Origin of the sequence: Pseudomonas sp. MWU347, from assembly GCF_017947305.1 — a bacterium.
Taxonomy (GTDB): domain Bacteria; phylum Pseudomonadota; class Gammaproteobacteria; order Pseudomonadales; family Pseudomonadaceae; genus Aquipseudomonas; species Aquipseudomonas putida_A.
On record NZ_JAFGZB010000005.1, the window covers coordinates 398,115 to 455,785 of the forward strand.

Here is a 57,671-nt window from a genome sequence, read left to right on the forward strand (position 1 = left end):
CCCGAAACCCGGGTGCTGGGCATGTGCTGGGTGCATTCGGGCAGCGGCATGAAACTGCCCATCGGTGAGATCGGCGCCATCGTCGACCGGCACAACCGTGGTCGCAGCGACGCCGACCGCATCGTTTACGTGGTCGACGGGGTGCATGGCTTCGGCGTGGACAACCTGAACTTCGCGCAAATGAACTGCGACTTCTTCATCGCCGGCACCCACAAGTGGATGTTCGGCCCACGTGGTACCGGCATCGTCTGCAGTCGCTTCGCCGAGGTCAGGTACATCACCCCGATCATTCCGACGTTCTCCGAAGCCACGACGTTTTCCACCACCATGACACCCGGCGGCTATCACTCGTTCGAGCACCGTTGGGCGCTGGACGAAGCGTTCAAATTGCATCTTGAGCTGGGCAAGGCCGAGGTCGAGGCGCGCATTCACGCGCTCAACAGCTACCTGAAACAACGCCTGCAGCAACGGCCGCAGATCGAACTGGTGACGCCACTGAGCCCTGAGCTGTCCGCCGGTTTCACCTTCTTCCGGGTCAAGGGCAAGGACAGCGACAAGATCGCGGCGCACCTGATGGCCAACCGCGTGGTGGCCGATGCCGTGCACCGTGACGTCGGCCCGGTGATCCGCACCGCACCGGGGCTGCTCAACGACGAAGAGCAAATCGACCGCTTGCTGGCCGTGCTCGACCAGGCCCTGTGAATCCGGGCGATCCCTTTTTCCTTTTAGCGAGACTCGCAATGAACAGTGAACTGCGTCGATTTTCCTTGAAGGCGCTGCCGGCGCTGATGCTCACCGCCCTCGCCGCCGGCCTGCTGCCGGGCGCCGCGCAGGCCGCCACCCCGCCTGCGCCGGGCAAGGTGTTCAAGGACTGCAAGGACTGCCCGGAAATGGTCGTGCTGCCCACCGGCACGTTCACCATGGGCACCCCGGAGGATGAGGTCGGCCGCGAGCCGGATGAAGGGCCGCTGCACCCGGTTACGTTTGCCAAACCGCTGGCGATCAGCCGTTTCCAGATTCTGCGCGGCGAGTGGGACGCCTACCTCAAGGACAGCGGCTACAAAATGCCCGACGGCGACACTCGCCCCGGTCGCGCCTGCAAGGCCGGGATCCCGGATTATCAGGGCAGCGACCCGCGCAAGCAGTACACCGACAAGCACCCGGCGGTGTGCATGGATTTCCCGGAGGTCGAAGCTTACGTGGCCTGGCTGTCGAAGAAGACCGGCCAGCAATACCGGCTGGTCAGCGAGTCGCTGCGTGAATACGCCGCCCGCGCCGGCAGCTCCGGGCCCTTCCCCTTCCCGTTCGACGAGGGCAAGGAATACAGCATCGCCAAACACGCCAACACCTACGGCGCCGCCGATGGCTACAACTTCACCGCGCCGGCCGGCAGCTTCCCGGCCAATGCCTTCGGCGTCTACGACATGCACGGCAATATTTATGAGTGGACCGCCGATTGCTACAACGAGAACTACGTCGGCGCGCCAAGCGATGGCAGTGCCTGGTTAAGCGGCAAGTGCGACGTGCGGCGTATCCGTGGCAACGACTGGGGCGAGGCCCCGGTGTTCTCGCGCTCCGGCAACCGCAACGCCACTTACACCGACACCCGTGGCGACTGGATCGGCTTCCGGGTCGCCCGTGATCTGTAACGCCATCGCCCGGCTAAATTAGCCGTCCTGCCAGTCGTTCTAAAAGTGGGCGCGATCCTCCATGGCGCGCCCACCGCCCTCTACGTCATCCAGGCGAACCCACGCGCAGTGCCGGTGTTCGCCGCTCCTTCAAGCAGGGAACCTCCATGAGCAAACCAACACGCGGGGTGATCAATGAATTGTTCGCCCTGCTCAAACCCTTTCGACTGATCGTCAGCGTGTCGATCCTGCTCGGCATGGTCGGTGGCCTGAGCGTCACCGCGCTGCTGGCGACCATCAACAACGTGCTGCACGCCGAGGGCGCACTGACCAGCACGATGGTCGCGGTGTTTGCCGGCCTGTGCCTGCTGGCGCTGACCAGCTCGATCTTTTCCGACATCGGCACCAATTTCGTCGGCCAGCACATCATCGCCAAATTGCGCAAAGAGCTGGGCGAGAAAGTCCTTTCGGCGCCGATCGAGCAGATCGAGCGCTATCGCAGCCATCGGCTGATTCCGGTGCTGACCCACGATGTCGACACCATCAGCGACTTCGCTTTCGCCTTTGCGCCGCTGGCGATTTCCCTGACCGTGACCCTCGGTTGCATGGGCTACCTGGCGATGTTGTCGTGGCCGATGTTCCTGATGATGGCCGTGGCGATCCTGATCGGCACGGTCATTCAGTACATTGCGCGCGGGCGTGGCATGCAGGGTTTCCTCAAGGCCCGCGACTACGAAGACGAGTTGCAGAAGCACTATCACGCAGTCGCCGAGGGCGCCAAGGAACTGCGCATCCACCGCCCGCGCCGGCATCGCATGTTCGTCTCGGGCATCGAAGGCACGGCCGACAAGATCTGCGACACGCAGGTGCGTTCGGTGAACATTTTCGTGGTCGCCAAGACCCTGGGTTCGATGCTGTTCTTCGTGGTGATCGGCCTGGCGCTGGGCCTGCAATCGCTGTGGCCGAGCGCCGACAAAGCGGTGATGAGCGGCTTCGTGCTGGTGCTGCTGTACATGAAAGGGCCGCTGGAACACATCATTGGCACCTTGCCGATCGTCAGTCGTGCGCAAATCGCGTTCCGCCGGATCGCCGATCTGTCCGAGCAATTCTCCTCGCCCGAGCCGCACCTGCTGCTCAGCGACCAGGGCCATCAAAAGACCCCGGTGCACAGCCTGGAGCTGAACGATGTCTCGTACAGTTTCCCGACGGTAGAAGGCGCCAAGCCGTTCCGGTTGGGGCCGGTGAACCTGAAAATCGAACAAGGCGACATCATTTTCATCGTCGGCGAAAACGGCTGCGGCAAGACCACGCTGATCAAGTTGCTGTTGGGCCTGTACGCGCCGCAGCAAGGCGAAATCCGCCTCAACCAGCAGCTCGTCGATGCCGCCAACCGCGACGATTACCGCCAGTTGTTCACCACGATCTTCGCCGACTATTACCTGTTCGACGACGTGGTTCAGGGCGATACGCATATCCCGGAAGACGCCAACCAATACCTGGAGCGCCTGGAAATTGCGCACAAGGTCAGTGTGCGTAACGGCTCGTTCACCACCACCGACCTGTCCACCGGCCAGCGCAAGCGTCTGGCCCTGATCAACGCCTGGCTGGAAGAGCGTCCGGTGCTGGTGTTCGACGAGTGGGCCGCCGATCAGGACCCGACTTTCCGGCGGATTTTCTACACCGAGCTGCTGCCGGACCTGAAGCGTCTGGGCAAGACCATCATCGTCATTTCCCACGACGATCGCTACTTCGATGTCGCCGACCAACTGGTGCGCATGAGCGCCGGCAAAGTGGTCACTGAGCTGCAACCCGCCTGACTGTGAAAATTTTGTAAAAAAATTGCGTTGAGCTTTCCGGTTTTCGGAAGGCTCAACGTCTTACTAACAGTTAATAGAAATAGTTCTCAGTCAACACTTTGAAGAGTAGAAGAACAATGCCCGCACCGCACGGACTCCACCCGCTCGCCAAGGCCCTGCTGATCCGCCGCTCCTTCCGTTGCACCTTGCCCGCGTTCTGCGCCATGGCCCTGACTGTGCCGATGATCGGCCAGGCCCAGGCCGCCGCCGTGGCGATCAATATTCCTGCACAGTCGCTGGGGAGCGCCTTGCAGGAATTCGGTCGCCAGACCAACCTCCAAGTGCTTTACAGCCCGGATGAAGTCAGCGGCCTGCGCAGCAGCGCCGTCAGTGGCAACCTGGAACCGACCGCCGCCATCGCGCAACTGCTGCAAGGCACCAACATCGCCTACAGCGTCGAAGGCAACAACGTCGCCTTGCGTTCACGCAGCAGCGGCGGCGCCAGCCTCGATCTGGCCCCGACCAGCATTTCCGCCACCGCCGAATCGGCCTGGGGCCCGGTAGACGGGATCGTCGCCAAGCGCAGCGCCACCGGTTCGAAGACCGATTCGTCGCTCAAGGAAATCCCGCAGACCATCAACGTCGTCACTCAAGACGAAATCAAGATGCGCGGCTCGAAGACCGTCACCGAAGCCCTGCAATACACGCCGGGCATGACCGGCGGCGGTTTCTCGGACCGGGTGAAGATCTTCGACGAACCGACGTCCCGTGGTTTCTCCCCTACTCCGCTGTACCTCGACGGCCTGCACATGCCTTACGGCGGCGGCAGCACCGGCGGTTCGCTGCAGATCGACCCGTACACCCTGGAGCGCGTCGAAGTGCTCAAGGGTCCGGCCTCGGTGCTGTACGGCCAGAACCAGCCGGGCGGTATCGTCAACATGGTCAGCAAGCGTCCGACCGCGACCCCGCTGCACGAAGTGAAGCTCGGTGGCGGCAGCTATGACCGCAAGTACGGTGCCTTCGACCTCGGCGGCCCGATCGACGATCAAGGCGAATTCCTCTATCGCCTGACCGGCGTGGTCAACGACAGCGGCTCGGCCATCGACTACGCCAGCCAGAACCGCATGCTGCTGGCGCCAAGCCTGACCTGGCTGCCCAACGATCAGACCACCATCACCGTGTTCGGTCAGTACCAGAAAGACCACGATGTACCGGAAGCTCAGGGCCTGCCCGCCAACGGCACCGTACATCGCAGCCAGGCCGGGCGCATCAGCCGCAGCCTGTTCCTCGGCGAGCCGGACGTGAACAAGTACCACCGCGAGCAGTTCGTCGTCGGTTACGAGATCGCCCACGAACTCAATGACGTCTGGACCCTGAAGCAGAACGCGCGTTACGCCGACATCAACGACCAGTACGTGGCGCCGCTGCACGGTTATGCGTTCCCGACCAACCCGGTTACCGGCCTCAACGACGGCAGCTACCAGAGCCGTTATGCGGTGGACTGGTCGCAGCACAACAAGGTCTACGGCATCGATAACATTGCCCAGGCCAAGTTCCACACCGCCGACGTCGAGCACACCGTGCTGCTGGGTGTGGACTACTACCACTACAATTCGAAATTCCTCGGCCTGTACGACCGCACCGCTCCAGGTCTGGATCTGTACAACCCGGTGTATGGCAGCCAGATCAATTTCCGTCAGCCGTACAAATGGGACAACACCATCACCCAGACCGGCCTGTACGCTCAGGATCAACTGCGCTGGAACCAGTGGTTCCTGACCCTCGGCGGTCGTTATGACTTCGCCGAAACCGACAACAAGCAACCGCTGAGCGGCGGCCACAGCAATCAGAAGGACGAGAAGTTCACCGGGCGTGCCGGCCTGGGCTACGAGTTCGACAACGGCATCACGCCGTACGTCAGCTACGCCGAATCGTTCCTGCCGCAAACCGGTACCGACATGAGCGGCGGCGCCTTCGAACCGACCACCGGCAAGCAGTACGAAGTCGGCGTCAAGTACGAGCCGAAGGCCATCGACGGCTTCATCCAGCTGTCGGCGTACCAGATCGACCAGGACAATATGCTCACCACCGACCTCAACAACCCGGGCTTCAGCACCCAGAGCGGCTCCGTGCGTTCGCGCGGTATCGAGCTGGAAGGCAAGGTCAACGTCACCCGCAACCTGCGCGTGCTGGCGGCGGTGTCGCGTAACCAGACCAAGTGGGAGAAAGACAACGACGGTCGCGAAGGTCGCACTCTGGCCATGCGTCCACCGCTGACCGCCTCCGCGTGGGTCAACTATGACTTCGACATTTCCACCGCCCTCGCCGGTTTCGGCATGGGTCTGGGCGCCCGTTACGTGCGCAGCAGCTACGGTTCGGATTACGAGTCGGACTCGTTCCAGATTCCGTCCTATACCGTGTATGACGCCATGGTCTCTTACGACCTGGAGAAATCGCCGCTGCATGTCAAAGGCGTGAAGCTGCAAGCCAATCTGCAGAACCTCACCGACGAGAAATACGTTGCCGCGTGCAACGGTACCCTCGATTGCTACTACGGCGAAGGCCGGACCATGACTGCTGACGTGACCTACAACTGGTAATACGTTTAGCGCGCTCTGAAACGCCGGCATTTGCTGGCGTTTTTTTTGGGGGGCTGATTGGGGCTTGGCGGCCTTTGGGCCGACCAGGCTCTTGGGGTTTTGGGTGAATATCCGTTGCTGCGGTAACGGCCTCCTATGGTTCCGCCCTTACGGCGGGTCACTTTTTCCAAACGCCGAAAAAGTAACCAAAAAGGCTTCCCCCGGCGTACGGCACTTCGCTGAGGCTCAGTGTTCCCTCGCTACGGTGTCCATCCGGGGGCATCGCCTCCGGTTTGCTTCGCTGCACCTCCTCTCGATGTATGCGGCTACGCCGCATGGCGCTGCGCGCCTAACCCCCGGATGGACACCTACGCTCGGCCTGCCGAAGGGGCAAAAGATCAAAAGCCACATCAAGAGCCAAAGCCAAAGCCAAAGCCAAAGCAGATCAAAAGATCGCAGCCTTCAGCAGCTCCTGCGTGGGATTGGGTGTTTTCAGTTGGAGTTTGGTCGGCTGGCAGGCCGCCTGCGCGAGCAAGCCCGCTCCCACAGTCGGATTGAGTGCATTCAGTTGGAGTTTGGTCGACTGGCAGGCCGCCTTCGCGAGCAAGCTCGCTCCCACAGGGGGATGGGGTGTGGTCAGTTAGAGACTGGTCGGCTCGCAGGCCGCCATCGCCAGCAGGCTGGCTCCTACAGAAAAGCAAAAGCCGAGCGCTCGCTTTTCCACCAATCAACACAATGAGCGTTAGCTCGAGTACCGCTTTTGATCTGAGGGCCCGTCGGCAGGCTGAGTGCAGGGATTTATCCGGGGGTGGGAGCGCAGCGACCGTTTGGCGCAGCCAAACACAGCGAGAGGAGGTGCAGCGAAGCAAACCGTAGGCGCTGCCCCCGGATGAATACCGGAGCGAAGGAACCCGAGCCTAAGCGAGGGCCGAACGTCAGGGCATAGACCTTTTGGTTACTTTTGGGGCGTTTGCCAAAAGTGACCCGCCGTAAGGGCGGAACCCTAGGTGGCCGTTACCGCAGCAACGGATATTCACCCGCCCACCCTCCCACCCCGTCAAGCCAAATCAAACACCTCTACCAAGCGCCCAGCAATCAACCCCAGCGCCTCTTCAGCCTCATCAACAATCGCCCCCATCCGCATAAAGTCATGGGTCATGCCCGAGTACACCTGCAAATCCACAACAACCCCCGCCGCCTGCAAATGCCAGGCATACGCCACCCCCTCATCATGCAACGGATCACACTCGGCCAACACCATCAGCACCGGCGCGACATCGGCCGGAACTTCGCCGAGCAACGGCGAGAAACGCGGATCGAGACGATCGCTGGCATCACGCTGATAGTGCGCGTAGAACCACTGCAGCGAAGCCTTCTCCAGCAGATAACCTTCGGCGAAACGCTCGATCGAAGGCGTGCTGCGACTGGCATCGGTGACCGGATAAATCAGCACCTGCAAACGCGGCTGCACAGCGGCATCCGTCAGTTGCGCAGCCAGCACCGTGGCCAGGCTGCCACCAACGCTGTCACCGGCAATCGCCAGCCGCGCCGTGTCGATGCCCAAGTCAGCAGCACTCGCCACCAGCCAGTCCCAGGCATCGCGGGCGTCGTCGGCCGCTGTCGGGAAACGATGTTCCGGTGCCAGTCGATACGCCACCGACAGCACCACACAATCCGCCAGCAAGGCCAGCGCGCGGCACAGCGAATCATGCGAGTCGAGGCTGCCGACCACATAGCCGCCGCCATGGAAATACAACAGTGCCGGACGTCCGGCGCCCGCCTGCAACGGATGATTGCTGTAGATCCGTGCGTTCAACAGTGCACCGTCACGCACCGGCAATTGCAGCTCATCCACCACGGCCAGTTCTTCACCGCCGGCGTCCATCAGCAACGATGACTGATCGAATTGTTCACGGGCCTCGCTCGGGGTCAGCTCATGCATGCCGACGCGTTTGCCACTGGCCCGGCCGTTGCCGACCAATTGCAGAAATGCGGCGATATCAGGATTCAATGACATTCAAATCTCCAAAGCGATCGGGCGCCATCAGCGCCCGATCGGTTTTGCTTGGGTTTCACAGCAGGTTTCAGGACATGACTACTGATTCAACGATCTGGCCGAGCATTTCTTCAGCCTCGGACAGGAAAGTTTCATCGCGCGGGATCTGGAAGTGCTCGCAATCCAGCCATTCACCGCCCATGCCCGGCTGGTCGAGTTGCGCCGCCAGCTCCAGTGCCTCGGCTTCGCGACCCAAGGTCCACCAGCACGTCGGGTCGACGGTCAGCGGCGCACAGCGCTCAAGCTTGAGCGACAACTGCTTGAGCCGGCGCGCCACGCTGAACACCTGCGCCAGTTCTTCGGCACCCAGCGCCACATAAGTCGACGCCCCGCGCTCGGCGCTCATGGCACGCTGGAACAGCGCGCGCAGGTTGTGCGGCGTTTCCTCACCGTCGATAGACAAGTCCGAAGCGGCGTCCGGCAGCGTCACCTGCAGGAAATCGCGCAGGTCGGCTTGCCAGTCATCGACCGCCCCGACGTCAACAGCCGCCGACGGCACGAAGCTGTCGACCAGCCCGACAAACTTGACCTGTTGCCCGGCCTGCTCCAGTTGCGCGGCGATCAACATCGCCAGCGTTCCGCCCAGCGACCAGCCCAGCAGGTGATACGGCCCCTGCGGCTGTTTCTGGCGAATCTGCGCCAGGTAATCACTGGCCATTTCCTGCAGCGAGGTGTCGTTGAACGCCGGATCCAGCAGCATCCGCGACTGAATCGCCAACAGTTGGCGTTGACCGCTCAGGCGCCGCGCCAGCGGCTCGTAGTCGAACACCGTGCCGAAGCCGGCATGCAGGCAGAACAACGGCGCCACGCCCTTGACCTCGGCGTTCATCGCCAGCAACCCGGAGGCTTTTTCCGCCGTGCCCTGAACACTCGCTACCAGTTCGCCGATGCTCGGTTTCTGCATCAGATCGCGCAGTTTCAGGCTCAGGCCCTGAGCCTTGAGCACGCGGCTGCGGGCCACCACTTGCAGGCTGAGGATCGAGTCGCCACCCAGTTCGAAGAAGTTGTCGGTGAGCCCGACCCGTTCGATTTTCAGCACCTCCTGCCAGATCTTCGCCAGGGCTTTTTCCAGCTCGGTGCGTGGCTCGACGTAGGCCAGGCGCTGTTCGGCGTCCGGATTCGGCAGGGCCTTGCGGTCAAGTTTGCCGTTCGGCGTCAGCGGCATGCGCTCAAGCACCATCAGGTGTGCCGGCACCATGTAATCCGGCAGGCTGACCTTGAGTTGCTCGCGCAGACGTTCGCCCAATCCGTCGGCCGGCGTCTCGGCAGCGGCCAGTACATAGCCGAGCAGTTGCTTGCCGCTGACACCCTCGCGGGCCACTACGGCAGCGTCACGCACGCCCGGCTGCTGCTTGAGGCGCGCTTCGATTTCACCCAGCTCGATGCGGAAACCACGGATTTTCACCTGATGGTCGATCCGCCCGAGGTAATCAACGGTGCCGTCGGCACGCTGGCGCACCAGGTCGCCAGTGCGGTACAGGCGACTGCCGTCGGCACTGAACGGGTTGGCAACGAAACGTTCGGCGGTGCCACCGGCACGCCCCAGATAACCGCGAGCCAACGCGCCACCCAAGTACAACTCACCGGCAATGCCGGCCGGCAGCGGGTTGAGATCGCTGTCGAGCACATAACCGCTGCGCTCGCCGACCACGCTGCCGATCGGCGCATAGGCCGCGCCGCATTGATCGTCGACCGCGGCCTTCCAGATCAGCGGCGTGACCACCGTTTCAGTCGGGCCATAGCCGTTGATGATGTACTGCGGTTGCAGCGCTCGTTTGGCCAGTTCGAAACTCGCCACCGGCACCGCATCCCCGCCGAAGCAGTAGATCCGTACCGGCGGCGGATTGCCGTGCTGTTCGGCATGCTCGGCCAGTTGCTGCAGGTACACCGGCGGGAACGCGGCCACGGTCACCCCATACTGATGCAGGGCGTCGTAGGTTTGTTCGGCCGTCCACAGGCTGTCGTCGCGAATCAGCAAACGCGCGCCGTGCGTCAGGGTGGTCAGCCAGCGCTCATGCGCGCCGTCGAAGGCGAACGACATGAAGTGCAACTCGCAATCGGCCGCGCTCATTTCATAACGCTGACCGATCGCCTGGCAGTGCATCGCCAGCGGCCCGTGCGCCACGCCGACACCTTTCGGCTGACCGGTGGAGCCGGAGGTGTAGATCACGTAGGCCAGGTTGCCCGGCTGCACCGCCACCTGCGGTGCCGACGGCGGCTGAGCGCGCAGGTCCAGCTGATCGAGTTCCAGCACATGCAGGTTGGCCTGGGTCGGCAGCACCTGACGCAGACTCGAATCGCTGAGCAGCAAGGCGATGCCCGAATCGTGCATCAGATAACTCAAGCGCTCGCGCGGATAAGTCGCGTCCAGCGGCACGTAGGCACCCCCGGCCTTGAGCACCGCCAACAACGCGACGATCATGTTTTCGCTGCGTGGCAGGGCCACACCGACCCGCACTTCCGGGCCTACACCTTCGGCGATCAGCGCATGCGCCAGACGATTGGCCCGCGCTTCGATCTGTCCGTAGCTGAAGGCTTGCTCATTGAAGATCACTGCGGTTTGTTCGGCACGTTGCGCGGCCCACCCGGCAATGCGCTGGTGCACCAGCGTGGTCTGCGCTTGCGTGACAAGATCCGGCGCGGGCGCGACTTGCCCGGTCGGCAGACCGATGCGTCCCAGCGCCTGCCCGGCGTCCTGAACCAGGGCCGTGAGCAGGCCTTCCATGTTGCTGCGGATGCCTTCCACGGTCGCCAGATCAAAATGTTCGCGCAGGAACATGTACTCGATCACCAGCCCGTCTTCGAGAGTGACCATCAGGTCCATCGGGAAGTTGGTCAGGCCTGAGTTATTGATTTCGCCAAACTTCAGCGAATCATCGCGCCACTCGCGCAGCGCCTGATCGATCGGGTGGTTCTCGAACACGATGATGCTGTCGAACAGCGACTGCCCGGCACGCCCGCCCCAACGCTGGACGTCGGTCAGCGGGGTATATTCGCGCTCGCGCATCTCCAGGTTGAAATCCTGCAACTCGCGCAACCAGGCACCCACGGCCTGCTCGGCCGGCACGTCCTTGATCACCGGCAAGGTGTTGATGAACAGACCGAGGATCGATTCCGAGGCCGGCAGACTCGCCGGACGCCCCGCCACCGTCGCGCCGAACGCTACGCAACGCTGGCCGCTGTACCGGCTGAGCAGCACCAGCCATGCGCCCTGCACCAAGGTGTTGAGGGTGATCTGCTGCGACTGGGCAAAGGCTTTCAACTGCTCGGTGCGGGCCTCGCCCAGACGGCTGTACAGCGCCTGGTGACCGCGACCGCTGCCGGTGCGCGTCACCGCGTCCGCCAGATAGGTCGGCTCGTCGAGCCGGCTCAGGTGCTGACGCCAAAAACCTTCGCTGGCATTCGCGTCCTGCTGCTGCAGCCAGTTGATGTAACCACGGTACGGCACCGCTTCGGCCAGTGGTCGTCCGGAATACTGGCTCAGCACTTCACCGATCAACTGCGAACTGCTCCAGCCATCGATCAGAATGTGATGGTAAGTCCAGATCAGCTGATAGCTGTGCTCGCCGACTTGCACCAGTGTCAGCCGTTGCAGCGGTGGCCGATCGAGATCGAAACCCTTGGCCCGCTCGGCATCCGCCAGGCCTTGCAAGGCTTCGGCCGAATGATCCTGCTCACGCCAGTCGAGCAGACTGAACGGCAACTGCGGATCGGCGAGGACGAATTGCAGCGGCTCGGCCATGTCCTGCCAGAGGAAACCGGTGCGCAGAATGTCGTGGCGACGGCTGACGGTTTCCCACGCGGCTTGCAGACGCAGCGGCTCAAGACCCTGCACCGGAACGCTCAACTGGTTGACGTACAGGTCCGATTCCGGCGAATTCAATCCGAGGAACAGCATGCCCTGCTGCATCGGCGACAAGCGATAGAGCCCGTCGAGTTGCCCCGCCGGCAGTGGCAGTTGCGCCACTTGCGCCTCGCTCAAGCCGTGCAGCGGCAGGTCGATCAGCGCCGGCTCCGGCGCCACATGCCCTTCGGCAGCCTGCACGCACAGGGCCAATTGTTGAATGGTCGGTTGTTGGAACAGGTCTTTCGGGCTCAACTCCAGCCCTTGCTGACGGGCGCGACTGACCACCTGAATCGAGATGATCGAATCGCCGCCCAAGGCAAAGAAACTGTCATGGGTGCTGACCTGCTCAAGGCCCAGCACTTCTTTCCAAATCTCCACCAACATTTGCTCGGTGGCATTCACCGGTTCGACATGCAACTGCGCGGCACTCAGCTCCAGTGCTGGCAGGCGCTTGCGATCGATCTTGCCGTTGGGGGTCAGCGGCAGCTGCGCCAGCCACAGGCGGTGGCTCGGCACCATGTAATCCGGCAGGGTCGCGCCCAGCCAGTTGCCGAGGGTTTGCTGCAGTGCGGCCTGTTGCTCGGCGCTGGCCTCGATGATCGCCGGATCGCTCGGCACCAGATAGGCAATCAGTTGCTGACTGCCCGACACTTCGCTGGCCACGACCACCGCTTCACGCACGGCGGCATGCGCCAGCAGACGCGCTTCGATTTCGCCCAGCTCGATACGCAAGCCGCGAATTTTCACCTGATGGTCGATCCGGCCCATGTACTCCAGCTCGCCCTCCTCGCGCTGACGAATCAGGTCGCCGGTGCGGTACATGCGCTCGCCGTTGCCGACGAAAGGATTCGGCACGAAGCGCTCGGCGGTCATCGCCGCACGCCCCAGATAACCGCGCGTGATGCCGGCGCCGGACAGGTACAGCTCGGCCGAAACGCCTTGCGGCACCGCGTGCAGATCGGCATCCAGCAGATGGCTGGCGCTGTGCTCGAGCGCGCGCCCGATCCGTGCCTGACCACCGGCGCTGCGGTGGGTCCAGGTCGAGTAAGTGGTGTCTTCCGACGGGCCGTACAGGTCGTAAACGTGCTCGACCGTCGACTGCTGATACAACGCCTCCACCAGCGCTTGTTTCAGCGGCTCGCCAGCGAGGTTGATGATGCGCACGCTCGGCGGAATCTGCCCCGCGCGGTGCAGTGCGGCAATCGCCGACGGCACGGTATTGATCAGGCGCACCTGATCGCGGGCCGGCAGTTGCGGCAGCTCCAAGGCATTACGGGCGATGATCAGCGAGCCGCCGTTGCCGAGGGTGACAAACAGCTCCCAGACCGACAGGTCGAAGCACACCGACGTCGAGGCCAGCACGCCTTGGATGTCGTCGCGGCTATAGACCCTGGCGGACCAGTCGATCAGCGCCATGACGTTGCGATGGGCAATCGCCACGCCTTTCGGCTTGCCGGTGGAACCGGAGGTGTAGATCACGTAGGCGAGGTTGTCCGGAGCCACCGATGTTTGCGGCGCGCTGCTCGGATAACCGCTCAGCGACAGCTGATCCAACAGCAGCACTTGGGTATCGCTCGGCACGCTCAGGGTCTTCGCAACGGCCTGCTCGGTGAGCAACACCCGCGCACGGCTGTCTTCAAGCATGTAAGCCACGCGATCGGCCGGGTAGTCCGGGTCTAGCGGCACATAGGCGCCACCGGCCTTGAGCACCGCAAGCAAGGCAATCAGCAACTGCTCGGAACGCGGTATCGCCACGCCCACGCGCACTTCCGGGCCGACACCTAGCTCAAGCAGTTTGTGCGCCAGACGATTGGCCTGCGCGTCCAGTTCGGCGTAGGTCAACTTCGTATTGGCGAAGGTCACCGCCAAGGCATCCGGAGTCGCCGCCACTTGATGGGCGATGGCTTGATGGATGCACAACTCGGTGGCGAAATCGCTATTCACCTGCGGGCTGTGCTCGATCAGGTTCAGTTCACTGAGCGAACGCTCCCCCGACTCGCTCATCTGCCCGAGCAAGCGCTGCAGATACCCGGCCAGTTGCACCACGCTGTGCGCGGCAAAGCTTTCGCACTGGTAGCTGAAGTGCATCGACAACTCGTCGCTCAAGTGCACCAGCAGCGTCAGCGGGTAGTTGGTCTGCTCATGATTGTGGATTTCACCGAAGCGCAGTTCTTGCGGTGCGCCCTGCGCCAGCGCCTCGGACACCGGGTAGTTCTCGAACACCAGAATGTTGTCGAACAGCGCCTCACCGTTGCGCTCGGCCCAACGCTGAATGTCGAACAGCGGAGTGTGCTCATGTTCGCGCAAGGCCAGGTTCTGCGCCTGCACGCTCTGCAACCATTCGCCAACGCTCGATGGCGACTGCGGGCTGGCGATGACCGGCAAGGTGTTGATGAACAGGCCGATCTGCTGCTCGACCCCTTTGAGCTCGGCCGGACGCCCCGCTACCGTCGCGCCGAACGCCACACACGGCTGGCCAGTCAGGCGCTGCAACAGCAGCAGCCATGCCGCCTGAATCAGCGTGTTGAGGGTGACTTTCTGCTGGCGCGCGAACTCGCCCAGACGCCGCGTCTGCTCAGCGTCGAGCACGCAGAAATGTTCTCCGTGGCCGTCGCGCGGTGCATCGCCGCGCTGCGCCTGCAACGCTTGCGCCAGCATGGTCGGCGCTTGCAGGTCAGCCAGTTGCGCGGTCCAGTAACGCTCGCTGGCCTGCACGTCCTGACGCTGCAGCCATTCGATGTAATCGCGGTAACGCCCGGCCAATGGCGGCTGGGCAACCCCGCTGTAGCGCTGCAGGACTTCGCCGAGCAACTGCGAGTTGCTCCAGCCGTCCATCAGGATGTGATGGTTGGTGTAGATCAAGTGGCAGCGCTGCTCGTCCAGCCGCACCACGACCATGCGCAACAGCGGCCCTTGGCTCAAGTCGAAACCTTGCGCCTGTTCGGCTGCGGCCAACGCATTCAGATCGCTCTGACAATCGTCGCGATCACGCCAGTCGAGGACGCGGAACGGCATGTCCAGTTGCTTGTGCACCACCTGCACCGGACGCGCCAGCTCACCCTGCCAGACAAAGCTGCTGCGCAGGATGTCGTGGTTGTCCACCGCCGCTTGCCAGGCTTGCAGGAAGCGTTGCGGATTGAGGCCTTCGACATCGAGCCGAACCTGGTTGATGTAATCGCCGGTGGCCTGCTCGTAAAGGCTGTGGAACAACATGCCCTGCTGCATCGCCGACAGCGGATACACATCGGCGACCTGCCGTGGCGCCAGCGGGAACTGATCGAGCTGCGCCTGCGTCAGGCCGGCCAGCGGGAAGTCCGACGGGGTCAGGCCTTCGACGCCCGGGGTCAGGCAATGGCCGATCAACGCTGCGAGTTCTGCGGCGTAATCTGCGGCCAGGGCTTCGATCACCGCGCTGTCGAAGCGCTCACTACTGAACGTCCAGCCCACCCGCAGCTCGCCGCCATACACCTGACCGTTGAGGGTCAACCAGTTGCCCAGCGGCGCCTCCGGGCTCTGATCGAGGCCGGCGTTGTCCGGCGACGGCACGAACAGCGCAGCCTCGTCGCCAGCGAAACTGCCGTCGAACTGCCCAAGGTAGTTGAAGGTGATGCGCGGGCTCGGCAAGGCCTGCAAGCTCTGCTGCGCGCGGGCATCACCGAGGTAACGCAAGGCGCCGAAACCGATGCCCTTGTTAGGGATCGAGCGCAGTTGTTCCTTGATCTGCTTGATCGACTCGCCAAGCGTGTCTGCCGGTGTCAGGCGCACCGGGAACAGGCTGGTGAACCAGCCCACCGTGCGGGTCAGATCAACACCGTCGAACAGTTCTTCGCGACCATGGCCTTCGAGCTGGATCAGCGTCGACGCCTGCCCGCTCCAGCGACCGATGACCCGCGCCAGTGCCGTCAGCAACAGATCGTTCACCTGGGTGCGGTACGCCGCCGGGGCCTCTTGCAGCAGTTGGCGGGTCAGCTCGGTGCCGAGCCGGGTTTGTACGGTCTGGGCCAGACGATTGTCCTGACTGGCGTCAACGCGTTTGCACGGCAGATCGGTACTCACATCGCTCAGGCAGGCCTGCCACCAAGCCAGTTCGGCCTGCAACGCCGGGCTGTTGGCGTAACGCTGCAAATGCTCGCCCCAGTCCTTGAAGGCGCTGGTCCGGGACGGCAGGCTCAACGGCTGATCATTCAGCAATTGCTGATAAGCGTTTTGCAGGTCTTCCAGCAGAATCCGCCACGACACGCCGTCCACCGCCAAGTGATGAATCACCAACTGCAGACGCTGCGTGCCATCGGCCAGATTCGCCAGCACCGCACGCAGCAACGGCCCGTGTTGCAGATCGAGGCTGCGCTGGGCGCGATTACCCAAGGCTTCAAGACCGGCGGCATCCGCGACGTGTTCGTGCCAGAGCAGGTGCTGCGGCAGCGCTTCGACCGCGCGGTGCTCGGCCTGCCACACGCCATCGCGCTGAGTGAAGCTCAGGCGCAAGGCATCGTGATGAGCGACCAGTGCGCGCAATACCTGCTCGACTTTTTCAGCGTCCAGCGCCTGCCGCGGTTGCAGCAGCACCGACTGGTTCCAGTGATGACGCTGCGGAATCTCGTCGGCGAAGAATTGCTGCTGGATCGGCAGCAGCAACGCCGCACCGCTCGCGGCTTGCTGATCAATCGTCGATTCGTCGCCACCCCACTGCGCGACCAGCGCCAGACGCTGCACGGTCTGGTGCTGGAACAGGTCTTTGGGATTGAGGCGAATGCCGGCCTGACGGGCACGGCTGACCACCTGAATCGAGATGATCGAGTCGCCGCCCAATTCGAAGAAATTGTCGTGGATGCCGACTTGCGGCAGCTTCAGTACGTCTTGCCAGATCGCGGCCAGTCCCTGCTCCATCGCGCTTTGCGGCGCCTGATAGGCCTGCTGCGCCTGGCTGGCGTCGGGTGACGGCAAGGCGCTGCGGTTGAGTTTGCCGTTGGCGGTCAACGGCAATTGCGCCAGCAGCAACAGGTGCGCCGGGACCATGTGATCCGGCAGATTTTCCTTGAGTTGGGTACGCACGCGGTCGCGCCATTGCGCCTGTTCAGCCGGGCTTGCGTCGAGCAGCGCGGCGTCGCCTGGCACCAGATACGCCACCAGTTGCTGACCGCTGAGGCCCGGCTGCGCCAGCACCACGGCCTGACGCACCGCAGCCTGTTCCAGCAGTTGCGCTTCGATCTCGCCAAGCTCGATACGGAAACCGCGAATCTTCACCTGATGGTCGATCCGGCCGATGTATTCGATCACGCCTTCGGCGCGATAGCGCGCCAGGTCGCCGGTACGGTAAAGACGCCCGCCATCGGCGGCGAACGGGTCGGGAATGAAGCGCAGGCTGGTCAGATCCGCGCGGTTCAGGTAACCGCGAGCCAGGCCGGCGCGACCGACGTACAGCTCACCGATGCAGCCTTTGGCGACCGGGTTCAGATCACCGTCGAGCAAGTACCAGGACAGGTCCGGGATCGGCTCGCCGATCGGACTGCTGGCGTCACGCTGCAAGTCGGCCAGCGAAATCGGCCGGTAGGTCACGTGCACGGTGGTTTCGGTGATGCCGTACATGTTGATCAGTTGCGGTGCCCGATCGCCGAAACGCTCGAACCACGGACGCAGGCTCTTGACCTCCAGCGCCTCGCCGCCGAACACCACGTAACGCAGCGCCAGTGCTTGCGCCGCATGCTGCGGGGCGCAGGCCACTTGCATCAATTGCTTGAACGCCGACGGCGTCTGATTGAGCACGGTGACGCCTTCGCGGCAAAGCAAGGCGAAGAAATCTTCCGGCGAGCGGCTGACCTCGTAAGGCACCACCAGCAGTTTGCCGCCGTACAGCAGCGCGCCGAAAATCTCCCACACCGAGAAATCGAAGGCGTAGGAATGGAACAGGCTCCAGACATCCGTGGCGCCAAAATCGAACCACGCATCAGTGGCTTCGAACAGGCGCAGCACGTTGCGATGGGCCAGCAACGTGCCCTTCGGCTGCCCGGTGGAGCCGGAGGTGTAGATCACGTAAGCCAGGTTGTCCGGACTCATGCGTACCTGCGGATTGCTGTCGCTGTAGCCTTCCAGACCGTCACGCTCCTGATCGAGCATCAGGCTGCGCAGCGAATCCGGCACCGGCAGACGCCCCAGCAGATGACTCTGGGTCAGTAGCAAGGCGATGCCGCTGTCGCCGATCATGTAGCTCAGGCGTTCCTCCGGATACGTCGGGTCCAGCGGCACATAGGCACCGCCGGCCTTGAGAATCGCCAGCAGGCCGACCAGCATGTCGAGGCTGCGCTCCACCGCCAGACCGACGCGCACGTCCGGGCCGACACCGCTGGCAATCAGCTTGTGGGCCAACTGGTTGGCGCGACTGTTCAGCTCGCCGTAGCTCAGGGACTGCCCGGCACAGCTCACGGCAATCGCTTGCGGGGCGCGGGCGGCTTGTTGTTCGATCCGTTGATGCAGGCACTGTTCGCTCGGGAAATCGCGGATGGCCGGGTTCCACTGCTGCAAGGTCGCCGCGCGTTCGGCGGCGTCATGCAGTGGCAGTTCGGCGATGCGCTGAGCGCTGTCGGCAACGATGCCTTGCAGCAGATGAGTCCAGTGTTGCGCCAGGCGCTCGATGGTCTCGACGTCGAACAGGTCGGTGGCGTACGTCAGCTCGGCCCAGACGTTGTCGCTCGATTCAAAGGTGTTCAGGGTCAAGTCGAACTGCGCAGTACTGGACGCCCACGGCAAGCCTTCAATCGCCAGTTTCGGCAAACGCGTGGCGCCCTGCGCCTGGCGCACCTGGCTCTGGTGGTTGTGCATCACCTGGAACAATGGGCTGTGGCTGAGGCTGCGCTCCGGTTGCAGCGCGTCGACCAGTTGCTCGAACGGCAGATCCTGATGCGCCTGGGCGCCGAGCACCGTATTTTTCACTTGCTGCAGCAGGCTGCGGAACGTCTGCTGACTGTCGAACTCGGCCTTGAGTACCTGGGTGTTGACGAAGAAACCGATCAGGCCTTCGGTCTCGACCCGGTTGCGGTTGGCCACCGGCACCCCGACGCGGATATCGGCCTGACCGCTGTAGCGATGCAGCAAAGTCTGGAACGACGCCAGCAACAGCGCAAACAGCGTGACGTTTTCGCGTTGCGCCAGGTGCTTGAGCGCGGTGGCCAGTTCGCGGCTCAGCGGGATATCGCGACGGGCGCCACGATAGCTCTGCTCGGCTGGACGCGGACGGTCGGTCGGCAACTCCAGCAGCGGTTGATCACCATCGCCGAGTTGTGCGGTCCAGTAGCTCAATTGACGCTCGCGTTCACCGGCGTCCATCCACTGTTTCTGCCACACGGCGTAGTCGGCGTACTGCACCGGCAGCGCCGGCAATTGCACGCTCTGGCCCTGGCTGTAGGCGGCATACAACGCCACCAGCTCATCGACCATGACATTCATCGACCAGCCGTCGGAGACGATGTGATGCAGGGTGATGACCAGCGCGTGGTCATCGGCGGCCAGACGCAGCAGTTTGACCCGCAGCAACGGGCCTTGCTGCAGATTGAACAGGTGCAGGGTTTCGGCGGCGACCAGCGCTTGCAGCGCCGCCTCGTCGATTTCCGCCGCCACGTCCTGCACCTGCAGATCGAGCGTGCCGTGAGCCTGGATCACTTGCAGGGTCTGGCCCTGCTGTTCGACGAAGCAGGTGCGCAGCGATTCGTGGCGCTCGATCAGCGCGTCGAAGCTGCGCTGCAACGCCGGCAGATCCAGCTCACCGCGCAGACGCAACGCCGCCGGCACGTGATAAGCGGTGCTGGTCGGTTCCAGCTGCCAGAGGAACCATTGACGTTCCTGAGCATAGGACAGCGCCAGCGGTTGCTGGCGTGGCAAGGCAACAATTGGCGGCTCCCGATGCGCCTGATCGACACCCAGCGCGGCGACAAAGTCTTCCAGCGTGCTGTGTTCGAACAATGTGCGCAGCGGCACTTGAACGTTCAGTGCCTGACGTACGCGCGAGACCACCTGCGTGACCAGCAACGAGTGGCCACCCAGTTCGAAGAAGTTATCGCTCAGGCCCACGCGATCAAGCTTGAGCACCGCCTGCCAGATTTCGGCAACGCTGTGCTGAGTGGCGGTCTGCGGGGCGATGTAAGTTGATTGCAAGTGGCTGGCGTCAGGTGCCGGCAAGGCTTTGCGGTCGACTTTGCCGTTCGGCGTCAGTGGCAGTTGCGCGAGGAACAGCAGGTGCGCCGGCACCATGTATTCCGGCAGCTCGGCCTTGAGGCTGGCTTTCAATGCGGCGCGCAGTTCGACTTCAGCAATATCGTCGGCGATCGGCACCACATAGCCGACCAGTTGCGGGCCGGTCGGGCCGTCCTGAGCGACTACCACGGTTTCGCGCACGCTATCGAGGGCGAGCAAACGCGCTTCGATCTCGCCGAGTTCAATCCGGAAACCACGGATTTTCACCTGATGGTCGATCCGCCCGATGTACTCGATCACGCCTTCGGCGCGGTAACGGGTCAGGTCGCCGGTGCGGTACAGACGCGCGCCGGTTTTCGAAAAGGGATCCGGGACAAAGCGTTCGGCGGTCAGGCCTGGGCGCTGGAAGTAACCACGCGCGAGGCCGTCGCCGCCGATCAGCAGTTCCCCCGGGGCGCCGAGCGGATTGAGCTCCAGGTCGCTGCCGAGGATGTACAACGCGGTGTTGTCGATCGGTGTGCCGAGGAATGGACGGCTGTTGTCCGCACTCAAGGCGTGCTGCGCCGACCAGATAGTGGTTTCGGTCGGGCCGTAGAGGTTCCACACGCTCGGAGTCAGTGCAAGCATGCGTTGCGCCAGTTCCTGCGGCAGCGCTTCACCGCCACAGAGGAACGTGCGGCCCGCCAGGATTGGCGCCTGTTCATTGTCCAGCAGCATGCGCCAGGTCGAGGGCGTGGCTTGCAGCGCCGTCACGGCGTGACGCTCGATCAGTTCGAGCACCGCTTGCGGGTCTTGATGCACATCCTTGCCGGTCAGCACCACACAGGCACCGGCCAGCAATGGGCCGTAGATTTCCAGGCCGAAAATATCGAACGAAAAGGTGGTCAGCGACAGCATGCGATCGGCGGCACAGATGCCCGGCTGCTCGATCATGCTCGCGACAAAGTTGCTCAGCGCCGCGTGGCGCACCATCACGCCTTTCGGTTTGCCGGTAGAACCGGAGGTGTAGATCGTGTAGGCCAGATGCTCGCCATTGACTGCCACGTCCGGCGCGGTCTGTGGATAAGCCGCCAGCCACTCGTGTGGTTGATCCAGCAACAGCGCTTGCACGCCCGGCGGGATCGGCAGCTGCGTCTGCAAATGGCTTTGGGTCAGCAGCAATTGCAGGCCGCTGTCCTCGATCATGTAGGCCAGACGATCCTGCGGATACGCCGGGTCCAGCGGCACATAAGCACCGCCAGCCTTGAGGATCGCCAGCAGGCCGACGATCATTTCCGCGCTGCGCTCGACGGCGATGCCAACCAGTTGATCCGGGCCGACGCCGGCCTCGATCAGCTTGTGCGCCAGTTGACTCGAGCGGGCATCCAGCTCGCCGTAGCTCAGCACGTCTTCGCCGATGATCAGGGCCGTGGCCTGCGGCGTTTGCTGTGCACGCCGGGAGAAATCCTGCTGCACGCATTCGGCTTGCGCGCTGCGGTCGGCGCTGCGCAACCAGTCCTGCAACAGCACGCCGTGTTCGGCGCTGTCCAGCAACGGCAATTCGCCGACGCGCTGGCTCGGTGCGGCGACGATGCCGCGCAGCAGATTCTGCCAATGACGTGCCAGACGCTCGACGGTTTCAGCTTTGAACAGATCAGTGGCGTAAGTCAGCTCGGCGGCAAAGCCGTCGCTGGATTCGTAGGTATTCAGCGTCAGGTCGAACTGCGCGGTGCGCCCTTCCCACTGCACATCCTCGACACTCAGCTGCGGCAACTGCGCCGCGCTACGTCCCTGATCACGGCTGGTCTGGTGGTTGAACATCACCTGGAACACCGGGCTGTGGCTCAGGCTGCGCTCCGGTTGCAGGGCTTCGATCAGTTGCTCGAACGGCAGGTCCTGATGCGCCTGCGCATCCATCGCCGCCTGCTTGACCTGAGCCAGCAATTGGTTGAACGGCAGTTGCCCGCTGACCTCGGCATTCAGCACCTGCGTGTTGACGAAGAAGCCGATCAGGCCTTCGGTCTCGACACGGTTGCGGTTGGCGGTCGGCACCCCGACGCGAATCTGCGCCTGACCGCTGTAGCGATGCAGCAACGCCTGGAACGACGCCAGCAACAGCATGAACAGGCTTGCGCCTTCGCGCTGCGCCAGTTGTTTGAGGGCGTCACCGAGGTCTGCCGGCAGGTTCAGCTCCAGCCGCGCACCGCGCAGGCTTTGCACGGCCGGACGCGGGAAATCGATCGGCAGCTCCAGCACCGGCTGCTCGCCGCCCAGGGTCTTGACCCAGTAGGCCAACTGGCGCTCGCGCTCGCCCGCTTCCAGCCAGTGGCGCTGCCAGATCGCGTAGTCGGCGTATTGCACTTCCAGTTCCGGCAGGCTCAGCGGCTGCCCGGCGGTGTCGGCGGCGTAATGCTGGATCAGCTCGTTGACCAGGACTTTGATCGACCAGCCATCGGCGATGATGTGGTGCTGGATCAGCACCAGCACATGGTCGTCCGGTGCCACTTTGAGCAGCGCCACCCGCAGCAGCGGGCCCTGCTGCAAATTGAACGGGCGTGCGGTTTCGCTCTCGACGAAGGCCTTGATCGCCGCGTCTTCCCCGGCGGCGTCGAGGCCCTCCGGCAATGGCGTCAGGCTGATGCTCAGCGGCAGCTGCGGGTGAATCACCTGGCAAAAGCTTTCACCCTGTTCGGCGAAAGTGGTGCGCAAGCTTTCGTGACGCGCCGCCACCGCGTTGAAGCTGCGCTCCAGCGCCGCCACATCCAGCCGCCCCTTGAGGCGCAAGGCGCTGGGGATGTGATACGCGGTGCTGTGCGGGTCCATTTGCCAGAGGAACAGTTGACGTTCCTGAGCGTACGACAGAGGAATCGCCGCAAACCCGGAACGTGTTTCCGGGATCGGCAGGTTGGCCGGAGAGACGCCCTCTTCGAGCATCTTTTCCAGGTACAGCTTACGTTTGTCCAGCGGCAGAGTGATAAAGCGCTTGGCTACCCTCAAAGCAACACTCTTGTCCATCAGACTTCCTCCATATCGTCAAGCAGGGCTTCCAGCTTGCTCAGTTTCTGTTCGTTGATTGCCCCGCCTCCTGTATCGAGTCGAGCGACAAAATCGCTCAGGACGGGGTGCTGGAATAACAGTTGCGGGGTCAGCGTCAGGCCCAGTTCAAGGGCCATGCGCGACACCACGTTGACCGCCAGCAGCGAGTGCCCGCCGAGTTCGAAGAAGTGATCGTTCAGACCGATGCGTTGCACTTCGAGCACTTGCTGCCAGATCGCCGCGACCTGCTGCTCAAGCTCACTGTGCGGCGCGACATACGCGGCCTGCATCTGGCTGGCATCGACCGCAGGCAGGGCCTTGCGGTCGAGTTTGCCGTTGGGGGTCAGTGGCAATTGCTCAAGGAACAGCAGGTGCGCGGGAATCATGTAGTCAGGTAACGAAGACTTGAGGCCAGTCTTTAGTCCCTCGCGCAGTTGCCGCTGCGCGTCCCCGTCGTGCATCTCCAGTGACGGGGCGATCACATACGCCACCAGTTGCGCGCCGGTGTCGCTTTCGACGGCCAGCACCGCCGCCTCAGTGACTGCCGGTTGCGCGAGCAATCGCGCCTCGATCTCCCCCAGTTCGATGCGGAATCCACGAATTTTCACCTGATGGTCGATCCGGCCCATGTACTCCAGTTCGCCCTCCTCGCGCTGACGAATCAGGTCGCCGGTGCGGTACATGCGCTCGCCGTTGTCGACGAAAGGATTCGGCACGAAGCGCTCGGCGGTCATCGCCGCACGCCCCAGATAACCGCGCGTGATGCCGGCGCCGGACAGGTACAGCTCGGCCGAAACGCCTTGCGGCACTGCGTGCAGATCGGCATCCAGCAGATGACTGGCGCTGTGCTCAAGCGCGCGCCCGATCCGTGCCTGACCGCCAGCACTGCGGCGGGTCCAGGTCGAATAGGTGGTGTCTTCCGACGGGCCGTAAAGGTCGTAGACGTGCTCGACCGTCGACTGCTGATACAAAGCCTCCACCAGCGCTTGTTTCAGCGGCTCACCCGCTAGATTGATGATGCGCACGCTTGGCGGAATCTGCCCCGCGCGGTGCAGTGCGGCAATCGCCGACGGCACAGTGTTGATCAGGCGCACCTGATCGCGGGCCGGCAGTTGCGCCAGCTCCAGCGCATTACGGGCGATGATCAGCGAACCACCGTTGGCCAGGGTGACAAACAGTTCCCAGACCGACAGGTCGAAGCACACCGACGTCGAGGCCAGCACGCCTTGAATGTCGTCGCGGCTATAGACCTTGGCCGACCAGTCGATCAGCGCCATGACGTTGCGATGGGCAATGGCTACGCCTTTCGGTTTGCCGGTGGAACCGGAGGTGTAGATCACGTAGGCGAGGTTATCCGGCTGCACCGCAGTCTGTGGTGCAACAGCCGAATAGCCGCTTAGCGAAACCTGATCCATCAGCAGCACTTGGGTATCGCCCGGCACGCTCAGGGTCGCGGCAACCGCCTGTTCGGAGAGCAACACCCGCGCGCGGCTGTCTTCGAGCATGTAGGCCACGCGATCCGCCGGGTAATCCGGGTCCAGCGGCACATACGCACCGCCAGCCTTGAGCACCGCAAGCAAGGCAATCAGCAATTGCTCCGAACGCGGCATCGCCACGCCCACGCGCACTTCCGGGCCGACACCCAGCTCAAGCAGCTTGTGCGCCAGACGATTGGCCTGCGCATCCAATTCACCGTAGCTCAACTTCGTATTGGCGAAGGTCACCGCCAAGGCATCCGGGGTCGCCGCCACCTGATTGGCGATGGCTTGATGGATGCACTGCTCGGTGGAGAAGTCGGTGCTCACTAGCGGGCGGTGTTCGATCAGGTCCAGCTCGCTGAGCGTGCGCTCACCGGCATCCGCCATCTGGCTCAGCAGACGCTGCAGATGCGCGCCCAACTGCGCCACGCTGGCCGCCGCGAAGCTGTCGCGCTGATAACTGAAATGCACCGACAGTTGCGCGCCCATGTTCACCAGCAGGGTCAGCGGATAGTTGGTCTGCTCCTGATTGGCCACCGCGCCGAAGCGCAGACCCTGCGGCGCACCACGCTCCAGTGCTTCGCCGATCGGGTAGTTCTCGAACACCATCAGGCTGTCGAACAGCGCGTCACCGCCCTGCCCGGCCCAGCGCTGAATGTCCGCCAGCGGCGTGTGCTCGAACTCGCGCGAGGCGAGGTTCTGCGCCTGCACCGCTTGCAGCCAGGCGATCACGCCCTGCTGCGCGGGCGGTGCGGCAATCACCGGCAGCGTGTTGATGAACAGGCCGATCTGCGCTTCGGCCCCCGGCAGCTCCGCCGGACGCCCGGCGACGGTGGCGCCGAACGCCACGCAATCCTTGCCGGTGTAGCGCTGCAACAGCAGCAGCCACGCCGCTTGCACCACGGTGTTGACGGTGACTTTCGCGGCCCGGGCAAACTCGCCCAGGCGCTGGCTCAGCTCAGCATCCAGCACTTGGTAATGATCGCCGTAACCCACGCTCGGCAAACCGGCGTGCGGCCGTGCGATGGCATTGGCCAAACGCGTCGGCTCCTGCAAATTGCCCAGCGTCGTCCGCCAGTAGGCTTGCGCCGCCGCGCCATCCTGACGTTGCAGCCAGGCGATGTAATCGCGGTAGCGACCTGCGCCACGGGCGACCGCTTCGCCGCTGTAGTGCTGCAACACTTCGCCGAGCAACTGCGCGCTGCTCCAGCCGTCCATCAGGATGTGATGGTTGGTGTAGATCAGGTGATAACGCTCGGCTGCAGTGCGCACCAGCACCAGGCGCATCAGCGGCGCACAGCTCAGGTCCAGACCCAGGGCGCGCTCCTCATCGGCGAGGGTTTGCAGCGCTGCCTCCAGATCAGTCCTGCCGTGCCAGTCGAGCACGCTGAACGGCACCTCGACCTGACGTTGCACCACTTGCACCGGTTGCGGCAGATCGCCTTGCCAGAAGAAGCCGCTGCGCAGGATGTCGTGGGCATCCACCGCCGCCTGCCACGCCGCGCGGAAGCGTTGCGGATCGACGCCGTCGACGTCCAGACGCATCTGGTTGATGTAGTCGCCATTGCCGTGTTCGAGCAAGGTGTGGAACAGCATGCCCTGCTGCATCGGCGACAGCGGATAGATGTCGTCGATGCCTTGCGGCTCCAGCACCAGCGCATCCAGTTGCGCTTGCGACAGTTGCGCCAGCGGGAAGTCCGACGGCGTCACGCCACGGTTGGCACTGTCGCAGCAGTGGCCGATCAGCGTGGTCAGTTCCTGCACATAGTCGTCGGCCAGACGCTGGATGGTGGCGGTGTCGAACATCGCGCCGCTGTAGGTCCAGCTCAGGTCCAGCTCACCGCCGAACACCTTGCTGTTGAGCGCCAGCGGATTGCCCAGCGGCCCTTGCAGATTGACCTCTGCGCCGCCGGACTCGCTGGTCGGCACGAACAGGGCATCGCTGGCAGCGTCGAAGCTGCCGTCGAACTGGCCGAGGTAGTTGAAGGTCAGGCGCGGCGCCGGCAAGGCTTGCAGGGTGGCACGCGCCGGTTCATCACCGAGGTGCGCGAGTGCGCCGAAGCCGATGCCCTTGTGGGGAATCGCCCGCAGCTGTTCCTTGATCTGCTTGAGCGAGGCGCCGAGTTCGGCGGCCGGTGCCAGACGCGCCGGGAATACGCTGGTGAACCAGCCCACGGTGCGGGTCAGATCGATGTGTTCGAACAGGTCTTCGCGACCATGGCCCTCAAGCAATACCAACGCATTGTCGTCACCGGTCCAGCGCACCAGCACCCGCGCCAGCGCGGTCAGCAACAGGTCGTTGACCTGGGTGCGATAGGCCGCCGGAGCTTCCTGCAACAGCTGACGGGTCAGGGTCTGATCGAGTTTGCTGCGCAGGGTCAGTGCCTGATCGTGTTGCTGACCACCCTGCGGCCGGTCGTAAGGCAAGGCCGCCGAAGCGCCCTGCAACTGCTGCTGCCAGAAGCCCAGCTCGGCCTGCAACGCAGGCGTTGTGGCGTAGTCCTGCAACGCTGCCGCCCAGGCTTTGAGCGCACTGGTCTTGGCCGGCAACTGCACGGCGTTACCGGCGAGAATCTGCCGGTAAGCACGTTGCAAATCTTCAAACAGAATCCGCCACGACACGCCATCGACCACCAGGTGATGGACGATCAGCAGCAGGCGCTGACTGCCATCAGCCAGGTTCGCCAGCACCGCGCGGATCAGCGAACCGCCGCTCAGTTGCAGACTGCGCTGGGCCTTGTCGCCCAGTGCCTCAAGGGCGGCGAGATCAGCGACCTCGACTTGCCAGAGAATGGTTTCCCCCGCTTGCGTGGCGACGTCGCGGTAGTGCGCCGACCAACCCGCGGCCTGCTCGACAAAGTCCAGACGCAAACTGTCGTGCTGCACCACCAACGCATCCAGCGCTTGCTCCAGTACCTGAGCGTCCAGTGCCTGAGTCGGCTTGAGCATCACCGACTGGTTCCAGTGGTGACGGTCGGGAATCGCCTCGGCAAAAAATGCCTGATGAATCGGCAGCAGCGCGGTTTCGCCGGTTTGCGCATGCTGATCGATGGGCTGCACCGCCTCGCCGGTCTGCGCGACGGCGGCCAGGGCCTGAATGGTCTGGTGCTGGAACAGGTCTTTGGGGCTGAAGCGAATCCCGGCCTGCCGCGCCCGGCTGACCACCTGAATCGAGATGATCGAGTCGCCGCCCAGTTCGAAGAAGTTGTCGCTGACACCCACTTGCTCAAGCTTGAGCACGTCTTGCCAGATCGCCGCCAGTTGCTGCTCCAGCGCCGTCTGTGGCGCGACATAGGTTTGTTGCAGTTGGCTGACGTCCGGTTTTGGCAGGTTCTTGCGATCGAGCTTGCCGTTCGGCGTCAGCGGCATGCGCTCAAGACGCAGGACATACGCCGGCACCATGTGCGCCGGCAGGCTGGCCTTGAGCTGCGCGCGCAGGTGGTCGGTGAACTCGGCACTCGCTGAATCGCCGACCACGTAGGCCACCAGCCGCTTGCCACTGCCGGCGCTGCCTTCCTGCGCCACGACCACCGCTTCGCGCACGCCGTCGAGGGCTTGCAGCGCCGCTTCGACTTCGCCCAGTTCGATACGGAAACCGCGAATCTTCACCTGATTGTCGATGCGATCCAGATAGTCGAACGTGCCGTCGACACGCTGGCGCACCAGGTCACCGGTGCGATACAGCAAGCCGCCATGGGCGCTGAACGGGTCGGCGACAAAACGCTCGGCGGTCAGCCCCGGACGGTTCAGATAACCCCGCGCCAACCCGGTACCACCGAGGTACAGCTCACCGGCCATGCCTTGTGGCAGCAGGTTCAGATCGGCGTCGAGCACGTAGGCGCTGCGGTCGCCGATCCGGCTGCCGATCGGCGCGTAAGCGGCACCGCATGACTCTTCACGGCCAGCCTTCCAGATCAATGGCGTGACCACGGTTTCGGTCGGGCCGTAGCCGTTGATGATGTAGTCCGGATCGAGGGCGCGTTTGACCCGTTCGAAACTGGCGTTTGGCACCGCATCGCCGCCGAAGCAATAGATCCGCACCTTCGGCGGGTTGCCGACACGCTCGGCGTGTTCGGCCAGTTGTTGCAGGTACACCGGCGGGAACGCAACCACGCTCACGCCGTGTTCGATCATCGCGTTGTAGGTCTGCTCCGGCGTCCACAGCGTGTCGTCGCGAATCAGCAGCGAAGCCCCGTGGGTCAGGCTGGTCAGCCAGCGTTCGTGGGCGCCGTCGAAGGCGAACGACATGAAGTGGAATTCGCAGTCGCTGTCGCGCATTTCGTAGCGCTGACCGATGGCCTGGCAATGCATCGCCAGTGGGCCATGGGCAACGCTGACGCCTTTCGGATTACCGGTGGAACCGGAGGTGTAGATCACGTACGCGAGGTTGTGCGGATCGACTGGCACCTGTGGCGCCGTGATCGGCAACTGGCGCAGGTCGAGACGATCCAGCTCCAGCAATGGCACCGACTCGCCGACCGGCAACTGCGCCGACACCGACGAATCGCTGATCAGCAGCGCCAGTCCTGAATCCTCGATCAGATAGGCCAGGCGTTCACGCGGGTAACTGGTGTCCAGCGGCACATAGGCACCGCCGGCCTTGAGCACCGCCAGCAGCGCGACGATCACCGCCTCGCTGCGCGGCAGGGCCACGCCGACCCGAGTCTCGGCGCCGACACCACGGGCGATCAGCGCGTGAGCCAGTTGATTGGCACGCTGCTCGATCTCGCCATAACTGAAGTGCTGACCGTTGAAGATCACCGCGGTGCGCTGCGGACGCTCGGCCGCCAGCACAGCAATGCGCTGATGCACCGCGATGTCCAGCGGGTACGGCTGCGGCCGGTTTTCGGCTTGCTGGCGGGCATGCTCGTCAGCGCTGGCCAGAGCGATTTCGCCGAGGTTGCGTTCGGCCGACAGCGCAAACTGCTCAAGCAATTGCAGCAGATGGGCACTGATGCCTTCGATCACCTCACCGGCAAACTGGCTGCGGTCGAAACTGTAGTGCAGCGCCAGTTGCTGTCCGAGGGTGACCGCCACGCTCAGGGCGTAGTGGGTCTGCTCCAGGTTGCCGACCTCACCGAATGTCAGGCCTTGCCCGGCCTGGCTCAGCGCCTGGGCGACCGGGTAGTTTTCGAACACCAGAATGTTGTCGAACAGCGCTTCACCGCCCTGCCCGGCCCAGCGCTGGATGTCCGCCAGCGGCGTGTGTTCGAAGTCGCGCAGGCTGAGGTTCTGCGCCTGCACCGCTTGCAGCCATTGACCAACGCTTTGGTCCGGACGCGGCGCGCCGATCACCGGCAGGGTGTTGATGAACAGGCCGACCTGCTGCTCGATGCCCGGCAAATCCGCCGGACGCCCGGCCACAGTCGCACCGAACGCCACCGCTTCGTGACCGGTGTAACGTTGCAGCAACAGCAGCCACGCAGCTTGCACGAGGGTGTTGACGGTGACTTTCTGCTGCCGGGCAAACGCTTCCAGCGCCTGAGTGCGCGGCACGTCCAGCGTCAGGTAATGGTCGCCATGGCCGCTGGCGCGCTCGCCGCCGGTAGCGGCGCGGGCCAGTCGGGTCGGCTCTTGCAGCGTGGCCAACTGAGCGCTCCAGAAGTCCTGACTCAGTTGCGCGTCCTGACGCTGCAGCCAGGCGATGTAATCGCGATACCGTCCGCCGCCATGGGCCGGGGTGCGACCGCTGTAGCGCTGCAACACTTCGCCGAGCAACTGCGAGTTGCTCCAGCCATCCATCAGGATGTGGTGATGGGTGTAGATCAGGTGCCATTGCTCGGCAGCGGTCTGCACCAGCACCAGACGCAGCAACGGTGCATGGCTCAGATCGAATCCTTGCTGACGTTCGGCATCGGCCAGCGCCGCAAGGGCTGCCGGCTGATCGTCGCGCTGGCGCCAATCGAGAATGCTGAACGGCAACTGCACCTGCTTATGGACGATCTGCAGCGGTTGCGCCAGTTCGCCTTGCCAGACGAAACCGCTGCGCAGAATGTCCTGCGCATCGACGGTAGCCTGCCATGCGGCGCGGAAGCGCTCAGGGTCAAGACCTTGCACATCCACGCGCAACTGGTTGATGTATTCCCCCGCCGCTTGCTCGTAGAGGGTGTGGAACAGCAAACCCTGCTGCATCGGCGACAGTGGGTAGACATCATCGAGCTGACCGGCCGGCACCGGCAGCGCATCCAGTTGCGCCTGAGTCACCCGAGCCAGCGGAAAGTCCGAAGGCGTCGCTTGCGCAATGGGTAGCGTGCAGCAGTGTTCGATCAGCGCCTGCAATTCGCTGGCGTATTGATCGACCAGTTGCTGCACCGTGGCGCTGTCGAACATCTCGCGGCTGAAGCCCCAGCTCATCGACAGTTCGCCGCCATACACCTGACCTTCCAGGGTCAGCCAGTTGCCCAGAGGCGCCGAAGGATCCTGCGCCACGCCGCTGGTTTCAACAGCCGGCACGAACAGCGCCGTCTCGTCGAACTGGCGGTCGAACTGACCGAGGTAGTTGAAGGTGATGCGCGGTTGCGGCAGCGCGGCCAGTTCGGCGCGCACCGACGGCGCGGCCAGATGCCGTAGCACGCCGTAACCCAGACCTTTGTCCGGCACCGCGCGCAGTTGCTCCTTGATCGCCTTGATCGAGCCGTCGAGATCAGCGCTGGCGGTCAGGTTGACCGCGAACAGACTGGTGAACCAACCCACGGTGCGGGTCAGGTCGACGTCATCAAACAGGTCTTCGCGGCCGTGGCCTTCCAGTTCGATCAACGTGCCCGGCTGCTGGCTCCAGCGACTGATGGTGCGCGCCAGTGCGGTGAGCAACAGATCGTTGACCTGGGTGCGATACGCGGCGGGCGCCTGTTGCAGCAACTGGCGGGTGCGCTCGGCGTCGAGACGCCATTCGATTTTCTCGCCATGCAGGTTGTGCAGGCGGCCATCCGGGCGTTCGCAAGGCAGATCCCTGGCACCCTGATGCTGGGCTTTCCAATAGCTCAATTGCTCATCGAAGCGCGACGCTTCCTGCGCCAGACGCGCCGTCCAGCTCTGGAACGCGCTGGTCTTCGCCGGCAACTGAATGCCGCCACCCGCCGCCAGTTGCTCGTAAGCCTGCTGCAGATCTTCCAGCAGCACCCGCCAGGAAACGCCATCGACTGCGAGGTGATGAATGATCAGTGCCAGTCGTTGCGAGCCGTCGGCCATCGTCACCAGCAACGCGCGCAGCAGCGGGCCGTTTTGCAGGTCGAGGCTGCGCTGCGCTTCGTTGCACAGCGCCTGCAACTGTTCGGCAGATTCGGCATCGCGTTGCCACAGCTCAGCGCCGCTCAGCAGCGGGCCGTGGCTTTGTTGCCAGCCTTCGCTGCCTTCGACAAAACGCAGGCGCAAGGCGTCGTGGTGATTGATCAGGTGCGTCAGCGCCGCTTCGAGCCATTGCGCGTTCAATGCCTCACGCGGGGTCAGCAGCAACGACTGGTTCCAGTGCTCGCGCACCGGCATCGCGCGGCTGAAGAAATCCTGCTGGATCGGCCCGAGCACGGCATCGCCCGTCACCGGCCCCTGATCCACCGAAGACAGATGATCGTGGCTCGCGACCAGCGCCAGACTGCGCACCGTCTGGTACTGGAACAGGTCACGCGGGCTGATGCGGATCCCGGCCTGCCGCGCACGGCTGACCACTTGAATCGAGATGATCGAATCGCCGCCCAGCTCGAAGAAGTTGTCTTCGAGGCCGACGCGGTCGAGGCCGAGCACAGCTTCCCAGATCGCCGCGAGGGCTTTTTGCATGGCGTCCTGTGGCGCCACGAATGCCTGTTGTGGCGCGGCATCCGGTTGTGGCAAGGCCTTGCGGTCGAGCTTGCCGTTGGCGGTGACCGGCAATTTGTCGACGGTGATCAGGTAGGTCGGCACCATGAATTCCGGCAGGCTGCCGAGCAGCCACGCCTTGACCTCCTGCTGCCACTGCTCGTCTGCCTGCGGGTTTTCCAGCACCAGATAAGCCACCAGATGCTTGCCGCCCTGCACCAGCACCACCGCCTCACGCACCAGCGAGTGCTGCATCAGGCGGGTTTCGATTTCACCCAGTTCGATGCGCAAACCGCGCAACTTAACCTGGTGGTCGAGACGCCCGAGGTATTCGATCACCCCGTCGGCACGCTGCCGCACACGGTCGCCGGTGCGGTACAGGCGCGCGCCGTGATGGAACGGGCACGGCACAAAACGTTCTGCCGTCAGCGCCGGACGCCGGTGATAACTGCGCGCCAGCCCGGCACCACCCAGATACAGTTCACCGGCGACACCGCTCGGCACCGGCAGCAATTCGGCATCGAGGACATGGGTGCGCAGGTTGGCGATCGGCCGGCCGATCGGCACGCTGTCCGCGCCTTCATCGACACAGGTCCAGTGGGTGACGTCGATGGCCGCTTCGGTCGGGCCATACAAGTTGTAGAGGCTGGCGTTCGGCAGCTTGGCGAAGACTTGCAGTTGCGCATCCAGCGGCAACGCTTCACCGCTGCAGACAATCCGCTTGAGACCGCTGCAGCTTTCCACGCCCGGTTCGTGGATGAACGCCTGCAACATCGACGGCACAAAATGCAGCGTGCTGATGCCGTGACGGTTGATGCTATCGATCAGTTGCAGCGGATCACGGTGCGCGCCCGGCGCGGCCACCACCAGCCGTGCGCCGGTCAGCAGCGGCCAGAAGAACTCCCACACCGACACGTCGAAACTGAACGGGGTTTTCTGCAGCACCGAATCGCTGGCGTCCAGCGCATAGGCGTCCTGCATCCAGCACAAACGGTTGACCAGCGCCGCGTGGCTGTTGCCGGCGCCCTTCGGTTTACCGGTGGAGCCCGAGGTGTAAATCACGTAGGCCAGGTTCAGCGGATCGACGCTGACGTCGGGACGGCTGTCGCTGTAGCGGTCGAGCAGTCCTGGCTGATCCAGAGTGATGACGTTTACGCCGTCAGTCGGCAGCGTTGCCAGCAGCGCCTGTTGCGTCAGCAGCAAAGTGATGCCGCTGTCCTCGATCATGTAGGCCAGGCGCTCCTGCGGGTACTCCGGATCCAGCGGCACGTAGGCGCCGCCGGCCTTGAGAATCGCCAGCAGCGCGACGACCATTTCCACCGAACGCAGGGCACAGACGCCGACCAGGCTGTCCGCCTGCACACCCTGTTCGCGCAACAGATGCGCCAGACGATTGGCCCGGCCATCCAGTTCGGCATAACTCAGGGTCTGTTCGCCGAATACCAGTGCCGGTGCCTGCGGCGTACGCGCGACCTGCGCTTCGATCAGATGATGAATCGGCGTGTCGCTCGGGTACTGCGCGTGGACGTTGTTCCAGTCGTGCACCAGCATGCGCTGCTCGTCAGCCTCCAGCAGCGGCAACTCACCGATGCGCTGCGACGGATCAGCGACCATCGCCGTCAGCAGGCGCAGCCAGTGCCGCGCCATGCGTTCGATGGTCGGTGCATCGAACAGGTCGCTGGCGTAGGTCAGCGCGGCGTGCAGCTTGCCGCCCTTCTCCCAGGTGTCCAGCGTCAGGTCGAACTGAGTGGTGCGGCTCTGCCAGTCGAGGCTGTCGAGTTGCAGGCCGGATGCGGTGCTGATGGTGGCGATATCGGCCACGTGCGGCTGATGGTTGTACATCACCTGGAACAGCGGCGTGTGGCTGAGGCTGCGTTCCAGCTTCAGCGCTTCGACCAGTTGCTCGAACGGCAGATCCTGATGCGCCTGGGCACCGAGCGCGGTTTCCTTGACCGCCCGCAGCAGTTCATCGACCCGAGTCTGTCCGTGCAGCTGCGTGCGCAGCACCTGGGTATTGACGAAGAAGCCGATCAGGCCTTCGATCTCGCCGCGATTGCGGTTGGCGATCGGCACGCCGACCCGCAGGTCGGTCTGCCCGGTGTAACGGTGCAGCAGCGCATTGAAGGCGCCGAGCAGGAACATGAATAAAGTGACTTGATGCTGTTGCGCAGTGCTGCGCAGTTGCTCGGCGAGTTGGCCGTCGACCGCAAACTCGTAACGAGTGCCGCGATAGCTCGGCATCGCCGGGCGCGAATGATCCAGTGGCAGCTCCAGCACCGGGTGTTCGTCGCCCAGTTGCGCCTGCCAATAGTCGAGCTGGCGCGCCTGCTCACCGGCCTCCAGCCAGCGGCGTTGCCACAGCGAATAGTCGCTGTACTGGATCGGCAATGGCGGCAATTGCGGCGTCTGACCGGCGTCGAACGCGTCGTAGCAACGGATGAACTCGTCGATCAACACGTTCATCGACCAGCCATCGGACACGATGTGGTGCAGGGTCAGCAGCAGCACGTGTTCCTGCTCGGCAAGCTTGAGCAAGGTCACCCGCAGCAAGGGGCCGACCGCCAGATCAAATGGCAACACCGACTGCTGTTCGGCGGCACGGATCACCGCCTGCTCGCGCTCGCTGGCCGGCAGTGCGCTGAAGTCTTCCCGGTTAATCAGCAGCGGCGCGGTGGCTGGCACTTGCAGCAGGCTGTCATCGGCCTGGCGCTGGAACACCGTGCGCAGGGTTTCGTGGCGCTCCACCAGACTGGCGAAAGCTTGCTCCAGCGCCGACTGGTTCAGTCGACCATTGAGTCGCACCGCACCGGGCAGGTTGTAGGCGCCGCTCTGCGGATCGAGTTGCCACAGGAACCACATGCGTCGCTGCGCGTAAGACAGCGCCTGACGATCCTCGGCTGCGATGCCGGCGGGTATCGGGAACCGCGCGAAATCCACGCCCTCCTTGTGCAGGGCCGCGAGGAACATCTGGCGCTTTTCCAGGGGCAACCCGATAAACCGGCGAGCAAGTTTCAAGGAGTCTTCAGCATTCATTTCTCAGCATCCGGATCAGTAGGCAGGAAGCACAAAGGCACGTCGTCCCTATAAAACGAATACAGACCGGAAAAATTAGCGAATGAGAACAACTGTCAGGCGGGCGGTTGAGCGGCTTTTTTCATAAACACAAATCAAATGTGGGAGCGGGCTTGCTCGCGAAAGCGGTGTGTCAGTCAACGATGCAATAACTGAAATACCGCTTTCGCGAGCAAGCCCGCTCCCACATTGAGTGATGCGCTGCTCAGGCGATTGCGGCCATGATATGCCGGCGATGATGCCCTTCCAGCTGATCCTTGATCACCTTGAGCACTTTGGCTTCATGCTCATGAATGAAGAAGTGCCCGCCGGCGAGCATGTCCACTGAAAAGCTGCCACGGGTTTCCTTGCTCCAGCCGATCAGTTGTTCGGTGGTCGCGCGATCCGCCTTGCCGCCCAGCACGTGCACCGGGCAGTTGAGCAACGGCCGCGACAACGGCTCGAATTTGCCGCAGAGCAAGAAGTCCGCGCGCAGGATCGGCAGGGTCAGGCTCATCAGCTCGGCATTGGCCAGCACTTCTTCGCTGGTGCCGTTGAGCGTGCGCAATTGATCGATCAGCTCGGCGTCGGTTTTCGGCTCGGCAAAACCGCGATCGTAATCGGCGCGCATCGTCGGCGCCGCCGTGCCCGAGGCAAACAGCGCCACCGGTTCTGGACAGCCCAATGCGCGCAGCGCGTGAGCGATTTCGCAGGCCAGCAGCGCGCCCAGGCTATGGCCGAACAACGCATACGGCGCTTTGAGATTCGGCCGCAATTCCTTGGCCAGTTGCATCGCCAGCGCCCGCATATCCGTGTGCAGCGGCTCGTCGAAACGTGCACCGCGCCCCGGCAGTTCCACCGGTTGCAGTTGCAGCCATTGCGGCAGTTTTGGCCGCCATCGGCTGTAGACCATGGCGCTGGCGCCGGAGTACGGCAGGCACAGCAGGGTCAGCTTGTTCACCCGGCTTTCCTCGAAAAATTTGTCTGTAGAGATAAACGGATTACGCCCCCGGCAAATTAGTCGCGCGCCGGTAAATTGCGCCAACAGGCGCTCGTTAACTGTTCAGGCCAAAACCAATAACGAGGATTCACCGTGGACCTGCAGAGCATCCTGGGCAAGTTGTTCGCCAACGCCGGTGCCGTCGGCATCGAAGGCGTTTTCCAATTCGTGTTTGGCCCGCAGCAGGCCTACTGGTCCGAGGTCAAGGCCAGCAGCCGCACCGCGCCCGGACGCCATCCCAGCCCCGACGTGACCATTGAAGTCGCCGAGAGCGATTTTCTCGGGATCATGGGCGGCCGAGTCAATGTCGAAGAACTGTTCGCCAGCGGACGCCTGAAAATCGGCGGCAACATGGGCCTGGCGACGCTGCTGCCGCAGATCATCGAGCATGCGATGCACGGTGGCGCAGTGGCGCAAAAGGTCGACATGAACAAGCGCTACCCGACCCCGCCACGCTTCAGCGAACAACTCACCGCCGGGCTGCCGGTGCAGACCCGCATCGAGCGCCATGCGCGCGATGAATTGTCGGTCAGCGAATTCAAAAGCAGATACTTGCCCAACGGCATCCCGGTGGTGATCAGCAATGCACTGCAGGACTGGCCGCTGTTCAAGCTCAGTCGCGAGGAATCACTGGTGCATTTCGCCGAACTGCAGGGCATCACCCGCCACGGCGATTACGTGAAGAAAACCTTTTCCACCGAACGTGATTTCCGCTCGACGTCGATGGCCGAGTTCATTGCCTCGCTGGACCAACCGGCAGTCAAACGGGCTGACGGCGAACCACCGGCCTACATGGGCAACAACATCCTGCCGGCGCAATTGCTGCAGCAGATCAAGTACCCGCCCTACTTCGATGCTTCGCTGTTCATCCCGCCACGCATCTGGATCGGCCCCAAAGGCACGCTGACGCCGCTGCACCGCGACGACACCGACAACCTGTTCGCGCAGGTCTGGGGCCAGAAGCAGTTCACCCTCGCCGCCCCGCATCACCGCGAAGCACTGGGCACCTGGTCGACAGCGCCAAAGGGTGGCCTGGACGGCTGCGACTTCAACCCCGACGCACCGGACTATGAGCGCTTTCCCGCAGCACGCGATGTGACGTTCCTGCGCGTGACGCTGGAGGCCGGGGATCTGCTGTTTCTGCCGGAGGGCTGGTTCCATCAGGTGGAGTCGGTGTCGACGTCACTGTCGGTGAATTTCTGGGTGAATTCGGGGCGGGGTTGGTAACCCATCCGCTGTCTGTGTGGATAACTCTGTGGCGAGGGGATTTATCCCCGATCGACTGCGCAGCAGTCGCAAACTCACCCGGCACGCTTCTTCTGAAGGAAAGAGCTGGCTGGATTTGGGGCTGCTTCGCGGCCCATCGGGGATAAATCCCCTCACCACAACAGCCCGCGATGGCCGGGTTATTTCAGGTGCCTATAACTCTGAAACGCCGACGCCAACACCACCGCCCCCGCCATAATCGCCAGCCAGAATCCGCTGCGGGCGCCAAACGCATCCACCAACGCGCCCGAGCCGGCGGCGCCGATCGCCACGCCGATGCTCAACCCCGTCACCAGCCAGGTCAGGCCTTCGGTCAGTTTGGCCGGCGGCACGATGCGCTCGATCAACGCCATCGCCACAATCAGCGTCGGCGAGAAGAACAATCCCGCGACAAACACCGCCAGCGACAAACCGAAAATATTGCTCGCCAGCAACAGCGGCAGCGTGGTCACCGCCGTCGCCACCCCACCGTAGAGAAACAGCCGCGGCAACGGCAGTTTCGAACGCATCGCGCCAAACGCGATACCGGCCAGACACGAACCGATGGCGTACACCGACAACACGATGCTCGCCGCCGCCGGTTGGCCCTGCTGCTGGGCGAACGCGACGCTGACCACATCGACCACACCGACGATGACGCCCATGGCAAGCATCAACGCCAGCAGCCATTGCACGTCGGTCGAGCGAATGATCGAACCCTGATGCTGTGATTCCTGCGGATGCACCGCCGGCTCGGTGCTGCGCTGGGCGACAAACGCCGTCACCCCGATCGCCAGCGCCAACAGCGCGGCCAACGGCCCGGCCTCGGGAAACGCCACCACGCACAAACCCACTGACAGTGGCGGGCCAACGATGAAACAGACCTCATCGAGTACCGATTCCAGCGCATAGGCGGTCTGCAATTGCGGCTGGCCGCGATAGATCTCGGTCCAGCGCGCGCGCACCATCGCCGACATGCTCGGCATGCAGCCGGCCAGCGCGGCGAAGATGAACAGGGTCCAGGTCGGCGCCTGCAAACGCGTGCACAGCAGCAACATCAACAGCGCCCCACCACCGATCAACGCCGATAGCGGCAGCACTTTACCCTGGCCGAAACGATCCACCAGCCGCGACACCTGCGGCGCACAAAAAGCCGTGGCCAGGGCAAAAGTCGCCGCCACCGCACCGGCCAGCGCGTACCCGCCCTTGAGCTGCGAGAGCATGGTGATCACGCCGATGCCGGTCATGGAAATCGGCATGCGCGCGATCATCCCGGCCAGTACAAAAGCCCGGGCGCCGGGGGCGGTGAATAATTCGCGGTAGGGGTTTGCCATGGGTACAGCCTCATCAGGGGCCGCCAAGTTGCCATAAAGGTTGATGAGCGTGGAAGCGGGGAATTGTTGGTGGAATGTGAAGGCGCGAAACTCGACACCTTGCGATTCCAGGCACTCTCCCAGGATCGCTCCCCAAGACCAATGGCATTGCCGCCGACGTCTGGAATCACATAACCAATCGTCGAAAATCGCGCACACCTGTCAGGTTTTACAGGTGCCTTTTCATGCGATTGCAGTTCTCATGAGGCTTTGACTCAATGGCGTACCGCTCCTGAATGAACGGGCAACTGCTCTTGAGCACTATCCCATAGCGCACGCGCCAAGGAGCCTTGCCATGGAAGAACAGCTTATTCTGGTATCGCCCAAGGATCGCCAGACCGGTGTAGCCTCAAAGATGAAAGTGCATCACCAGGGACTGCGCCATCGCGCATTTTCGATTCTGCTCTTTGACTCACAAGGTCGGATGCTGATGCAACAACGCGCGTTGGGCAAATATCATTCCGGCGGATTATGGACCAACACGTGCTGCGGGCATCCTCGCCCCGGCGAACGCACGGCCGCCGCTGCCCTGCGTCGACTGCAGGAGGAAATGGGCACGACGTGCAAACTGCAAAAAGTCGCCTCGATGCTCTATTACGAGCAAATGTCCAATGAACTGATCGAGCATGAATTTGACCACGTGTTTGCCGGCCTCAGCCAGCTCGATCCGGTAGCCAATCCCGAGGAAGTCGAAAGTTGGGAGTGGCTGTCGCTGGAGGAGATCACCGAACGGATCGAACAGGCACCCGAGCAGTTCACGATCTGGTTTCGCCGGATGTTCGAGCAGTTCGGGATAGGGGGTGTAAGGCAATGGTTCGAGGCCGCCCACGATGCGTCAGCGGCACGATCAATGCCTGATGCTTTTGGGAAAAAGGCAAGATCACCCTGGGCCGTCCCGCCGTTGTATTGTCCGGCGCCGTTTCGGGTTGATACGGCGCTGGCCGAGGCCGTCGAAGATCGGCTTATGCCATGGATCAAGGAAGTCGGCATATTTGCGGGACAACTCGAAAAGGTCCGCGCCATGGGGTTCGGTCGCTTCGCCATGCTTTGCCATACCGACACTCACGATCCCGATCGCCTGCTGCTTTCGGCACAGTGCATCGCCGCCCTGTTTGCCGTGGATGATTACTACTGTGATGACGAGCGAACCGGCTCCGAACCGCGCCTGGTAGGGCCCCGACTTTCGCTGGCGCTGGCCGCACTGGAGCCGGCGCACCTGCCCTCTCGCTTTCGTTGCGGTCTTGATCATGCACTGAACAGTGACCCGGTACTGGTTGCGCTTCGCGCCTATATGGACCGCGTTCAGGCATTCGCATCTTCCGTACAAGTGGCCAGGGTACGCCACGAAATCATCGCCATGTTTGTCACCATGACTGCCGAAGCGGCCTGGCGCCTGGAAGGATTGACCCCACCCATCTGGGAATACCTCGCTCAACGCCAGACCAACAGCTTTTTACCCTGCATGTCATTGATCGACGTGATCGGTGGATACGAACTGCCAGCACACATCTACAGCGCCCCTGCCGTGCGGCGCGTGACCACGCTGGCCGCCAGCGCCACAATCGTCGCCAACGATCTGTATTCCGCACACAAGGAAAATCAGGCCGCAATCGGCGATTTCAATCTGCCGCAGTTACTGGCTCGCGAACACAATTGCACGCCCCGACAAGCGATGATCAAGTGCGCGCACGTTCATGACGAAATCGTGCACCTGTATGAAGCGGCGGAACAAGCCGTGCTGCCGGATGCATCGCCGCTGCTGCAGCGTTTTCTGACCGGCATAAAAAGCTGGGTCTCCGGCAGTCTTGAATGGCACCGGCACAGTGGCCGCTATCACGTCTGAACGTGTCGATCTTTTCATGCATGCGGATGAACTCTCGCAGCTCGCCATGGGTCAGCTGACTGAGCCCTTAACCCAGGCATTTCGAGCATGCAGATTTCCCTCGCCCGCCAAGTAGCACTGGTCACCGGCGCCAGCTCCGGCATCGGCCACGCTGCCGCAAAAGCGCTGGCCGCTGCCGGCGCAGCCGTCGTGATCAATTACAACCGTCAGGCCGAACCTGCCGAGGCACTGGCGCAGCAAATCATCGCCGACGGCGGTCAGGCACTGGCCATCGGCGCCGATGTGTCCAAGGAAGACGAGGTCGAACGGTTGTTCGCCGAGACCCTCGAGGCCTTTGGCGCGCTGGACATTCTGGTGGCCAATTCCGGCATGCAAAAGGATGCGCCGGCGGTGGACATGACCCTCGAAGACTGGAACACGGTGATCGGCGTCAACCTCACCGGCCAGTTCCTCTGCGCTCGCGCCGCGCTGCGGATTTTCAATCGCCAGGGCGTGCGTGAAGGCGTGTCCCGCGCGGCCGGCAAGATCATTCACATGAGCTCGGTGCATCAGCGCATTCCGTGGGCCGGGCACGTCAACTATGCGGCGTCCAAGGGCGGCGTCGATCAGTTGATGCAGACCCTCGCCCAGGAAGTCAGCCAGCAGCGCATCCGTATCAACGGCATTGCGCCGGGGGCGATTCGCACCGCCATCAATCAGGACGCCACCGAAGGCGCTGCCGGTGAGAAGCTGCTGGAGCTGATCCCTTACGGTCGCATCGGCGATGTCGAGGACATCGCCAACGCGGTGGTGTTTCTCGCTTCCGACGCCGCTGACTACATCGTCGGCACCACCCTGTTCATCGACGGCGGCATGAGTCTTTATCCGGAGTTTCGTGGCAATGGCTGAGCATCATCCTGAACGACAAAGCCCGATCGACGCCCACGGCATCATCGGTGATCTGCGCAGTGCGGCACTGGTCAACGACAAGGGCAGCGTGGATTTTTTCTGCTGGCCGGAATTCGACAGCCCGTCGATCTTCTGTTCGCTGCTCGACACGCCCGAGGCAGGGATTTTCCAGCTCGCCCCGGACTTGCCCGATGCCCGGCGCGAGCAGATCTACCTGCCCGACACCAACGTTTTGCAGACGCGCTGGCTCAGCGAACAGGCCGTAGTGGAAATCACCGATCTGCTGCCGATCGGCGACAGTGTCGATGACCTGCCGTTGCTGATGCGCCGGGTGCGGGTAGTCAGCGGTGAAGCGACGTTTCACATGCGCTGCGCGGTGCGGCATGACTACGCGCGTGCCAACACCCGGGCGCAGATGGATCAACAATCGGTAATTTTCAGTGCGGAGGGTCAGCCATCGCTGCGGCTGGTGGCGGATCAAGCGTTGCACATCGATGGCGAATCGGCCGTTGCCGCGTTCAGTTTGAAACAGGATCAGCACGCCGAATTCGTCCTCGGTGGCGCAGACGATCCGCGCTTCAAGGATGACGGCGCGAAAATGTGCCTGGAGCGCACGTTGAAGTTCTGGCGCGACTGGATCGGCCAGTCCAACTACCGCGGGCGTTGGCGGGAGATGGTCAATCGTTCGGCCCTCGCGTTGAAGCTGCTGACCTCGCGCAAGCACGGCGCAATCCTCGCCGCCGCCACCTTCGGCCTGCCGGAAACTCCCGGCGGCGAGCGCAACTGGGATTATCGCTACACCTGGATCCGCGACGCCTCGTTCACGGTCTACGCGTTCATGCGCCTGGGTTTTGTCGATGAGGCCAATGCCTACATGGGCTGGCTGCGTGGTCGGGTCAGCGATTGCCAGGGAAATTCGACCAAACTCAACATCCTCTATGCGATCGACGGTCGCCAGGAGCTGCCGGAAACCGAACTCTCCCACCTCTCCGGCCATGGCGGCGCGCAACCGGTGCGCATCGGCAATGGCGCGTACGATCAGATTCAGCTCGATATCTTTGGCGAACTGATGGACGCGGTGTACCTGGTCAACAAGTACGGCGACGCGATTTCCCACCAGGGCTGGAAACACGTGCGCGAAGTGGTCGATCAGGTGTGTGAGACCTGGCAGACAACCGATGTCGGCATTTGGGAAATGCGCGGTGAGCAGCATCACTTCCTGCACTCGCGACTGATGTGCTGGGTGGCCTTGGACCGGGCGATTCGCCTGGCCTCGAAACGCTCGCTGCCGGCGCCGTTCGTCCAGTGGGATCAGACCCGGCAGGCGATCTACGCCGACATCTGGGATAACTTCTGGGATGAGGAGCGCGGGCATTTCGTCCAGTACAAGGGCGGCACCGCGCTCGACGGTTCGATGCTGCTGATGCCGCTGGTGCGCTTCGTCAGCGCCAAGGATCCACGCTGGCTGTCGACCCTTGAAGCGATCGAAAAGACTCTGGTACGCGACGGCATGGTTTATCGCTATCGCAACGATGACGCCAACATCGACGGTTTGACCGGCACCGAAGGCGCGTTTGCCGCGTGCTCGTTCTGGTACGTCGAATGCCTGGCTCGCGCCGGTCAGGTGGAAAAAGCCCATCTGGAGTTCGAACAACTGCTGCGCTACGCGAACCCGCTGGGCCTGTATGCCGAAGAGTTCGACAGCAAGGGCCGCCATCTGGGCAACACCCCGCAAGCGCTGACGCATCTGGCGCTGATCAGTGCGGCGAGTTTTCTTGATCGGCGGTTGAGTGGGGAGAAGAGTGTTTGGCAGCCGTAATTTCGTCAGTGTCTGTAGGAAATATGCCGCATCAGCGCGCTGCGCCGGGCTAACCCCTACACAGAAATAAACAGAATCAGATCCCCTGTGGTGAGGGGATTTATCCCCGACGGGCGGCGCAGCAGTCCTGATTTTTCCGGTGCATTTCGTCAACAGCACCGCGTTGCTTGGCTTTGCGCCTGCTGCGCAGCCGATCGGGGATGAATCCCCTCACCACAGTTTGGGTAGTTTGTTCCTACTTCTTCTAAACAACTCCCTGGCAAATCCCTCCCCCGCAACCTGCACTTACACCCTGAAATACCCTGTTGCCAGCTGTTACATCCCCCCCTACCATCCACCGCAACGGGCACAGCGGAGCTGTCCAATAAAACCCGAATTCAAGGAACCAGAATGACCCAGCACGTCCACCGCCCCATCGCCACGCCCCTGCGCAGCGGCCTGACCCGCACCCAACTCTGGGAAGCCGCCGACAAAGGCCTGATCAAGTGCTGGGAAATCGGCCGTCAGCGCGCCACCCGCTTCCCCGACCTTGCCCAACAATGCCTCGCCGGCGAACTGCCGGTGCTCGGCTGGAAAGGTGGCGTGAGCCGCAGCCTGAAGAAAAACGAGAAATACGGCTCGCTGAAATACTTGGCGCAGTGGCAGGGGTTGCGTGGCGAGGATCTGGATATTGATCTGGGTGAAGAGCGTTCGCTGACCTGCTCGCGGACGAAGATGCGGGTAACGTTTACCCCGGATCGGACGAAGTATTTCAATCAGGTGGCGGAAGCCGAGGCTTAAGGAGAAGCAACGATGGTCGATTTGCATCAGGAATTTAAGAGCAGCGTGTTCTTTCACCAGGCAAGAATCGAGCGGCGCTCGGTCGATGCTCTCATCGGCATCGCCGCCGGGCTTGCCGCAGACGGCACGATCAACCAGCAAGAAGCCGAGTTTCTCAGAACCTGGATTGAAACCCATTTGGTGCACCTGGATGATCCGGTTGTGAACATCCTTTACAGACGTCTTGCCGACATGCTCAGTGATGGAGTTCTAGACGCCGACGAGTCTGCGGAGCTGTTGGAAATGCTGCATCAGTTCACCGGGCTGCCAGTCGCACCAACACAAACACCAACGTTTACCACTCCGGCCAGCCTTCCTCTCGACCACCCTGCCCCGCAGTTATGCCTGATTGATCGGGTCTTCCTGTTTACAGGCGTCATGGCCTATGGGCCACGTAAAGAATGTGAGTCGCAGATCCTCGAACGCGGCGGCCTTATTGGTGGTTCCGTCAGCAAAAAGATTCACTATTTGGTAGTGGGCAGCATTGGCAATGATCAGTGGCTTCACAGCTCTTACGGCACCAAGATCAAGAAAGCCGTTGAGCTGAGAGACAGCGGCGTGCCGATTGCGATCATCAGCGAAGATCATTGGCAGAAGGTTCTGTTCGGGTAATTGCCCCTAAGGGCATCGCTGACTCTGCTTCGCCAACACTGACCGAAAACCGCTCCCTGTACGCCTGCGGCGTCACCCCGATCGCCCGCAGGAAACTGCGGCGCAACGTCTCCTCACTGCCAAACCCGCAGTTGGCCGCAATCCGTTTCACCGGCAACCCGGTATCACTGAGCAAACGGCGGGCGGTTTCGACGCGGATCAGTTCGATGGCGCGGGCCGGGGTCTGGCCGGTGTCGGCGCGGTAGTGGCGGACGAAACTGCGTTCGCTCATGCCGGCCTGTTCGGCCAGGGTCGGGACGCCGAGGTCGCAGGTGAGGTTTTCGGCGATCCAGGCGTGCAGTTCATCAAAGCGATTGCCCTGATTCTGCAGGGCCAGGGTCACGCTGAATTGCGATTGCCCGCCGGGGCGTTTGAGGAACACCACCAGATGCCGGGCGACGTCGAGAGCAATATCACTGCCCAGATCTTCCTCGACCATTGCCATTGCCAGATCGATGCCGGCGGTAACGCCTGCCGAAGTCCAGACCGGGCCGTCGTTGATGAAGATCGGATTGGCTTCGACCTGCAGCTTCGGATGCTGCTGCGCCAGTTGTTCGCAACGGGTCCAGTGGGTGACCACGCGACGTCCGTCGAGCCAGCCGCTCGCCGCCAGTAGAAATGCCCCCGTACACACCGAGGCGACGCGTCGACATTTCGCTGCGTGCTCGCGTACCCAATCCACCAGCGACTCATCTTCGGATGCCGGATAGATCCCCCAACCACCCGCGATAATCAGCGTGTCGCTGGCGTCTTGCGGCAACGGTTCGGCGAGCACCGCCAGCCCCGCCGAGGACATCACCGCCCCGCCCTCGCGAGCAATCACCGACGGCGCATACGGTACCGGCAAGCCGCGCTGACGGGCGATGTCATTGGCCGAGGCGAACACTTGCAGCGGGCCGGTGACGTCGAGGATCTGCATGTTGGCGAACGCGAGTACGTGAATGGCTTTGGGCATTTGGCGTAATTCGTGGGGTTATTGGCGTATACGCCAGAACCTACGCGCCTACAGTGAAGCCGTCCACCCCTCAAATGGAGAAAAACCCCATGACGTTGCAGATCGGTTTTCTGTTGTTTCCGCAGGTGCAGCAACTCGACCTGACCGGTCCCTATGACGTACTGGCCTCGCTGCCGAACGTGCAGGTGCATCTGATCTGGAAAGATCTGGTGCCGATCACCGCCAGCACCGGCCTGCTGTTGAAACCGACCACCACCTTCGACGACTGCCCGGATCTGGATGTGATCTGCATTCCCGGCGGTGCCGGGGTCGGGCCGCTGATGGAAGATGAGCAGACGCTGGGGTTCATCAAGCGTCAGGCGGCACAGGCCCGATATGTGACGTCGGTATGCACCGGTTCGCTGGTGCTGGGCGCGGCGGGACTGTTGAAAGGCAAACGCGCGACCACCCACTGGGCCTATCACGAACTGCTGCCGAAACTCGGCGCGATTGCGGTGCAGGACCGGGTGGTACGCGACGGCAATCTGTTTACCGGTGGCGGCATTACCGCAGGCATCGACTTTGCGCTGGTGCTGGCCGCCGAACTGGTGGGGGCCGAGGCGGCGCAGTTAATTCAACTGCAGCTGGAATATGCGCCGGCGCCGCCGTTTGAATCGGGCAGCCCGCAGACGGCGCCGAGTGCTGTCGTCGCTGAGGCTCGGCACCGCGCGGCGCTTTCGTTGAAACTGCGCACGGAAATCACCGAGCGCGCGGCGGCGAAGCTCGATCTGCGCTGATTCCTCAGCCACACACAGATCTACTGTGGGAGCGGGCTTGCTCGCGAATGCGGTGTATCCGTCGAGATTTTTATCGCCTGACACACCGCATTCGCGAGCAAGCCCGCTCCCACAATGGGTTTTGTGGATGGCCTCAGGTTGGGAGCCTGTCCCCGCATCCCGCCACAGCTTTACTTGTCCCCACGCCCTCACCCGTGTAGAAAGCCCTTCCACAAAATTCTGCACAAGGACTTTCGATGAAGGCGTTGCCATGGCTCTATCTGGCACTTCTCAGCCTCGGTTATGGATTGGCGTTGAGCTTTGGCCAACTCGGCTGGCTCGCGCTGATCTCCGTGGGACTATTGCTGTTGACCGGTTTCGCCGTGCGCCAACAGCAGGTGCCGGTGGCGCGCCTGTTGGGGCATGCCGTGTTCATCTTCCTCGCCCTGTCGCTGGCGCTGCACTGGTTGCCGGGATTCGCCAACGGCCGGGCCATCGCCCCGCTGCGTTTCACCGACGACGCCGTGCCGTTTGCGATGTACCTGAATCTGGACAAACCCTTGATCGGCTTCTGGCTGTTGCTCGCCTGCCCGTGGATTGTCGCGGCACGCTCGCTGCGTCCGACGGTGTACGCCAGCGTCCTCGCCCTGACCTTGAGCGCCGTCCTGGCGCTGGGCGGTGCGCTGTTGTTCGGCATGATTGCCTGGGCGCCGAAGTGGCCTGATCAGGCATGGCTGTGGCTGCTGAACAATCTGCTGTTGGTGACGCTGGTCGAGGAAGCGCTGTTTCGCGGCTATATACAGGGCGGTTTGAGCCGCCTGTTCAAGCACCTGCCCCACGGCGACAACCTCGCCCTGCTGCTGGCGTCGCTGATCTTTGGCCTGGCGCATGTGGGTGCCGGCTGGCAGTGGGTGTTGCTGGCGGGTCTGGCGGGTGGCGGCTATGGTCTGGCCTACCGTTTCGGCGGCCTTGCTGCGGCGATCGCCACGCATTTCGGGCTGAACCTGCTGCATTTTGCGCTGTTCACCTATCCGATGCTGGCCGGTTGAAGCAAGAGCGGTTTTGCGACGCCGTACTTATATCTGAAAAAAAACTTCAATAATTTCCTGACAGCGCCGACAACCTTTCAAAGCCTTGCGGATTGAAAAACCATGCGTAATAACCAGCCCATTACACAACGCGAACGGACTTTCCCGGCTCAGCAGCGGTTGATTTCCACAACCGACGCCAAAGGCGTGATCACCTACTGCAACGACGCTTTCGTCGAAATCAGCGGGTTTTCGCGTGAAGAGCTGATCCGTGCGCCGCACAACCTGGTTCGTCACCCCGACGTCCCGGCTGCGGTGTTTTCGCACATGTGGGGCACACTGAAACAAGGCTTGCCATGGATGGGCATTGTCAAGAATCGCTGCAAATCCGGTGACCACTACTGGGTGAACGCCTACGTGACACCGGTGTTCGACGGCAATCAGGTGGTCGGTTACGAGTCGGTGCGGATCAAACCCACTGCCGAACAGATCCGCCGTGCCGAAGCGCTCTACCAACGCATCAACCAAGGCAAGTCGGCGATCCCTTCCAGCGACAAATGGCTGCCGGTGCTGCAGGACTGGCTGCCGTTCATTCTGGTCAGCCAGTTGAGCTTCGTGATCGGCGCGACCCTGAACTCGCACTGGGGCTTCGCCCTCGCTGCCGGCCTGTCGGTGCCGCTGGGCCTGATGGGCCTGCAATGGCAGCAACGCGGGCTCAAGCGCCTGCTGCGCCTGGCCGAGCAGACCACTTCCGACCCGTTGATCGCGCAGATGTACACCGACAGCCGTGGCGCGCAGGCGCGTCTGGAAATGTCGATCCTCAGCCAGGAAGCGCGCCTGAAAACCTGCCTGACCCGTCTGCAGGACACCGCCGAGCACCTGACCGATCAGGCCAAACAGTCCGACGCCCTGGCGCACAACAGCTCCAGCGGTCTGGAGCGCCAGCGCGTGGAAACCGAACAGGTCGCCACCGCCGTCAACCAGATGGCTGCCACCACGCAAGAAGTGGCGAGCCACGTGCAGCGCACTGCCGACGCCACCCAGGAAGCCAATCGCCTGACCGGTCGTGGCCGTGACATCGCCGGGGAAACCCGCGAAGCCATCCAGCGCCTGTCGGTGGTGGTCGGCGAAACCGGCCTGACCGTCACCCAACTGGCCAAGGACAGCGACGAAATCGGCGGCGTGGTCGACGTGATCAAAGGCATCGCCGACCAGACCAATCTGCTCGCCCTCAACGCCGCCATCGAAGCGGCACGTGCCGGCGAGATGGGCCGTGGCTTCGCCGTGGTAGCTGACGAAGTGCGCCAACTGGCGCAACGCACCAGCGAATCCACCGGCCAGATCCACGCCCTGATCGCCAAGCTGCAGCAGACCGCGTCCAGCGCCGTGCAGACCATGGAAGCCGGCCATCGCCAGGCCGAAGAAGGTGTGGCGCGGGTACTGGAAGCGGATCAGGCACTGGTCGGCATCAGCGAAGCAGTGGCCAACATCACCGACATGACCACGCAGATCGCTGCTGCGACCGAAGAGCAAAGTGCCGTGGCTGAAGAAATCAGCCGCAACATCAGCAACATTTCGGAGTTGGCAGACCAGACCTCGGAACAGGCGCATAACTCGGCGTTGCTGAGTGAAGAGCTGACCAAGACTGCGAATACTCAGTATTCGTTGGTAGAGCGGTTTAACCGCTAAAAGCAAAAGATCGCAGCCTGCGGCATCTCCTACACCGATCACCTGTAGGAGCTGCCGCAGGCTGCGATCTTTTAATCTTAAAAGCCCGGACAGCGAAAGCGTCCGGGCTTTTTATTGCCAGTCTGAAAGTGATGGTGCTTGGCAGACCGCATTCGCGAGCAAGCTCGCTCCCACATTGGCACTGCGTTGAGTCACAGTTCTGCGCACGACGACAATCACCTGTGGGAGCGAGCTTGCTCGCGAAGACGCCTTCTCTACCAACGACGATCTCACTCAAGCAACGCAGACACTGCCTACAACTGCGCCAGAATGCGCCGACTGGTGCTTGGTGCAGCCAAGTTCTATCGTTTGCCCGTCGCTACTCAATCACGCAGATCGGCCAGCATGAATCCATACCCCACGCGAAAACCCCACAAACAGAAAGTTCGTGATGAACTGACATTCCTGGATGTTCGGCACGCCGCGCGTGATGGGCAGAAAGTGTTCGATAAATATGTGATCACTGGCAGGCTATCCACCACAAAGTAAATCAAAAGATCGCAGCTTTCGGCAGCTCCTACACCGATCACCTGTAGGAGCTGCCGAAGGCTGCGATCTTTTGACCTGTAAGCCCGGACAGCGAAAGCGTCCGGGCTTTTTGTTGCCAGTCTGAAACTGGTGGTGTCTGGCAGACCGCATTCGCGAGCAAGCTCGCTCCCACATTTAGTCCTGTGTACGCAGAACCAATGTGGGAGCGAGCTTGCTCGCGAAGAGGCCATAACGGCCAGCGGAATTATTGAGGCAACCGCAGTTTGTCCAGCAATCGATTAACCAACAGCTCGTTCAACATGATCGGCTGTTGCAGCGCCAGCAGCGGATTGCCCTCCGGGCCACCGATTGAGTTGGCGATATTGCCAGCCTTGACTTTGGCCGACGACAACGATTCGCAAGCCTCGGCGATCGAGAGGAGGTGCAGCGAAGCAAACCGTAGGCGCTGCCCCCCGGATCGATCCCGGAGCGAAGGAACCCCGAGCTCCAGCGAGCGGGCCGAACGCCGGAGCAAGCGTTGTTTTGCTTACTTTTGAGGTGTTTGTCAAAAAAGTGAGTCGTCGTAAGGGCGAAACCTTAAGTGGCCGTTACCGCGGCAACGGATATTCACGCAGTCTCGGCAACGTTATTAGCTGACCAGCACATATAAGGCTGGCTGCCTAGCTGTCAGATCTGACAGTAGACGCACACCTGTTCAAGCGGATATCAAGAGAAACCGTAATTGCAGTCGGTTGTAACACCTCCTCTTAATTGAAAAGGCAGGTTTAACAATGACCACGCACGTTATGTTTCTCCCGAAAAAACCACTCGTCAGTGATGACAGGTTTCAATGGAGATTGGGCGGTAAACGGAAAACAGCGAAATTCAGATCTTTCTATCAGGACGAGTTCTTGGGCGAGCGGTATTGGTCCATCAGTGGTGGAACAGGAAATTTCGACGATGAAAGCTATTTTTCGTTCTCCATGACTCTGCCCTACCAATCCGATGAGTCACTCACAGGCGTCTATAACTTCGACGACGGGCTGACATTTGTTCACAGCCATTGGATCCCTGCGCCGCCGGGATTTATCGGAATGGCTTCGGTGGACGCCGACTCGGCGATCCTCAGCGTTAAATATGATGCTGAAACGGACATCGCTACGGGATCATTCGAGGCCGTGTTCAAAAGTCATCGCTATCGTCTGAATCCCAAGGGGACTTTCACCATGACGAGACTGAGACCATCGGATGCTGGCTAACTCTGGCAGGGGTGCTCGCTGCAACTCCGGAGGAGTACCCCTTCAATGTAATTTGAAAGAATGACTCCTTGGAGCTGCCGCAGGATGCGATCCTTTGATCGTGAAAAACTGGTTAGCGAAAGCCTCCGGGGTTTTATTGCCTGTTTGAAATGGATGGCGCGCGGAAGACAGCTTTCGCGAGCAGGCTCGCTCCCACAGTAGGGCCGGGTACATCAGTAAGAGAATGGTCGGCTGTCAGGCCGCCTTCGCTGGCAAGCCAGCTCCCACAGGGATTGCGTGCAGTCAGTAAGAGAATGGTCGGCTGTCAGGCCGCCTTCGCCAGCAGGCGGGTTCCCACACAAAAGCAAGAGCAGAACGCGCACCGCTCTTGCTCCTCACCACTCAACACGATGAGCGTTAGCTCGAGTACCGCTTTTGATCTTGATCCACAGGCGACATCGGAAGGCTGAGCGGAGGGATTCATCCGGGGGTGGGAGCGCAGCGACCGTTTGGCGCAGCCAAACACAGCGAGAGGAGGTGCAGCGAAGCAAACCGTAGGCGCTGCGCCCGGATGGAGCCTGGAGCGAAGGGACCCCGAGCTTTAGCGAGCGGGCCGGACGTAGGAGCAAGCGTTTTTGGTTACTTTTTAGGCGTTTGTAAAAAGTGACCCGCCGTAAGGGCGGAACCCTAAGTAGCCGTTACCGCAGCAACGGATATGCACACAGTTCGAAAAGTGTGCAACGTTCAAGATCTACCCCCTCACCCCAGCCCTCTCCCCCAAGGGGGCGTGGGGGAAAGGGAGCCGATCTTCATGAGTTTCAAAATTTCAGCTCGGCTCGGTCAACACTGAAGAAACGCAGCCACCTTCTGCCCGGCGGCAGCCAAATGCTGCTCATGCGTAAACCCGGAAACCTTGAGCGGCTTCAAATCATGATCCCCAGAGGCCAACCAAAACACCTCAATACTCGGCGATAGATCGTAAGCCTCGACAGCGTCCCGATTGCCAAGAGCATCCCGCTCCCCCTGAACAATCAACGTCCGAGTCCGCAAAGAAGCCAAATGTTCAACCCGCGGTTTCTCAGGTTTCCCAACCGCATAAAACGGATATCCAAGACAGACAAGCGCATCGGCGCCCAATTCGTCAGCCAAAAGACTGGCCATCCGCCCGCCCATCGACTTCCCGCCAATCGCCAAAACCCCAGCGACATGACGTCGCACCAGGCCATAAACCTCACGCCAACATTCCAGCAATTTCGGCGCCGGATTAGGCGGCCGTTTACTGCCATCCACCCGCCGCTGCGCCATATAAGGAAACTCAAACCGCAACACGTTCACGCCCAATCCAGCAAGGCGCCCAGCCATATCCGCCATCCACTCACTGTCCATCGGCGCCCCCGCCCCATGCGCCAGGATCAGAGTCGCCGAAGCCTCGCCCGACGCGGCATCCCAAAGCCACCCATGATCCCGCACGCACTGCGCCCATTGATCCCCGTCAATACTGGCCTTGTGCTGTTTGTCCATGCTTGCCTCGCTTTTAGTCTGCCTATAACTCCAGGCGAAGGATTCGCGGCGTTTTCTGCGCGCGCTCACTTCGGCTGAACCGTGGATGGGGAACCATGAACACTTCTATCAGTACCGCCTACAACTACAAGGTGGTCCGCCAATTCGCCATTATGACGGTGGTGTGGGGCATCGTCGGCATGGGGCTCGGGGTTTTTCTCGCGGCCCAATTGGTCTGGCCTGAACTCAACTTCAATTTGCCCTGGACCAGTTTCGGCCGTCTGCGCCCGCTGCACACCAACGCGGTAATCTTCGCCTTCGGTGGCTGTGCGCTGTTCGCCAGTTCGTTCTACTCGGTGCAACGCACCTGCCAGACGCAATTGTTCGCGCCGAAAATCGCCGCGTTCTGCTTCTGGGGCTGGCAGCTTGTGATTCTATTGGCAGCGATCAGCCTGCCGCTGGGTTACACCAGTTCCAAGGAATACGCCGAACTGGAATGGCCGATCGACATCCTGATCACCATCGTCTGGGTCGCCTACGCCATCGTGTTCTTCGGCACGATCATGCAGCGCAAGACCAAGCACATCTACGTCGGCAACTGGTTCTTCGGCGCGTTCATCATCACCGTGGCGATTCTGCACATCGTCAACAACCTTGAGTTGCCGGTGAGCCTGACCAAGTCCTACTCGGTGTACGCCGGTGCGACCGACGCGATGGTGCAATGGTGGTACGGCCACAACGCCGTGGGCTTTTTCCTCACCGCCGGTTTCCTCGGGATGATGTACTACTTCGTGCCGAAACAGGCCGAACGTCCGGTGTATTCGTATCGCCTGTCGATCGTGCACTTCTGGGCGCTGATCACCCTGTACATCTGGGCCGGCCCGCACCACCTGCACTACACCGCACTGCCGGACTGGGCGCAGTCGCTGGGCATGGTGATGTCGCTGATCCTGCTGGCACCGAGCTGGGGCGGCATGATCAACGGCATGATGACCCTCTCGGGCGCGTGGCATAAGTTGCGCAGCGACCCGATCCTGCGCTTCCTCGTGGTCTCACTGGCGTTCTACGGCATGTCGACCTTCGAAGGTCCGATGATGGCGATCAAGACGGTCAACGCCCTCTCCCACTACACCGACTGGACCATCGGCCACGTACACGCCGGCGCACTCGGCTGGGTGGCGATGATCTCGATCGGCGCGCTGTACCACATGATCCCGAAAGTCTTCGGCAAAGAGCAGATGCACAGCATCGGCCTGATCAACGCGCACTTCTGGCTCGCGACCATCGGCACCGTGCTCTACATCGCCTCGATGTGGGTCAACGGCATCGCCCAGGGCCTGATGTGGCGCGCAGTCAACGAGGACGGCACGCTGACCTACTCCTTCGTCGAAACTCTGGTGGCCAGCCACCCAGGCTTCATCGTGCGTCTGGTGGGTGGGGCGATCTTCCTCAGCGGCATGTTCCTGATGGCTTACAACACCTGGCGCACCGTGCGGGCCTCGCAGCCTGCTGACGTCGTTGCTGCCGCGCAGATGGCCTGAGGAGTCCGCCATGAAACACGAAACGATTGAAAAGAACGTCGGCCTGTTGATGCTGCTGATGGTGTTCGCCGTGAGCATCGGCGGCCTGACCCAGATCGTCCCGCTGTTCTTCCAGGACGTCACCAACAAACCGGTGGAAGGCATGAAGCCCTACACCGCGCTGCAACTGGAAGGCCGCGATATCTACATCCGCGAAGGCTGCGTCGGTTGCCACTCGCAGATGATCCGGCCGTTCCGCGCCGAAACCGAACGCTACGGGCACTACTCGGTGGCCGGTGAGAGCGTATGGGATCACCCGTTCCTGTGGGGTTCCAAGCGTACCGGGCCAGACCTGGCCCGGGTCGGCGCGCGTTACTCGGACGACTGGCACCGCGCGCACCTGTACAACCCGCGCAACGTGGTACCGGAGTCGAAAATGCCGGCCTACCCGTGGCTGGTGACGCAAGCGGTCGACAGCAGCCACACCGAAACCAAGCTCAAGACCATGCGCACCCTCGGCGTGCCGTACACCGACGATGACATCAGCGGCGCGGTCGCCAGCCTCAAGGGCAAGACCGAAATGGACGCCCTCGTCTCCTACCTGCAAGTGCTCGGCACTGCGATCAAGAGCAAGAGGTGAGCACGATGATCATTGAAATGAGTGCAGGGCTGATTCGCGGCCTCGGCACCGTCGTGGTGTTCGTCGCCTTCGTCGGCCTGACGATCTGGGTGTTCAACCGCAAGCGCACGCCGGAGTTCGCCGAAGCGCGCCTGCTGCCGTTCGCCGACGAGCCGCAACCCGACATTACCCAAGCACCTGAAACAAGGAGTACCCGGCCATGACCACCTTCTGGAGTACGTGGATCTGCGTACTGACCATCGGCAGCCTGATCGGCCTGACCTGGCTGCTGATCGGCACCCGCCGGGGCGAGACCAAGGGCAGCGTCGACCAGACCATGGGCCACAGCTTCGACGGCATCGAGGAGTACGACAACCCGCTGCCGCAATGGTGGTTCATGCTGTTCGCCGGCACGCTGGTGTTTTCCGTGGGCTATCTGATCCTGTATCCGGGCCTGGGCAACTGGAAAGGTATTCTGCCCGGCTACGAGGACGGCTGGACCGGCGTCCACGAGTGGGAAAAGGAAATGAACAAGGCCGACGCCAAATTCGGACCGATCTTCGCCAAATTCGCCGCCATGCCGGTGGAGGAAGTGGCGAAGGATCCGCAGGCGCTGAAAATGGGTGGCCGACTGTTCGCCTCCAACTGCTCGGTGTGCCACGGTTCCGACGCCAAGGGCGCTTTCGGCTTCCCTAATCTGGCCGACGAGGACTGGCGCTGGGGCGGCGACGCCGAAACCATCAAGACCACCATCATGGGTGGCCGCATGGCGGCGATGCCGGCCTGGGGCGAAGTGCTGGGCGAGACGGGTGTGAAGAACGTCGCCGCATATGTGCGTCACGAACTGGCCGGCCTGCCGCTGCCAGCCGACAGCAAGGCTGACCTGCAGGCCGGACAGCAAGCGTTCAGCACCACCTGCGTAGCCTGTCATGGGGCAACCGGCCACGGCACTGAAGCCATGGGTGCGCCGAATCTGACGCACCCGGCCGGATTTATTTATGGCACGAGTCTGACGCAGCTTGAGCAGACCATCCGCCACGGTCGCCAGGGCCACATGCCGGCACAGAACGAACTGTTGGGCAATGATAAAGTGCAATTGCTCGCCGCTTATGTGTACAGCCTGAGCCATGGATTGAATACAGAAAAACTGATTACCGAAGACAATAAACAGTAATCATTGCACACACCTCTGCCGCACCGTTCTCGGTGCGGCAGCATCCCGCCCCTTTGCGACGCATTGTCGCACCCCGTCACACCCTCTCCTTTCGGTTCCCCGGATTCGGGTCTACGCTTGCTCGATGCGGACTGGCTTTTGCTAGTTCCAGGTCAACGCTGACTGCTGTGTTCTGCGAACCGGCTGACTGATGTGGCCGCAAACGCCGGTAGATACCGGCTGTCGTGCCATTTACCGTCCGTCACCCGAACTGAGCGTTTGAACACACCCCGTTACAAGCGACCTGATCCCCTCGCTTTTTTCGTCCGCTGCGACATTTTGTCCGAGGCCAATTTTGACCTTACGCGGCGTATGGAAAGGCCGCAGAATCAGCGTTGGAAAGCATTGACCCAGGTCATGGCGCGTTGCAATGACCCCCTGCTCTCTGCATACTTGCGGCCGATTTTAATCCTAATAAAACACCCAAACCGTGGAACCTTAGAATGAGCACAGCAATCAGTCCGACTGCTTATAACTATAAGGTAGTCCGCCAGTTCGCCATCATGACGGTGGTCTGGGGGATCCTTGGCATGGGGCTCGGTGTCTTCATCGCCTCGCAACTGGTCTGGCCGGAGTTGAACTTCGGTCTGCCGTGGACGAGCTTTGGACGCCTGCGCCCGTTGCACACAAACCTGGTGATTTTCGCCTTCGGTGGTTGTGCACTGTTTGCCACTTCCTACTATGTCGTGCAGCGAACCTGCCAGACGCGACTGATCTCCGACAGCCTTGCCGCCTTCACCTTCTGGGGCTGGCAGGCGGTCATTATCGGCGCCATCATTACCTTGCCGCTGGGCTACACCACCACCAAGGAATACGCCGAACTGGAATGGCCGCTCGCCATTCTGCTGGCCATTGTCTGGGTCTCCTACGGGCTGGTGTTCTTCGGCACCATCACCAAACGCAAGACCAAGCACATCTATGTCGGTAACTGGTTCTACGGCGCGTTCATCGTCGTGACCGCGATGCTGCACATCGTCAACCACGCCTCCCTGCCGGTGAGCTTCTTCAAGTCCTACTCGGCCTACGCGGGTGCGACCGACGCGATGATCCAGTGGTGGTACGGCCACAACGCCGTGGGCTTCTTCCTGACCACCGGCTTCCTCGGGATGATGTACTACTTCGTGCCGAAACAGGCCGAACGTCCGATCTACTCCTATCGCCTGTCGATCGTGCACTTCTGGGCGCTGATCACCCTGTACATCTGGGCCGGTCCGCACCACCTGCACTACACCGCACTGCCGGACTGGGCACAGTCGCTGGGCATGGCGATGTCGATCATCCTGCTGGCGCCAAGCTGGGGCGGCATGATCAACGGCATGATGACCCTCTCGGGCGCCTGGCATAAGCTGCGCACCGACCCGATCCTGCGCTTCCTCGTGGTGTCGCTGGCGTTCTACGGCATGTCGACCTTCGAAGGTCCGATGATGGCGATCAAGACCGTCAACTCGCTCTCGCACTACACCGACTGGACCATCGGCCACGTCCACGCCGGCGCTTTGGGTTGGGTGGCAATGATTTCGATCGGCGCGATCTACCACATGATCCCGAAACTGTTCGGTCGTGCGCAGATGCACAGCGTCGGCCTGA

At 62.3% G+C, this 57,671-nt stretch carries 28 protein-coding genes (2 of these 28 cut by a window edge); 19 read left to right on the plus strand and 9 right to left on the minus strand.

Features of this window, described 5'->3' with window-relative positions; genetic code table 11:
* The 4 genes from KCG87_RS13640 to KCG87_RS13655 form a co-directional block, all read left to right on the plus strand.
* Positions 1-702 carry the 3' portion of an aminotransferase class V-fold PLP-dependent enzyme gene (locus tag KCG87_RS13640; protein WP_210557510.1) on the plus strand. It extends 579 nt beyond the left edge of the window, so the window shows 702 of its 1,281 coding nt (coding positions 580-1,281); the start codon falls outside the window, past its left edge; its stop codon occupies positions 700-702.
* 38 nt (positions 703-740) lie between these two features.
* Complete coding sequence (locus tag KCG87_RS13645; RefSeq protein WP_210557508.1) at positions 741-1,649, plus strand: formylglycine-generating enzyme family protein; 909 nt, start codon at positions 741-743, stop codon at positions 1,647-1,649.
* Positions 1,650-1,795: 146 nt separating this feature from the next.
* The gene (locus tag KCG87_RS13650) at positions 1,796-3,445 is read left to right on the plus strand and encodes a cyclic peptide export ABC transporter (RefSeq protein ID WP_210557506.1); all 1,650 of its coding nucleotides are present in this window, start codon (positions 1,796-1,798) and stop codon (positions 3,443-3,445) included.
* A gap of 116 nt (positions 3,446-3,561) precedes the next feature.
* Positions 3,562-6,024, plus strand: coding sequence for a TonB-dependent siderophore receptor (locus tag KCG87_RS13655; RefSeq protein ID WP_139055704.1), 2,463 nt, complete (start codon positions 3,562-3,564; stop codon positions 6,022-6,024).
* 424 nt (positions 6,025-6,448) lie between these two features.
* Here the strand turns inward: KCG87_RS13655 and KCG87_RS13660 are convergent, their stop codons facing one another.
* From KCG87_RS13660 to KCG87_RS13680, 5 genes are all read right to left on the minus strand, one after another.
* The gene (locus tag KCG87_RS13660) at positions 6,449-6,610 is read right to left on the minus strand and encodes a hypothetical protein (protein ID WP_210557505.1); all 162 of its coding nucleotides are present in this window, start codon (positions 6,608-6,610) and stop codon (positions 6,449-6,451) included.
* Positions 6,611-7,060: 450 nt separating this feature from the next.
* Positions 7,061-8,020: an alpha/beta hydrolase gene (locus KCG87_RS13665; RefSeq protein ID WP_210557503.1), complete on the minus strand. Its 960-nt coding sequence runs from the start codon at positions 8,018-8,020 to the stop codon at positions 7,061-7,063.
* A gap of 67 nt (positions 8,021-8,087) precedes the next feature.
* A complete protein-coding gene (locus KCG87_RS13670; protein WP_210557501.1) occupies positions 8,088-23,084 on the minus strand; it encodes a non-ribosomal peptide synthase/polyketide synthase in 14,997 nt (4,998 codons plus the stop codon).
* A complete protein-coding gene (locus KCG87_RS13675) occupies positions 23,084-35,404 on the minus strand; it encodes a non-ribosomal peptide synthase/polyketide synthase (RefSeq protein ID WP_210557499.1) in 12,321 nt (4,106 codons plus the stop codon). Before KCG87_RS13675 ends, KCG87_RS13670 begins: the two co-directional genes overlap by 1 nt.
* A gap of 244 nt (positions 35,405-35,648) precedes the next feature.
* Positions 35,649-36,383: an alpha/beta fold hydrolase gene (locus tag KCG87_RS13680; RefSeq protein WP_134785888.1), complete on the minus strand. Its 735-nt coding sequence runs from the start codon at positions 36,381-36,383 to the stop codon at positions 35,649-35,651.
* A gap of 132 nt (positions 36,384-36,515) precedes the next feature.
* On the opposite strand from KCG87_RS13680, the gene KCG87_RS13685 reads away from it, so the two are divergent.
* Complete coding sequence (locus KCG87_RS13685) at positions 36,516-37,649, plus strand: cupin-like domain-containing protein (protein ID WP_108182192.1); 1,134 nt, start codon at positions 36,516-36,518, stop codon at positions 37,647-37,649.
* 179 nt (positions 37,650-37,828) lie between these two features.
* Here KCG87_RS13685 and KCG87_RS13690 read toward each other — a convergent pair whose 3' ends face one another.
* A complete protein-coding gene (locus KCG87_RS13690; protein ID WP_097087672.1) occupies positions 37,829-39,001 on the minus strand; it encodes an MFS transporter in 1,173 nt (390 codons plus the stop codon).
* 334 nt (positions 39,002-39,335) lie between these two features.
* Between KCG87_RS13690 and KCG87_RS13695 the strand changes: the two genes are divergently transcribed.
* The 5 genes from KCG87_RS13695 to KCG87_RS13715 all read left to right on the plus strand — a co-directional run bounded on the left by KCG87_RS13695 (position 39,336) and on the right by KCG87_RS13715 (position 45,021).
* The gene (locus KCG87_RS13695; protein ID WP_098967998.1) at positions 39,336-40,883 is read left to right on the plus strand and encodes a family 2 encapsulin nanocompartment cargo protein terpene cyclase; all 1,548 of its coding nucleotides are present in this window, start codon (positions 39,336-39,338) and stop codon (positions 40,881-40,883) included.
* An 87-nt stretch (positions 40,884-40,970) separates the two neighbouring features.
* The gene (locus tag KCG87_RS13700) at positions 40,971-41,771 is read left to right on the plus strand and encodes a glucose 1-dehydrogenase (protein ID WP_098967997.1); all 801 of its coding nucleotides are present in this window, start codon (positions 40,971-40,973) and stop codon (positions 41,769-41,771) included.
* Positions 41,764-43,590: a glycoside hydrolase family 15 protein gene (locus tag KCG87_RS13705; RefSeq protein WP_210557498.1), complete on the plus strand. Its 1,827-nt coding sequence runs from the start codon at positions 41,764-41,766 to the stop codon at positions 43,588-43,590. Before KCG87_RS13700 ends, KCG87_RS13705 begins: the two co-directional genes overlap by 8 nt.
* Before the next feature lie 390 nt (positions 43,591-43,980).
* Complete coding sequence (locus tag KCG87_RS13710) at positions 43,981-44,370, plus strand: hypothetical protein (RefSeq protein ID WP_135295325.1); 390 nt, start codon at positions 43,981-43,983, stop codon at positions 44,368-44,370.
* Positions 44,371-44,382: 12 nt separating this feature from the next.
* Positions 44,383-45,021 carry a BRCT domain-containing protein gene (locus KCG87_RS13715; protein WP_135295324.1) on the plus strand — a complete coding sequence of 213 codons (639 nt, stop codon included), beginning with the start codon at positions 44,383-44,385 and terminating at the stop codon, positions 45,019-45,021.
* Here the strand turns inward: KCG87_RS13715 and KCG87_RS13720 are convergent.
* Positions 44,984-46,015, minus strand: a complete 1,032-nt coding sequence (locus KCG87_RS13720; RefSeq protein WP_134785883.1) for a GlxA family transcriptional regulator — start codon at positions 46,013-46,015, stop codon at positions 44,984-44,986. The genes KCG87_RS13715 and KCG87_RS13720 overlap by 38 nt on opposite strands.
* An 89-nt stretch (positions 46,016-46,104) precedes the next feature.
* On the opposite strand from KCG87_RS13720, the gene inhA reads away from it, so the two are divergent.
* The 3 genes from inhA (at position 46,105) to KCG87_RS13735 (ending at position 49,487) form a co-directional block, all read left to right on the plus strand.
* Complete coding sequence (gene inhA, locus KCG87_RS13725) at positions 46,105-46,791, plus strand: isonitrile hydratase (RefSeq protein WP_098967992.1); 687 nt, start codon at positions 46,105-46,107, stop codon at positions 46,789-46,791.
* A 236-nt stretch (positions 46,792-47,027) separates the two neighbouring features.
* Positions 47,028-47,819: a CPBP family intramembrane glutamic endopeptidase gene (locus KCG87_RS13730; protein WP_210557496.1), complete on the plus strand. Its 792-nt coding sequence runs from the start codon at positions 47,028-47,030 to the stop codon at positions 47,817-47,819.
* 102 nt (positions 47,820-47,921) lie between these two features.
* Positions 47,922-49,487: a PAS domain-containing methyl-accepting chemotaxis protein gene (locus tag KCG87_RS13735; RefSeq protein ID WP_003223402.1), complete on the plus strand. Its 1,566-nt coding sequence runs from the start codon at positions 47,922-47,924 to the stop codon at positions 49,485-49,487.
* 772 nt (positions 49,488-50,259) lie between these two features.
* Here KCG87_RS13735 and KCG87_RS13740 read toward each other — a convergent pair.
* Complete coding sequence (locus KCG87_RS13740) at positions 50,260-50,529, minus strand: hypothetical protein (protein WP_210557785.1); 270 nt, start codon at positions 50,527-50,529, stop codon at positions 50,260-50,262.
* 256 nt (positions 50,530-50,785) lie between these two features.
* On the opposite strand from KCG87_RS13740, the gene KCG87_RS13745 reads away from it, so the two are divergent.
* Positions 50,786-51,253: a hypothetical protein gene (locus tag KCG87_RS13745; protein ID WP_139055690.1), complete on the plus strand. Its 468-nt coding sequence runs from the start codon at positions 50,786-50,788 to the stop codon at positions 51,251-51,253.
* Positions 51,254-52,072: 819 nt separating this feature from the next.
* Here KCG87_RS13745 and KCG87_RS13750 read toward each other — a convergent pair.
* The gene (locus KCG87_RS13750; protein WP_210557494.1) at positions 52,073-52,753 is read right to left on the minus strand and encodes an alpha/beta family hydrolase; all 681 of its coding nucleotides are present in this window, start codon (positions 52,751-52,753) and stop codon (positions 52,073-52,075) included.
* Between the two features lie 95 nt (positions 52,754-52,848).
* Between KCG87_RS13750 and ccoN (KCG87_RS13755) the strand changes: the two genes are divergently transcribed.
* From ccoN (KCG87_RS13755) to ccoN (KCG87_RS13775), 5 genes are all read left to right on the plus strand, one after another.
* Positions 52,849-54,273, plus strand: coding sequence for a cytochrome-c oxidase, cbb3-type subunit I (gene ccoN / locus KCG87_RS13755; protein WP_047293096.1), 1,425 nt, complete (start codon positions 52,849-52,851; stop codon positions 54,271-54,273).
* Positions 54,274-54,283: 10 nt separating this feature from the next.
* Positions 54,284-54,892, plus strand: a complete 609-nt coding sequence (ccoO, locus tag KCG87_RS13760; protein WP_003223389.1) for a cytochrome-c oxidase, cbb3-type subunit II — start codon at positions 54,284-54,286, stop codon at positions 54,890-54,892.
* 5 nt (positions 54,893-54,897) lie between these two features.
* A complete protein-coding gene (locus tag KCG87_RS13765) occupies positions 54,898-55,095 on the plus strand; it encodes a cbb3-type cytochrome c oxidase subunit 3 (protein WP_027613249.1) in 198 nt (65 codons plus the stop codon).
* A complete protein-coding gene (ccoP, locus tag KCG87_RS13770) occupies positions 55,092-56,045 on the plus strand; it encodes a cytochrome-c oxidase, cbb3-type subunit III (protein WP_210557492.1) in 954 nt (317 codons plus the stop codon). Before KCG87_RS13765 ends, ccoP begins: the two co-directional genes overlap by 4 nt.
* Positions 56,046-56,527: 482 nt before the next feature.
* Positions 56,528-57,671, plus strand: the 5' portion of a protein-coding gene (gene ccoN / locus KCG87_RS13775) for a cytochrome-c oxidase, cbb3-type subunit I (RefSeq protein WP_210557490.1). Its footprint extends 299 nt past the window's final position; the window shows 1,144 of its 1,443 coding nt (coding positions 1-1,144); the start codon lies at positions 56,528-56,530; its stop codon lies off the right edge, out of view.

Bases quoted from the DNA above. Each gene is read 5' to 3' on its own strand.
- KCG87_RS13645 (WP_210557508.1), top strand. From the start codon at position 741: ATGAACAGTGAACTGCGTCGATTTTCCTTGAAGGCGCTGCCGGCGCTG.
- KCG87_RS13650 (WP_210557506.1), top strand. From the start codon at position 1,796: ATGAGCAAACCAACACGCGGGGTGATCAATGAATTGTTCGCCCTGCTC.
- KCG87_RS13655 (WP_139055704.1), top strand. From the start codon at position 3,562: ATGCCCGCACCGCACGGACTCCACCCGCTCGCCAAGGCCCTGCTGATC.
- KCG87_RS13665 (WP_210557503.1), bottom strand. From the start codon at position 8,020: ATGTCATTGAATCCTGATATCGCCGCATTTCTGCAATTGGTCGGCAAC.
- KCG87_RS13670 (WP_210557501.1), bottom strand. From the start codon at position 23,084: ATGGACAAGAGTGTTGCTTTGAGGGTAGCCAAGCGCTTTATCACTCTG.
- KCG87_RS13675 (WP_210557499.1), bottom strand. From the start codon at position 35,404: ATGAATGCTGAAGACTCCTTGAAACTTGCTCGCCGGTTTATCGGGTTG.
- KCG87_RS13690 (WP_097087672.1), bottom strand. From the start codon at position 39,001: ATGGCAAACCCCTACCGCGAATTATTCACCGCCCCCGGCGCCCGGGCT.
- KCG87_RS13695 (WP_098967998.1), top strand. From the start codon at position 39,336: ATGGAAGAACAGCTTATTCTGGTATCGCCCAAGGATCGCCAGACCGGT.
- KCG87_RS13700 (WP_098967997.1), top strand. From the start codon at position 40,971: ATGCAGATTTCCCTCGCCCGCCAAGTAGCACTGGTCACCGGCGCCAGC.
- KCG87_RS13705 (WP_210557498.1), top strand. From the start codon at position 41,764: ATGGCTGAGCATCATCCTGAACGACAAAGCCCGATCGACGCCCACGGC.
- KCG87_RS13710 (WP_135295325.1), top strand. From the start codon at position 43,981: ATGACCCAGCACGTCCACCGCCCCATCGCCACGCCCCTGCGCAGCGGC.
- KCG87_RS13715 (WP_135295324.1), top strand. From the start codon at position 44,383: ATGGTCGATTTGCATCAGGAATTTAAGAGCAGCGTGTTCTTTCACCAG.
- KCG87_RS13720 (WP_134785883.1), bottom strand. From the start codon at position 46,015: ATGCCCAAAGCCATTCACGTACTCGCGTTCGCCAACATGCAGATCCTC.
- inhA (WP_098967992.1), top strand. From the start codon at position 46,105: ATGACGTTGCAGATCGGTTTTCTGTTGTTTCCGCAGGTGCAGCAACTC.
- KCG87_RS13730 (WP_210557496.1), top strand. From the start codon at position 47,028: ATGAAGGCGTTGCCATGGCTCTATCTGGCACTTCTCAGCCTCGGTTAT.
- KCG87_RS13735 (WP_003223402.1), top strand. From the start codon at position 47,922: ATGCGTAATAACCAGCCCATTACACAACGCGAACGGACTTTCCCGGCT.
- KCG87_RS13745 (WP_139055690.1), top strand. From the start codon at position 50,786: ATGACCACGCACGTTATGTTTCTCCCGAAAAAACCACTCGTCAGTGAT.
- KCG87_RS13750 (WP_210557494.1), bottom strand. From the start codon at position 52,753: ATGGACAAACAGCACAAGGCCAGTATTGACGGGGATCAATGGGCGCAG.
- ccoN (WP_047293096.1), top strand. From the start codon at position 52,849: ATGAACACTTCTATCAGTACCGCCTACAACTACAAGGTGGTCCGCCAA.
- ccoO (WP_003223389.1), top strand. From the start codon at position 54,284: ATGAAACACGAAACGATTGAAAAGAACGTCGGCCTGTTGATGCTGCTG.
- KCG87_RS13765 (WP_027613249.1), top strand. From the start codon at position 54,898: ATGATCATTGAAATGAGTGCAGGGCTGATTCGCGGCCTCGGCACCGTC.
- ccoP (WP_210557492.1), top strand. From the start codon at position 55,092: ATGACCACCTTCTGGAGTACGTGGATCTGCGTACTGACCATCGGCAGC.